The sequence below is a fragment of the Pseudomonas endophytica genome (assembly GCF_001411475.1).
Taxonomy (GTDB): Bacteria; Pseudomonadota; Gammaproteobacteria; order Pseudomonadales; family Pseudomonadaceae; genus Aquipseudomonas; species Aquipseudomonas endophytica.
In genome coordinates, this window is sequence record NZ_LLWH01000231.1 from 1 (window position 1) to 57,671 (window position 57,671).

At 56.6% G+C, this 57,671-nt stretch carries 42 protein-coding genes and 1 pseudogene (1 of these 43 running past the window's edge); 30 read left to right on the plus strand and 13 right to left on the minus strand.

Going from position 1 to position 57,671, the window contains the following annotated elements; translation table 11 throughout:
• From gltB to gspM, 15 genes are all read left to right on the plus strand, one after another.
• On the plus strand, positions 1-2,917 hold a 2,917-nt coding region (gene gltB, locus AQS70_RS21945; RefSeq protein WP_055104838.1), incomplete at its 5' end, for a glutamate synthase large subunit.
• Between the two features lie 122 nt (positions 2,918-3,039).
• Positions 3,040-4,458, plus strand: a complete 1,419-nt coding sequence (locus tag AQS70_RS21950) for an FAD-dependent oxidoreductase (RefSeq protein WP_055104839.1) — start codon at positions 3,040-3,042, stop codon at positions 4,456-4,458.
• 231 nt (positions 4,459-4,689) lie between these two features.
• Positions 4,690-5,757 (plus strand): uroporphyrinogen decarboxylase, encoded by a 1,068-nt coding sequence (gene hemE, locus AQS70_RS21955; RefSeq protein ID WP_055104840.1) that lies wholly within the window; start codon positions 4,690-4,692, stop codon positions 5,755-5,757.
• A 414-nt stretch (positions 5,758-6,171) separates the two neighbouring features.
• Complete coding sequence (gene gbpA, locus AQS70_RS21960) at positions 6,172-7,647, plus strand: N-acetylglucosamine-binding protein GbpA (RefSeq protein WP_055104841.1); 1,476 nt, start codon at positions 6,172-6,174, stop codon at positions 7,645-7,647.
• Between the two features lie 182 nt (positions 7,648-7,829).
• Positions 7,830-8,360 carry a type II secretion system protein N gene (locus AQS70_RS21965; RefSeq protein ID WP_241492881.1) on the plus strand — a complete coding sequence of 177 codons (531 nt, stop codon included), beginning with the start codon at positions 7,830-7,832 and terminating at the stop codon, positions 8,358-8,360.
• 9 nt (positions 8,361-8,369) lie between these two features.
• A complete protein-coding gene (gene gspD / locus AQS70_RS21970) occupies positions 8,370-10,286 on the plus strand; it encodes a type II secretion system secretin GspD (RefSeq protein ID WP_055104842.1) in 1,917 nt (638 codons plus the stop codon).
• Complete coding sequence (gene gspE, locus AQS70_RS21975) at positions 10,283-11,755, plus strand: type II secretion system ATPase GspE (protein WP_055104843.1); 1,473 nt, start codon at positions 10,283-10,285, stop codon at positions 11,753-11,755. The genes gspD and gspE overlap by 4 nt, the downstream gene beginning before the upstream one ends.
• A 2-nt stretch (positions 11,756-11,757) precedes the next feature.
• Positions 11,758-12,957 carry a type II secretion system inner membrane protein GspF gene (gspF, locus tag AQS70_RS21980; RefSeq protein WP_055104844.1) on the plus strand — a complete coding sequence of 400 codons (1,200 nt, stop codon included), beginning with the start codon at positions 11,758-11,760 and terminating at the stop codon, positions 12,955-12,957.
• A 3-nt stretch (positions 12,958-12,960) separates the two neighbouring features.
• Entirely contained in the window at positions 12,961-13,401 is a 441-nt protein-coding gene (gene gspG, locus AQS70_RS21985; RefSeq protein ID WP_055104845.1) for a type II secretion system major pseudopilin GspG, read from the plus strand.
• A 3-nt stretch (positions 13,402-13,404) separates the two neighbouring features.
• A complete protein-coding gene (gene gspH / locus AQS70_RS21990) occupies positions 13,405-13,893 on the plus strand; it encodes a type II secretion system minor pseudopilin GspH (protein ID WP_055104846.1) in 489 nt (162 codons plus the stop codon).
• A complete protein-coding gene (gene gspI, locus AQS70_RS21995) occupies positions 13,883-14,251 on the plus strand; it encodes a type II secretion system minor pseudopilin GspI (protein ID WP_055104847.1) in 369 nt (122 codons plus the stop codon). Before gspH ends, gspI begins: the two co-directional genes overlap by 11 nt.
• Positions 14,244-14,804 carry a type II secretion system minor pseudopilin GspJ gene (gene gspJ, locus AQS70_RS22000; protein WP_055104848.1) on the plus strand — a complete coding sequence of 187 codons (561 nt, stop codon included), beginning with the start codon at positions 14,244-14,246 and terminating at the stop codon, positions 14,802-14,804. Before gspI ends, gspJ begins: the two co-directional genes overlap by 8 nt.
• On the plus strand, positions 14,804-15,658 hold the full coding sequence (locus tag AQS70_RS22005; protein ID WP_055104849.1) for a type II secretion system protein GspK: 855 nt from the start codon (positions 14,804-14,806) through the stop codon (positions 15,656-15,658). Before gspJ ends, AQS70_RS22005 begins: the two co-directional genes overlap by 1 nt.
• A complete protein-coding gene (gene gspL, locus AQS70_RS22010; protein ID WP_055104850.1) occupies positions 15,658-16,740 on the plus strand; it encodes a type II secretion system protein GspL in 1,083 nt (360 codons plus the stop codon). The genes AQS70_RS22005 and gspL overlap by 1 nt, the downstream gene beginning before the upstream one ends.
• A complete protein-coding gene (gene gspM, locus AQS70_RS22015; protein ID WP_055104851.1) occupies positions 16,737-17,183 on the plus strand; it encodes a type II secretion system protein GspM in 447 nt (148 codons plus the stop codon). The genes gspL and gspM overlap by 4 nt, the downstream gene beginning before the upstream one ends.
• A 246-nt stretch (positions 17,184-17,429) precedes the next feature.
• Here gspM and AQS70_RS22020 read toward each other — a convergent pair whose 3' ends face one another.
• Positions 17,430-18,662, minus strand: coding sequence for an MFS transporter (locus tag AQS70_RS22020; protein WP_420912363.1), 1,233 nt, complete (start codon positions 18,660-18,662; stop codon positions 17,430-17,432).
• A 165-nt stretch (positions 18,663-18,827) separates the two neighbouring features.
• Between AQS70_RS22020 and AQS70_RS22025 the strand changes: the two genes are divergently transcribed.
• Positions 18,828-19,733, plus strand: a complete 906-nt coding sequence (locus AQS70_RS22025) for a LysR family transcriptional regulator (RefSeq protein ID WP_055104853.1) — start codon at positions 18,828-18,830, stop codon at positions 19,731-19,733.
• A gap of 145 nt (positions 19,734-19,878) precedes the next feature.
• Positions 19,879-20,652, plus strand: a complete 774-nt coding sequence (locus tag AQS70_RS22030; RefSeq protein ID WP_055104854.1) for a ParA family protein — start codon at positions 19,879-19,881, stop codon at positions 20,650-20,652.
• Here the strand turns inward: AQS70_RS22030 and trxC are convergent.
• Positions 20,649-21,089: a thioredoxin TrxC gene (trxC, locus tag AQS70_RS22035; RefSeq protein WP_055104855.1), complete on the minus strand. Its 441-nt coding sequence runs from the start codon at positions 21,087-21,089 to the stop codon at positions 20,649-20,651. The two genes, AQS70_RS22030 and trxC, sit on opposite strands and share 4 nt — an antisense overlap.
• Before the next feature lie 111 nt (positions 21,090-21,200).
• On the opposite strand from trxC, the pseudogene AQS70_RS24145 reads away from it, so the two are divergent.
• Positions 21,201-21,382 (plus strand): annotated as a pseudogene (locus AQS70_RS24145) (hypothetical protein).
• Here the strand turns inward: AQS70_RS24145 and AQS70_RS22040 are convergent.
• From AQS70_RS22040 to AQS70_RS22055, 4 genes are all read right to left on the minus strand, one after another.
• Positions 21,375-21,644, minus strand: coding sequence for a DUF3077 domain-containing protein (locus tag AQS70_RS22040; protein ID WP_055104856.1), 270 nt, complete (start codon positions 21,642-21,644; stop codon positions 21,375-21,377). The pseudogene AQS70_RS24145 and the gene AQS70_RS22040 sit on opposite strands and share 8 nt — an antisense overlap.
• 960 nt (positions 21,645-22,604) lie before the next feature.
• Positions 22,605-24,068, minus strand: coding sequence for a protein adenylyltransferase SelO (gene selO / locus AQS70_RS22045; protein ID WP_055104857.1), 1,464 nt, complete (start codon positions 24,066-24,068; stop codon positions 22,605-22,607).
• Between the two features lie 87 nt (positions 24,069-24,155).
• Positions 24,156-27,482, minus strand: a complete 3,327-nt coding sequence (gene mscK / locus AQS70_RS22050) for a mechanosensitive channel MscK (protein WP_055104858.1) — start codon at positions 27,480-27,482, stop codon at positions 24,156-24,158.
• 36 nt (positions 27,483-27,518) lie between these two features.
• On the minus strand, positions 27,519-29,261 hold the full coding sequence (locus AQS70_RS22055; protein ID WP_055104859.1) for a potassium/proton antiporter: 1,743 nt from the start codon (positions 29,259-29,261) through the stop codon (positions 27,519-27,521).
• A gap of 227 nt (positions 29,262-29,488) precedes the next feature.
• Here AQS70_RS22055 and AQS70_RS22060 point away from each other — a divergent pair, with 227 nt between their 5' ends.
• On the plus strand, positions 29,489-29,935 hold the full coding sequence (locus AQS70_RS22060; RefSeq protein WP_055104860.1) for a hypothetical protein: 447 nt from the start codon (positions 29,489-29,491) through the stop codon (positions 29,933-29,935).
• Positions 29,936-30,117: 182 nt separating this feature from the next.
• On the opposite strand, the gene putA is transcribed toward AQS70_RS22060, so the two are convergent.
• Entirely contained in the window at positions 30,118-34,071 is a 3,954-nt protein-coding gene (gene putA / locus AQS70_RS22065; protein WP_055104861.1) for a trifunctional transcriptional regulator/proline dehydrogenase/L-glutamate gamma-semialdehyde dehydrogenase, read from the minus strand.
• A 458-nt stretch (positions 34,072-34,529) separates the two neighbouring features.
• On the opposite strand from putA, the gene putP reads away from it, so the two are divergent.
• The 3 genes from putP to AQS70_RS22080 all read left to right on the plus strand — a co-directional run bounded on the left by putP (position 34,530) and on the right by AQS70_RS22080 (position 37,514).
• Positions 34,530-36,017 (plus strand): sodium/proline symporter PutP, encoded by a 1,488-nt coding sequence (putP, locus tag AQS70_RS22070; RefSeq protein ID WP_055104862.1) that lies wholly within the window; start codon positions 34,530-34,532, stop codon positions 36,015-36,017.
• A 228-nt stretch (positions 36,018-36,245) separates the two neighbouring features.
• Positions 36,246-36,587 (plus strand): hypothetical protein, encoded by a 342-nt coding sequence (locus AQS70_RS22075; protein WP_055104863.1) that lies wholly within the window; start codon positions 36,246-36,248, stop codon positions 36,585-36,587.
• 90 nt (positions 36,588-36,677) lie between these two features.
• Entirely contained in the window at positions 36,678-37,514 is an 837-nt protein-coding gene (locus AQS70_RS22080; RefSeq protein WP_055104864.1) for a 23S rRNA (adenine(2030)-N(6))-methyltransferase RlmJ, read from the plus strand.
• A gap of 69 nt (positions 37,515-37,583) precedes the next feature.
• Here AQS70_RS22080 and msrA read toward each other — a convergent pair whose 3' ends face one another.
• The 5 genes from msrA to aceE form a co-directional block, all read right to left on the minus strand.
• On the minus strand, positions 37,584-38,231 hold the full coding sequence (msrA, locus tag AQS70_RS22085) for a peptide-methionine (S)-S-oxide reductase MsrA (protein WP_055104865.1): 648 nt from the start codon (positions 38,229-38,231) through the stop codon (positions 37,584-37,586).
• A gap of 67 nt (positions 38,232-38,298) precedes the next feature.
• Positions 38,299-40,992, minus strand: coding sequence for a putative bifunctional diguanylate cyclase/phosphodiesterase (locus AQS70_RS22090; protein WP_055104866.1), 2,694 nt, complete (start codon positions 40,990-40,992; stop codon positions 38,299-38,301).
• Positions 40,993-41,208: 216 nt separating this feature from the next.
• Entirely contained in the window at positions 41,209-42,594 is a 1,386-nt protein-coding gene (locus AQS70_RS22095; RefSeq protein ID WP_055104867.1) for an alkaline phosphatase D family protein, read from the minus strand.
• A gap of 359 nt (positions 42,595-42,953) precedes the next feature.
• On the minus strand, positions 42,954-44,600 hold the full coding sequence (gene aceF / locus AQS70_RS22100; RefSeq protein ID WP_055104868.1) for a dihydrolipoyllysine-residue acetyltransferase: 1,647 nt from the start codon (positions 44,598-44,600) through the stop codon (positions 42,954-42,956).
• Positions 44,601-44,611: 11 nt separating this feature from the next.
• On the minus strand, positions 44,612-47,266 hold the full coding sequence (gene aceE, locus AQS70_RS22105; protein WP_055104869.1) for a pyruvate dehydrogenase (acetyl-transferring), homodimeric type: 2,655 nt from the start codon (positions 47,264-47,266) through the stop codon (positions 44,612-44,614).
• A 254-nt stretch (positions 47,267-47,520) separates the two neighbouring features.
• Between aceE and glnE the strand changes: the two genes are divergently transcribed.
• From glnE to AQS70_RS22145, 8 genes are all read left to right on the plus strand, one after another.
• Positions 47,521-50,463: a bifunctional [glutamate--ammonia ligase]-adenylyl-L-tyrosine phosphorylase/[glutamate--ammonia-ligase] adenylyltransferase gene (gene glnE / locus AQS70_RS22110; RefSeq protein ID WP_055104870.1), complete on the plus strand. Its 2,943-nt coding sequence runs from the start codon at positions 47,521-47,523 to the stop codon at positions 50,461-50,463.
• A 149-nt stretch (positions 50,464-50,612) separates the two neighbouring features.
• On the plus strand, positions 50,613-51,647 hold the full coding sequence (waaF, locus tag AQS70_RS22115; RefSeq protein WP_055104871.1) for a lipopolysaccharide heptosyltransferase II: 1,035 nt from the start codon (positions 50,613-50,615) through the stop codon (positions 51,645-51,647).
• On the plus strand, positions 51,648-52,709 hold the full coding sequence (gene waaC, locus AQS70_RS22120; RefSeq protein ID WP_055104872.1) for a lipopolysaccharide heptosyltransferase I: 1,062 nt from the start codon (positions 51,648-51,650) through the stop codon (positions 52,707-52,709).
• A complete protein-coding gene (locus AQS70_RS22125) occupies positions 52,709-53,830 on the plus strand; it encodes a glycosyltransferase family 4 protein (RefSeq protein WP_055104873.1) in 1,122 nt (373 codons plus the stop codon). Before waaC ends, AQS70_RS22125 begins: the two co-directional genes overlap by 1 nt.
• A complete protein-coding gene (gene rfaP, locus AQS70_RS22130; RefSeq protein WP_055104874.1) occupies positions 53,830-54,636 on the plus strand; it encodes a lipopolysaccharide core heptose(I) kinase RfaP in 807 nt (268 codons plus the stop codon). The genes AQS70_RS22125 and rfaP overlap by 1 nt, the downstream gene beginning before the upstream one ends.
• On the plus strand, positions 54,636-55,370 hold the full coding sequence (locus AQS70_RS22135) for a lipopolysaccharide kinase InaA family protein (protein WP_055104875.1): 735 nt from the start codon (positions 54,636-54,638) through the stop codon (positions 55,368-55,370). Before rfaP ends, AQS70_RS22135 begins: the two co-directional genes overlap by 1 nt.
• Complete coding sequence (locus AQS70_RS22140) at positions 55,367-56,119, plus strand: lipopolysaccharide kinase InaA family protein (protein ID WP_055104876.1); 753 nt, start codon at positions 55,367-55,369, stop codon at positions 56,117-56,119. The genes AQS70_RS22135 and AQS70_RS22140 overlap by 4 nt, the downstream gene beginning before the upstream one ends.
• Positions 56,119-57,558 (plus strand): lipopolysaccharide kinase InaA family protein, encoded by a 1,440-nt coding sequence (locus tag AQS70_RS22145; protein WP_055104877.1) that lies wholly within the window; start codon positions 56,119-56,121, stop codon positions 57,556-57,558. Before AQS70_RS22140 ends, AQS70_RS22145 begins: the two co-directional genes overlap by 1 nt.
• Positions 57,559-57,570: 12 nt before the next feature.
• Here the strand turns inward: AQS70_RS22145 and AQS70_RS22150 are convergent, their stop codons facing one another.
• A protein-coding gene (locus AQS70_RS22150) for a membrane-targeted effector domain-containing toxin (RefSeq protein WP_055104878.1) crosses the window boundary here: on the minus strand, positions 57,571-57,671 show its 3' end. The gene runs 4,180 nt beyond the window's last position; only the last 101 of its 4,281 coding nucleotides appear in the window; its start codon lies off the right edge, out of view; the stop codon is at positions 57,571-57,573.

Consider the following 57,671-nt stretch of genomic DNA (forward strand, 5'->3'; position numbering starts at 1 on the left):
CGCGCAGGTCACCAACCCGCCGATTGACCCGCTGCGTGAAGCCATCGTCATGTCGCTGGAAATCTGCCTCGGTGCCGAGCGCAACATCTTCCAAGAGTCGCCGGAGCACGCCTCGCGCGTCATCCTCAGTTCGCCAGTGATCTCGCCTGCTAAATGGCGCTCGTTGATGAACCTCGACTTGCCGGGCTTTGAGCGGCAGATCATCGACCTCAACTATGATCAGGCGCTGGGTCTTGAAGCCGCGGTGCGTAACATTGCCGATCAAGCCGAAGAAGCCGCTCGTGGGGGCCGTACTCAGATCGTCCTGACCGACCGTCACATCGCGCCGGGCAAGTTGCCGGTTCACGCCGCGTTGGCAGTGGGCGCAGTTCACCATCGCCTGACCGAAAAAGGCTTGCGCTGCGACAGCAACATTTTGGTCGAAACCGCCACGGCTCGTGACCCGCATCACTTTGCGGTGTTGATCGGTTTTGGCGCCTCGGCGGTGTACCCGTTCTTGGCGTACGAAGTACTGGGCGATTTGATCCGCACTGGCGAAGTGCTGGGCGACCTGTATGAAGTGTTTAAAAACTACCGTAAAGGCATCACCAAAGGCTTGCTCAAGATCCTCTCGAAAATGGGTATCTCGACCATTGCCTCCTATCGCGGTGCGCAACTGTTTGAAGCCATCGGCTTGTCTGAAGAAGTCTGCAACCTGAGCTTCCGTGGCGTGCCAAGCCGTATTAAAGGTGCGCGTTTCGTAGACCTAGAAGCCGAGCAAAAACTGTTGGCTGCCGAAGCCTGGAGCCCGCGTAAAGCCATCCAGCAAGGCGGTCTGCTCAAGTACGTGCACGGTGGCGAATACCACGCCTACAACCCGGACGTGGTTGCCACCCTGCAAGCGGCTGTGCAGCAGGGTGACTACAGCAAGTTCAAGGAATACACCGCGCTGGTCGATAAGCGTCCGGTGTCGATGATCCGCGACTTGTTCCAGGTCAAAACCCTCGACACGCCTTTGTCGATCGACGAAATCGAACCGCTGGACTCGATCCTCAAGCGTTTCGACTCGGCCGGTATCTCGCTCGGCGCCTTGTCACCAGAAGCGCATGAGGCACTGGCTGAGGCCATGAACCGCTTGGGCGCGCGCTCCAACTCCGGTGAAGGCGGCGAAGATCCGGCACGTTACGGCACCATTAAAAGCTCGAAAATCAAACAAGTGGCCACTGGCCGTTTCGGGGTCACTCCGGAATACCTGGTGAACGCTGAAGTACTGCAAATCAAGGTCGCCCAAGGCGCCAAGCCGGGTGAGGGCGGGCAACTGCCTGGCGGCAAGGTCAACGGTCTAATCGCCAAATTGCGTTATGCCGTGCCTGGCGTGACCCTGATCTCGCCACCGCCGCACCACGACATCTACTCCATTGAAGACTTGTCGCAGCTGATCTTTGACCTCAAGCAGGTCAACCCTAGCGCGCTGGTGTCCGTGAAGCTGGTTGCAGAAGCCGGCGTAGGCACCATCGCTGCTGGCGTGGCCAAAGCGTATGCCGATCTGATCACCATTTCGGGCTATGACGGCGGCACCGGCGCATCACCGCTGACCTCGATCAAATACGCGGGCGCTCCATGGGAATTGGGCTTGGCAGAAACCCATCAGACCCTGCGCGGCAACGATTTGCGCGGCAAAGTGCGAGTGCAGACCGACGGTGGCCTCAAGACCGGCCTTGACGTCATTAAGGCGGCCATTTTAGGCGCTGAAAGCTTCGGCTTTGGCACCGCGCCAATGATCGCGTTGGGTTGCAAATACCTGCGTATTTGCCACCTCAACAACTGCGCCACCGGTGTGGCTACGCAGAACGAATCGCTGCGTAAAAACCACTACATCGGCACCGTCGACATGGTGGTTAACTTCTTCACCTACGTGGCTGAAGAAACCCGCGAGTGGTTGGCCAAGCTGGGCGTACGCAGCCTTGAAGAGTTGATCGGGCGTACTGACCTGCTCGACATCCTTCAGGGCGAGACAGCCAAGCAACATAACTTGGACCTGACGCCGCTACTGGGCAGCGACCACATTGCCGCTGACAAGCCGCAGTTCTGCCAGGTTGACCGCAACCCGCCGTTTGACAAGGGCCTGCTGGCCGAGCAAATGCTTGAGATGGCCAGCGCTGCGATCAACGACCTCAGCGGTGCAGAATTTGCACTCGACATTTGTAACTGTGACCGTTCCATTGGAGCACGTATCTCGGGTGAAATCGCCCGTAAGCACGGCAACCAAGGCATGGCCAAGGCGCCGATCACGTTCCGCTTCAAAGGCACTGCGGGTCAGAGCTTTGGTGTGTGGAACGCTGGTGGTTTGAATCTGTACTTGGAAGGCGACGCCAACGACTACGTGGGTAAGGGCATGACCGGCGGTAAGCTGGTGATCGTGCCGCCTGTAGGCAGCGTTTACAAAACCCAAGACAGTGCGATTATCGGCAACACCTGCCTGTACGGCGCCACCGGCGGCAAACTGTTCGCAGCAGGCACAGCAGGCGAGCGTTTCGCGGTGCGCAACTCCGGCGCTCACGCCGTGGTTGAAGGCACGGGCGATCACTGCTGTGAATACATGACCGGCGGCTTTGTCTGCGTACTGGGCAAAACGGGTTACAACTTCGGTTCAGGCATGACCGGCGGTTTTGCCTACGTGTTGGATCAGGACAATACCTTCGTCGACTTAGTGAACCACGAACTGGTAGAAATCCAGCGTATCAGCGGTGAAGCGATGGAAGCCTATCGCAACCATCTGCAACACGTGCTGGATGAATACGTTGAGGAAACCAACAGCGAGTGGGGTCGCAACCTCTCGGAAAACCTCGATGATTACTTGCGTCGTTTCTGGCTTGTAAAACCTAAAGCGGCGAGCTTGAAGTCTCTGCTTGCCAGCACATTGGGTAGTCCGCAGTGACGCAGTTGCAGGCCGCAAGCTTTAAGCGACAAGCTTAAAGCTGCGAGCGGTGTGTCGGGTTTATACGATTTTCTTGCAGCTTGAAGCGTGTAGCTTGCAGCTGTTGTAAAGAGGTTTAGAAGATGGCCGAACGTCTCAGCAACGACTTTCAATTCATTGATGTCGGGCGCAAAGATCCGAAGAAGAAACTATTGCGTCAACGTAAAAAAGAGTTCGTAGAAATCTACGAACCTTTCAAACCCCAGCAGTCAGCCGATCAGGCCCACCGCTGCTTGGGCTGTGGCAACCCGTACTGTGAATGGAAATGCCCTGTGCATAACTTCATTCCGAACTGGCTCAAGCTGGTGGCCGAGGGCAACATCCTCGCCGCTGCCGAGCTGTCGCACCAAACCAACACCTTGCCGGAAGTGTGTGGCCGGGTGTGCCCGCAAGACCGTCTGTGCGAGGGTGCCTGCACCCTGAACGACGGATTCGGCGCGGTGACCATTGGTTCGGTCGAGAAATACATCACCGACACTGCCTTCGCTATGGGCTGGCGCCCGGACATGTCCAAGGTCGTACCGACCGGCAAGCGAGTGGCGATCATTGGTGCTGGGCCTGCGGGCTTAGGCTGTGCCGATGTGCTGGTGCGTGGCGGCGTGACCCCGGTGGTCTTCGACAAAAACCCAGAAATCGGCGGTCTGCTGACCTTCGGTATTCCAGAGTTCAAGCTTGAAAAAACCGTACTGAGCCACCGTCGTGATGTGTTCACCGGCATGGGTATCGAGTTTCGTCTTAATACCGAAATCGGCAAAGACATCAGCATGCAAGAACTGCTGTCCGAGTACGACGCGGTCTTCATGGGCATGGGCACTTACACCTATATGAAAGGTGGTTTTGCTGGTGAAGACTTGCCGGGTGTACATGACGCACTGGACTTCCTGATCGCCAACGTCAATCGCAACCTGGGCTTTGAAAAATCTCCGGCAGACTTTGTCGACATGAAAGGTAAGAAGGTCGTGGTGCTGGGTGGCGGTGACACGGCCATGGACTGTAACCGTACCTCGATTCGTCAAGGGGCCAAATCGGTGACCTGTGCGTATCGTCGTGACGAAGCCAACATGCCCGGCTCGCGTAAAGAAGTTAAAAATGCCAAGGAAGAGGGCGTTAAATTCCTTTACAACCGTCAACCGATTGCCATTGTTGGCGAAGGCAAAGTCGAAGGCGTAAAAGTGGTCGAAACCCGTCTTGGCGAGCCGGACGCCCGTGGCCGTCGCAGCCCTGAACCCATTCCAGGGTCCGAAGAGATCATCCCGGCAGACGCCGTGATCATCGCCTTTGGCTTTCGTCCAAGCCCGGCTTCGTGGTTTGAAGCGTTCGACATCCAGACCGACAGCCAAGGCCGGGTCATTGCCCCTGAGCAATCGCAGTACAAGCACCAGACCAGCCATCCGAAAATTTTTGCCGGTGGCGACATGGTGCGTGGATCTGACTTGGTCGTGACCGCGATCTTCGAAGGCCGCAACGCGGCAGAAGGGATCATGGATTACTTGGGCGTTTAACGACGCCTCATACCCCAAGGAGCTGCCGCAAGCTGCGATCTTTTGTTTTTAACGATTAAAAGATCGCAGCCTGCGGCAGCTCCAACAACGCCATCGCTGAGATTTTTTTTGTGTCGTCATCTGGATGCCCCCCCGCGTCAAATCGCCCCGATAGATAAAAGGCACGGCTCTTGCCGTGCCTTTTACGTCTGTCTCTGAGAAAATGCCCCCACTTTTTTTCCGGGTGCAGACATGACTGATCTCAAGAATGACCGTTTCCTTCGCGCTTTGCTCAAGCAACCCGTAGACGTAACGCCTGTTTGGATGATGCGTCAGGCCGGTCGTTACTTGCCGGAGTACCGGGCAAGTCGCGCCAAAGCCGGTGACTTCATGAGCCTGTGCAAGAACGCTGAATTCGCCTGCGAAGTCACTCTGCAGCCACTGGACCGCTTCCCTCAACTGGACGCGGCCATTTTGTTCTCCGACATCCTGACCATCCCCGATGCCATGGGCCAAGGTCTGTATTTTGAAACCGGCGAAGGCCCGCGTTTCAAAAAGGTTGTCAGCACGCTGGCCGATATCGAAGCCCTGCCGATCCCTGATCCGCAAAAAGACCTCGGCTATGTGATGAATGCGGTGAGCACTATTCGCCGCGAACTCAACGGTCGAGTACCGCTGATTGGTTTTTCGGGTAGCCCGTGGACGCTGGCCACTTATATGGTCGAAGGCGGTTCGTCCAAAGACTTCCGCAAAACCAAAGCCATGCTCTACGACACCCCGCAAGCCATGCACTTGTTACTCGACAAATTGGCGCAGTCCGTGACTTCCTACCTAAACGGTCAAATCTTGGCAGGAGCGCAAGCCGTGCAGATTTTCGATACGTGGGGCGGCAACTTGTCTTCGGCGGCCTATCAAGAGTTTTCGCTGGCTTACATGCGCAAAATCATTAGCGGTTTGATCCGCGAGCATGAGGGGCGCAAGGTGCCGGTGATCCTGTTCACCAAAAATGGCGGCCTGTGGTTGGAAAGTATTGCGGATGCTGGCGCCGATGCGTTGGGTCTGGACTGGACTTGTGACCTGGGCGAAGCCCGCCGCCGTGTAGGCAACAAAGTGGCGCTGCAAGGCAACATGGACCCGACTGTGTTGTATGCGAATCCAGAGGCGATCCGCACTGAGGTCAAGCGTATTCTCGCCAGCTATGGCAAAGGTTCGGGCCATGTGTTCAACCTAGGCCACGGTATTACCCCCGAAGTTAAGCCTGAACACGCCGGAGCATTCATCAGCGCCGTGCATGAATTCTCGGGGCAGTATCACGAATAAGCGCTCTATCTTGTGCTGCGTTAAAAACAGGCTCGGAATGCTCATTTACAACCCGTAAACTCAGCTTCCTCGCCTGTTTTCACTTACCTAACCTTCGCTCGAAAACATCGCGTACAGACCCTAACGCCCGGCTAATGCCGGGCGTTTTTTTAAGGCGTTAAATACATAGCGTCGGAAATATATATTATTAATTTCGGAATAGTCCTACAGATTAATTAATTAATCTGCGTAGACTTTCTCGACGCGGGCGCGAACGAGTTGGAAGTATTTAATTCTGCCTGTAGGGGTTTTCCTTAGTTACTGTTGCTATTCGCAATTGTCACCGATTTGTAATATGGCTTTGCCTATATCGTCGTGCGTTTAATCGAGCGCATAGATTTCATATATTAACTAATACATAGAGTGGAGTTTTATATGCGTATTGCTCTTTCAAAGTCACGTACTTTGATGTCGTGTGCATCATCGCTGACGTTAATGGCTGCTATGTTTGCCTCTCAACAGGCTGCCGCTCACGGTTACATGAACTCACCGCCTTCGCGAGCCTATGCTTGCCAGCAGGGTCTAAATATTGACTGTGGCCCCGCTCAATATGAGCCGCAGACTGTCGGCGAAGCCCCTAAAGGATTCCCGGAATTTGGCCCTGCTGACGGTAAGATTGCGAGTGGCGGCCATACCAGTTTCGCGCCATTGGATGCCCAGTCTGCCAACCGTTGGCACCAGACTGAAATCAAAGACCACAACATCGACTTCAGTTGGTTTTATACCGCGGCTCATAAAACCACGCGTTGGCAGTACTTCATTACCAAAGGGGGTTGGAACCCGAATCTGCCAATTACTCGCGATAGCTTTGAACTGACACCGTTTTGCCAAGTTGAAAACGGCGGCGGTATACCTATCGACGGTTCAGCGGGTGGTAACGGCCAAGGTAAAGAAAAACACAGCTGCTCGATCCCGACAGATCGCAGTGGCTATCACCTTATTTTGGGTGCCTGGACGGTTGATGACACCCCGGCTGCGTTCTACGACATTGTGGATGTCAACATCACCGCACAAGGCCCAGATCCAGACGGTTGGAAAAACGTAGGGGGCATTTCGCAGACCCAAACCCTGCAGCCTGGTGATTCGGTCAAAGCTCGCGCCTTCACGGGTAGCTCTGAGAGCACCGAGTACAGTTTCAGCGTGGACATTGACTCCGCAGAAGAAGGCCAGCCTGCCAACTGGTCGTACAAATTGGCAAGCGCCGTTAACGCGGCCAATAAGCCTCTAGTGCGTGCAGGCGTTCGTAATGAGAGCGGCGACATCGAGCCGATCAAAGGCGCAAACACCCTTTACTCCAAAGCCGAAAGCGGTGTAACCCGCTACGAGATGCAGACGGTGATGGTTCCTGACCCGGATGCTTACATGCATGTGCACAACATTGCCCCGGAGTATGTACTGGAAAAAGGTCGTGCCGCTGTCGGCTTTACCGTGATGACCAATAAAAACATCACTGTCGAAGCCACTGTGTTTGATGCTGCCAACAAGCAGGTCGGGACAACCAAGCAAGTCGTGAACTCGACGTCTGCGCCACTCAGCGTGCCTGTGATTGCCAATCCGGGGGAGCATTTCTTGAAGCTGATCGCGACCAGCGAAGACGGTCGTGACAATTTCCAAGAGCTCAAGTCGCTGACCTTTACCGGTGAAGGTGGCGCTCAGGAATTCGACTTTGTATTCCCTGAAGGTATTGCCGGTTACAAGGCTGGTACGTTGGTTCTTCAGCCTAAAAACGACAAAGTGTATGAGTGTAAGCCACTCCCGAACGCGGGTTACTGCGTTCAATATAATCGGAACGCCAATGGGTTTGAGCCGGGTGTCGGTGCAAGCTGGAACATGGCGTGGACTGAGAAGTAAGCCCATGTGATTAAGGCCGAACTGTTGATTTAACAGTTCGGCCCTTATTCGTGGTGTTACGTTTAAACATTGGTTTATAGGCAGCTTCAAGTTGCACGGTTGATAACTTTTTTATTGGTCAAGTCTCGGTGTCATTGCGCACGTTTTTTTGAATTCATCACGGGCTAATAGATGAAAAGGTTGTGATTATTTTTGCGGGTGCACTACGGCAAAACGTCGCCCCCTTGTTGAGTCTGCTGCTGTTGGGCTTGCCTTTGGCGTATGGCGCATATTTGGCTTGGCAGGAGTGGCATTATCGCCAGTCGCTGGCTGTGCCTGTCGCCACACCAACTCGCATTGCGCCTGCCCCTGTGCTTAAGCCATTCAAGCCTGATGCCATCGTGAGCGTCATGGGGCTTTCTCCCGAAGGCACATTGGCCCAAAGCGCTGAGCCTTTGGAGTTGCGCGCCAGTTTTGTGTACAGCCAAGGCGCGTCGTATGCGTTGTTGGCAGGTAAGCAACACTCGCAGTTTTACCGAGTCGGTGAGCGCCTGCCGGGTGGCAGCGTGTTACGCCGGGTTGAGGTGTCGCAAGTGGTGCTTTGGCGCAACAACCGGGAAGAACGGCTACTGCTCAGACCGGCGAGCCAGCACTTGATCCCGACGACCCAAACGGCCGCCACCCCCCCTAAATCTTCCTCCCTTCATTTGCGGCCCCTTGCCGAACAACCTTAGAGAAACATCATGATCAGGCCAAACGTGTTCGGCATCGGCCGTCTTTTAGTGGGCAGTGTGATGTTCACTGCCGTGTTATTCCCAAGCGACGTGTTGGCCGAAGATCAGTATTGGCAACTGGCTATGAAAGACGCCGAGTTACGCGATGTGGTCCAAGAAATGTCATCGGTACTTGGCGCCACTGTGGTGCTTGATCCGCGTGTGCAAGGCCGTATTACAGTGATCTCCGAAGAGGCTTTGGACCGCGACGGTGTACGCCAGTTGTTTTACTCCGTGCTGGAGGCGCACGGTTTTGCAATCGTCGATCAAGGTGATCGGCTGTTGATCATTCCCGCCGCCGAGGCCAAGGCTAAAGCGGGTAACGCCGAGGGTTCTGATCAAGCGTTTGTCACCCAGGTCATTGAGCTTAATGCCAGTGTGGCGGCGGATTTAGCAGGGCTACTGCGCCCGTTGGTGTCCACTCATGGTTACGTTGGGCCTTCTGCCTCGGCCAATGCGCTGATCATTACCGACACCGCGTCCAATACTCGACGTATTGCTGATCTTGTTCGGCAGCTGGATGGCGGTACTCGCCATGACTATTCGGTGGTTGAGTTACGCCGCGCGCAGGCCAGTGATGTGGCCAAGGTCATGCAGCAGTCACTGGACAAAAAAAGCACCGGCCCGGCCAGCCAAGTGATTGCCGATGCGTCGGCCAATCGACTGGTGATTCTGGGTAACAAGGCGGTGCGCGAGCGCTTGAGCAAACTGGCGCGGTCGCTGGACACCGTGCCGACTCAACAGTCAGAAAACTCGCGTGTGGTTCGTCTTCGTCACAGCGATGCCAAGCAATTGGCCGAGGTACTTGAAACCGTCGCACAGGGTATGCAGCAGGAAACATCCTTAGGCAATGCCACACAAAAGGCCACCGCCCGCGAGGTCATGGTGGCCGCAGATGAGAGCCAAAACGCCTTGGTGATCATGGCTGATCCGGCGCAAGTGCGTAGTCTCGAAAACATCGTTCGTCAGCTTGATCAGCCGCGTTCGCAGGTGTTGATCCATGCCGCAATTGTCGAAATTTCGGGCGATATCGTTGACACCCTGGGCGTGCAATGGGGCGTCAACAGTGGCAATGCACAGGGCGGGATTACTTTTCCGGGCACCAATATCCAAATTGGCGCGCTGGCCGATTCCACTTCCACGCTGCCAGAAGGTGCCGTGTTGCAATTGGGCAATGATCGCTTTAATGCGCTGATCTCGGCCTTGGCCAGTGACACCAATAACAATGTGTTGTCCACACCGAGTCTGCTGACGCTGGACAATCAGGAGGCCGAAATTTTGGTGGGGCAAAACGTACCCTTCAAGACCGGCTCCTACACCGGCACAGGTGAAAGCTCGCAGAACCCGTTCACCACAGTCACCCGTCAAGACATCGGCATTAGCCTCAAGATCAAACCGCACATCAATGACGGCAGTTCGTTGCGCTTGGAAGTGGAGCAAGAGAACTCCGAAATTGCACCTTCACTGATGGGCGTCGATTCCACCGACCTGATCACCAACAAGCGTGCCCTTAAAAGCACCATCTTGGCTGAAGATGGCGAAATTATCGTCATTGGTGGGTTGATCAAAGACAGCGTGCGCACCCAAGTCAGTGGTGTGCCATTGCTGCGCAGCATCCCTTACTTGGGCGCGTTGTTTCGCTGGAACAAAGACACGCACACCAAAACTAACCTGATGGTGTTTTTACGCCCCACCATCGTGCGCAGTAAAAACGACCTTCGTGAAATCAGCGAAGACCGCTACAACGCTTTGCGAAATCTCAGTCAGCCCGCGTCCAAAGACAGCAACTCACTTTTGCTGCCCAGCGACCCGCATCAGATGTTTGACTCAAGCCTGCAAGCCCCAGACACCGTGGACTTGCGCCAGCCCAAAGCAGCGCGCCCATGAGCCTGTCATCCATGCGCTTACCCTTCAGCTTTGCTCGGCGTTTCGGGGTCTTGCTCGACACCTCGACGAGCCCCGTAAGCCTGTTGATACGCAGCGATACGCCGTTGACCGTGTTAGCGGAAGTGCGGCGTTGGGCCGGGGTTGAAGCGGTTGTGCAGCGGGTGCCAGATGCACACTTCAGCGAGCGTCTAGCCAGTTGTTACAGCGCCGGACAAAGCGCGGCCGAGCAAGTGGCGCAAGGGCTGGACAGCGAACTCGACCTTATGAGTGTGGCCGAGCAGGTGCCACAAACCGCTGACTTGTTGGAGCAAGAGGGCGATGCACCGATCATCCGGTTAATCAACGCTTTGCTGCGTGAAGCCCTGCGCGAAAAAGCCTCGGACGTACATTTGGAAACCTTCGAGCAGTACTTGTCGGTGCGTATGCGTATCGACGGCCAATTACGCGAGGTGCTACGCCCAAAACGCGAACTGGCGAACTTGCTGGTGTCGCGAATCAAAGTCATGGCGCGGTTAGATATAGCCGAAAGGCGAGTGCCGCAAGATGGCCGTATCAGTCTGCGCCTGGCCGGACATGACGTCGATGTGCGCGTCTCAACCTTACCGTCTGCCCATGGCGAGCGCGTGGTGATGCGCTTGCTCGACAAACAGGCCGGGCGCCTCGACCTTCAATGCTTGGGCATGCCCGCGCCAACCTTGAGCCGCTTTGAACACATACTGACCCGGCCCCACGGGATTTTTCTGGTCACTGGGCCTACCGGCTCGGGCAAAACCACTAGCCTGTATGCCGCGCTCAGCCACTTGAACCATCCAACCCGCAACATCCTGACCGTCGAAGACCCGGTGGAATACCATCTGCCGGGTATCGGCCAAACGCCGGTCAATACTAAAGCCAACATGACCTTCGCCCGTGGGTTGCGAGCCATTTTGCGTCAGGACCCGGACGTAGTGATGGTGGGCGAAATCCGTGACCACGAAACCGCTGAAATCGCTGTGCAAGCGTCGTTGACCGGGCACTTGGTGCTATCGACGCTGCACACCAACAGCGCGGTAGGTGCAGTGACCCGGCTGGTGGATATGGGCATTGATGCCTACTTGTTAGCGTCCTCACTGGTCGGCGTGTTGGCCCAACGCTTGTTACGCACGTTGTGCGCCGATTGCAAAACCCCTTATCGCGCCGACCCGCAGCAATGCCAACGGTTGGGGGTCGATTCGCAGGCCGACGTCACCCTGTATCAGCCACAGGGTTGTAGTCACTGCCAACAGGGTTATCGCGGGCGTACCGGGATCTACGAACTGGTCGGCATCACCCCCGCGCTGGCAGATTTAATTCATCAGGGTGCGAGCGAGCCGGACTTGATCCGAGAGGCACGCGAACACGCTCCCAGCTTGTTTGAAGACGGCCAGCGTCTGGTACTCCAGGGTTTGACCAGTTTTGACGAACTGCTGCGCGTGACCCTGGAGGACTGAGCATGCCGATCTTTGAGTATCGGGCGCAGGATGCCAACGGACGTGACTGCCGAGGTCAGCAAGAGGCTGAGAGTGCACGGCAGGCGCGCCAGTTGCTGCGTGAGCGCGGTCTGCGGCCAACCCGTTTGACGCAGGCTCGACAAAATCCCACGACGGGTTTGAGAGCAAGACTTGGGGTCACCGATTTGGCGCTAGTCACGCGGCAACTGTCGACGTTGATTCACTCTGGGTTGCCCCTTGAAGAGGCCTTAGGGGCGGTAGCGGCCCAGAGCGCAAAGCGTCATGTGAACACTATTTTGCTCGCCGTACGCAACCGCGTTACCGAAGGTCATGCCTTGGCGACGGCGCTCGCAGCCTTCCCTCGGGCTTTCCCGGAGCTGTTGCGCGCCACCGTGGCGGCGGGGGAGCGCAGCGGTCATTTGGGGCATGTGCTTGAGCAACTCGCGGACTACACCGAAGCCCGCCATACCTCGCGTCAGAAGATCCAGTTGGCACTGGTATACCCGCTGATTTTGCTGATCGCCTCGTTCTCCATCGTCGGCTTTCTTCTAGGTTATGTGGTGCCGGACGTGGTCAAAATCTTTGTCAACAGCGGTCAGCCGTTGCCTGCGTTAACCCAAGCGATGATTGCCTTGAGCGATGGTTTACGCCGCTACGGTTGGCTGCTGTTGATGCTCTTGATCGCTGCGACTGGGGTGGCGCGCTGGGCCTTGCAACAGCCGCGACTAAAGCTGCGCTGGCATGCGCTGCTGCTCAACCTGCCCGTGGTCGGTGGGGTGTTGAGGGCCATGGAGGCAGCCCGCTTTGCGAGCACGCTGTCGATTTTGGGTAAGAGCGCCGTGCCGCTGCTCGATGCACTGGAAATCTCGGCCACCGTGGTGGCCAACCTCGCCATTCGCCAGCGCATGCTCGATGTCGCCCGCGCTGTTCGCGAAGGCGCAACACTGGCCCGTGGGCTGGAGCGCAGCGGGGATATTCCGCCCATGATGCTGCACCTGATTGCCAGCGGCGAACGCGCTGGTGAGTTGGACAGCATGCTGGCGCGGGCCGCCGAACAGCAAGAAAAGACCCTCGCGGCGCGCATAGCCCTAGTCGTGAGTTTGTTTGAACCAATCATGTTGGTGCTGATGGGCGGCGTGGTTTTGCTGATCGTCATGGCCATCTTGTTGCCGATTCTTAGCCTCAATCAACTGGTGAACTGACCGATGCAGTCTTCTCAAAAATCAACCCAACGTGGCTTTACCCTAATTGAAATCATGGTGGTCGTGGTCATCATTGGTGTGCTGGGCGCCATCGTGGTGCCGCAATTTATGAGCCGTCCGGATCAAGCCAAGGTCACAGCCGCCCAAACCGATATTCAAGCCATTAGCACCGCGCTAGAAATGTACCGCTTAGACACGTTCAACTACCCCTCGACGCAGCAAGGTCTTGAAGCGCTGGTTAAACGCCCGACGGGCACCCCGGTGGTTAGAAACTGGAACCCTCAGGGCTACCTCAAAAGCCTGCCAGTCGACCCGTGGGGCACGCCTTATCAATACCTCAACTCAGGCAGCCACTCCGCAGGCTATGAGCTGTTTTCCTTCGGCTCCGATGGCGTTCAAGGTGGCGAAGGGTATGGCGCTGACATCGGCAATTGGAGCAACTGAGGCATGCGATATTCATCGCTGGGCTTCACCTTGATCGAGCTGATGGTGGTGATGGTGCTGATAGGCGTGCTGGCCTCAATGGTGCATATCAGCCTCGGTGACAACCGCGCCCGCGAGGCGCGGCAAGAAGCCAACGTGATGCTTGCCTTGATGCAGGGGCTGCGCGAGAAAGCGGTACTCGAAGGTCAGGAGTATGGCCTGCGGCTGGAGCCTGAAGCCTATCAACTGATGCAGCTTCAAGATGACATCTGGCAGGCCATTGAGCCTACGGTGAAGATGCCCAGCGGTGTGGTGTTGACGTTGATCTTGGAGGGACGTTCGCAAAACCTTGCCGTGGGCGAGCGGACGCCGCAGTTGTGGTGGCTCAGCAGTGATGAAAACACGCCTTTTGCACTGCACTTCGATAGCCCGCCGCTGCGCTGGCAGAGCCTTTACAGCGACGGCCTTGGCAACCCGCTACTCGAAGCCTTCGAGGCCACGAATGAGGGCTGAAAAAGGCTTTACCTTACTCGAAGTCATGATCGCCCTAGCGGTGTTTGCCACGTTGGCGGCTGCCGTCATGTCAGCCAGCCAATACGTGTTGGGGCAAAGCGCTCGGGTCGAAGCCCGACTATTTGCCGGCTGGTTGGCAGACAACCAGCTCAACGAACTGCACCTTCAAGCCGCGACCTTGGCCGTAGGGTCGCGCAGCTTCAATCAACGCTTTGCTCAACGCGAGTGGCGTGTGGTTCAGCAGATCGTGAGCGAGCCAGCCAGTGGTCTTTTACGGGTAGAGCTGAGCGTCAGCCCTGCAGCCAGTGATCAGACATTACTCAACGTGACCCACTGGTTAGCGCGCAACCATGACTAAGCCGCAAGCGGGCTTTACGTTGCTCGAACTGGTCATCGCCATCGCTATTTTCGCTTTGCTGGGCGTGGCCTGCTGGCGTCTGTTTGACGGCGTGATACGCGCCGAACGCAGCAGCAGCGCCCACGAGCAAGCCTTACGCGATGTGCAGCGCGCCGTGGCGCTGATTGAGCGTGATGTGTTGCACCTGCAAACATCGGCCAAGCACCTTGGACTGACGCTTAACGCCAACCAACTCAACCTGCGCCGCGCTAACTGGCGTAACCCGCTGGGCCAGCCGCGTAGCGAGCTGCAAGACGTCAGCTACCAAGTGCAAGACGGGGTGCTTTGGCGATACAGCCGCGACCTTGAAGGTGGCGAAGTGCAAACGCAAAAACTGCTCAGCGACGTAAGCGATTTGCGCTGGCGGCTGTACGACCGTGACGTGGGCTGGCGTAACGCTTGGCCTACCGGCAAAGCGGCCCCCAAAGGCATGCCGCAAGCCCTTGAGTTGCAGTTCTCGGCGGGGCGATTTGAACAGCTGCGACGCGTTATTCTGCTGCCGGAGGGTGGGTGATGCGCAAGGGCCAGCAAGGCATCGCCCTGATCACCGTGTTGCTCGTCATGAGCCTTGCGCTGCTGATCACCGCAGGCATGTTGCGCAGCCATCGTCTGGCCCTGCACAGCAGCGCTCAGCAACTCCATCAACTGCAACTGAGGCAGTTAGCGTTTGCCGGAGAAGCTTGGGCTCGGCAGCGTTTGAGCGCGCTGTTGGTTGACCCCAAGCTCGCCGTCGCCGCAGGCCAAGCTTGGGCTACTGGGCAACCTGAAATGCTGATCGACAACGGCCAAATCGACGTTGAAATCGAAGACTTGGCCGCACGTTTCAACGTGAGCGCTTTACTCACCCAAGTCCCTGTGGACGCAGTGACAAAGCAGCGTTGGCTGCGCCTGCAAACCCTGCTTGAAGTGCCAGTCGTAGAGGCCAGCGCATTGCAGGGTCTGAGCGTGAGCGACATCAGCCAATTGCGCCTGCTGCCCGGCGTGGATGCCGTGTGGTTCGCGCGCATGCAGCCTTGGATCGCCCTGCTGAGCAAAGAGGCGACGCTCAACATCAACACCGCCTCTGCCACCTTGCTCGGCACCTTAGAAGGCGTCACGCCGGGTATGGCTCGACGGTTACTGAGCGAGCGCCCGTTAAACGGTTTTGCCAGCGTTCAAGACTTTACCTTTAGCCCGGCGCTAATGGGCTTAGGCATCCAAGAGGCGGGGCTTGGGACGCACAGCCGCTGGTTTCGCATCACCACCCACGTGCGCATTGGGCAAAGTCGCTTGCGCCTTGAAAGCGACCTGACCCGCGATCTTAAAACCGGCACATGGCACCTTCAACAGCGGCGCTTTTTAGCCCCTGCACACAGCGAATCTTCTTGATGAACAGCTGGCTTTACCTCACCGCTCATAGCATTAGCCACACTGACCTTAACGCTGCACGGGGCTGTGTGTGGAACGACGAAAAAATAGTCCACGTAACCTCGTTGAACGAGGCTGCCCAAGCACTCGCCGCACGTGAGGTGAAACTGATTTTGCCCATGGAAATGTGCAGTTGGCTGCGCACTGAACCTTGGTCGGGAAGGCGTCGGCCGAGTCCACAAACTTTAGCTTTTTCGGTAGAAGAGCAACTGGTCGATGACCTCGATGAACTGCACATCGCCGTGGGTGAGCCGGACGAACAGCGGTGTTATCCGTTGCTGGTGATTCACCGTGAGCGTTTCAAAACGTTGTTAGCGCAGTTGCATGAGCGCGGCTTGAATATCGTCAGTGTGCACGTGGATGCCGACCTATTGCCCGGTGAACAGGCGTGCGTGGCGTGGTGGGGCGGGCGCTGGATTGCAGGTGGCGCGTTGAGCCTTCGGCTGGCGTTATCCCCTGAGGCACTTCAGGTAGTAAAGGAAGGCCACTGCGAAGCGTGGAGAGAGCTGGCGTTTGAGATGAGCGATGCGTCGCCTAATGCTATCGACTTGCTACAAGGTGAGTTTCGGCGCACAGCCCAGCGCTTGCCTTGGCGGGGTATCGCTGTTGTGTCGTTGCTGATGGTGACCTTGGCTGTGGGGGCAATGCACCTGCGCAGCAGCTTCCTTGAGGACCAAGCGGCCCGCCTCTACGCCCAGAGTGAGCAGCACTTTAAAACCCTGTACCCCGAGCACACCCGCATCGTTAATTTGTCGGCGCAGCTCAACGCTTTGCAGCAGCAAGGGGCGACTCAACAAAACGGGCATTTACTCCGATTGCTTCAGCTAACGCAGCAAGTAATTGGTGCCAGTAGCGTTGAAGTGCAGCGTATGCAATGGCGCGCCACTGTGGGTTGGACTTTAAACATCACCGCCAACAGCTTTGCCGAACTTGAGCAACTGCGCGCGCGTGGGGTGCAAAGCGCGCTGCCGATTACGCTCGACAACGCCAGCCAGCAAGGCAATCGAGTGCAGGCGTTGCTGACCTTGGAGGACGCTTTATGAAGGCTCTATTGCATGAGCGCTGGCGACAGCTACCGCGGCGTGACCGCCAACTGTGCGGGGTGCTGGCGGTTTTCTTATCGGTTGTGTTTGGTTTCTACAGTGTTTGGCAACCTGCGCAGCAACGCCTCACCGCGGCTCAAACGTTATACGCCCAGCACGTGGTGCAAGCAGCAGAAGTACAGCGAGCGCAGCCTGCCCAAACGGCCAAGGTTCATACACAACCTTTAAGCACCCGCCTCAGTCAAAGTGCTACGAGTGCGGGCCTGAATGTGCAGCAGTTTGAAATGGATACCCAGAGGCTGCGCATCACACTGAGCGGCAATGCCTTGGCGGTGTTGGAGTGGCTTAATCGCATCGAACAAGAAGGCGCCCAGTTAGAAAGCCTGACGTTGGAAAAAAACGATCAGACTTTAGAAGCGCACTTACAAATCACTCACCCATAACCCCATAACCCCATAACCCGGTAGGAGTTGCTGCCCCGTCTTCGACGCCGCGCTGTCGCGCAGCAAACGGACTAAGCCTGTAGTCGCTGACGAGGCACAAAGGCTGCAATCAACGGCTGGCAGTGGAAACACCATGCGCACGGTGTTTGGGTGCAGTCCATTTCGTAGGAGCTGGCGCAGCCTGCGATCTTTTGATCTTTTTAAAAGATCGCGAGCAAGCTCGCTCCTACGGGGTATTTGTGGGGCTTAGGCGTTTTTAGTATTGCCCGGTAACGCGGGCAGTTTGGCCAAATGCAGCGCGACCCACAACGCGAGGATCAACAACGCGCCTATAAACGCGCCGATGCCGTTCCAGCCCGCGTAGTGCCAGAAAAAACCGCCCGCAGTACCGGCCACGCTCGACCCGGCGTAGTAACAGAACAGGTACAACGACGAGGCTTGACCCTTGGCTTTAGTCGCACGACGACCGATCCAGCTACTGGCCACCGAGTGCGCACCGAAGAAGCCGAAGGTGAACAGCAGCATGCCGATAATCACCAGCGCGATGGGCTCAAACATAGTCAGCGTAATCCCTACCAGCATCAGCACAATCACGGCCCACAGCACCTTGCGACGGCCCAATTTGTCAGCCAGCGCGCCGATCTGCGCGGAGCTGTAAATCCCCGACAAGTACACCACCGACAGCAAGCCCACCACGGCCTGATTCATGTTGTACGGCTCGGCCAGCAAGCGATAACCGATGTAGTTAAACAGCGTGACAAAGCTGCCCATCAACAAAAAGGCTTCCAGAAACAACCACGGCAAACCGGCATCTCGAAAGTGAATCGTAAAGCCGTTCAACAAGCTGCGAGGGTTCATGGTTTGCGCACGGAAGTTGCGCGACTCTGGCAGGATCTTCACAAACACCAGCGCCAAGACCAGCGCCAAGCCGCCGATAACCAGCATTGCAGTGTGCCAACTGACAAAGTCGATCAACACCCCGGTGATTAGCCGACCGCTCATACCGCCAATCGCATTGCCGCCGATGTACAAGCCCATCGCCAGGCCAATATGTTGTGGGTGGATCTCCTCACTCAGATACGTCATCGCCACGGCGGCCAAGCCACTGAGCGACAAACCCACCAGCGCACGGGTAATCAGCACACCTTCCCAAGTGGGCATCCACGCACTGAGCATTGTAAAAACTGCCGCACTGAACAGTGCAGACACCATCACCGGCTTACGTCCGATGGCATCGGAAATCGGCCCCGTCACCAGCAGGCCGATGGCCAGCATCCCGGTTGAAACGGACAAAATCAGGCTACTCTGCGCGGCGTTAATCCCGTATTCATGGGACAACATCGGCATCATCGGTTGCACGCAATACAACAAGGCAAATGTCGCAAAACCCCCCGAGAACAGTGCCAGCACCGTGCGCATAAACATCGGCGTGCCTTTTTCGATAAACACGTCATTGAGTTGAGCGACAACGTCATCCAGCGCAGACGGGGCAACTTCGTGAGCGAGTGGAGCGACAGCAGTTTTCACGGGGACCTCAGGAGGGGGTAGCCGAGCGGCAATGGCAAAAGAATATAGCTCCCTAACGATTCTTTCCAATATATTATTCGACCTATTTGATAGGTTTAACGACTTAATGGGGTATGTATGGAACTGCGTCATTTGCGCTATTTCATTGCGGTCGCTGAAGAACTGCACTTTGGCCGTGCCGCACAAGTGCTGGGTATTTCTCAACCGCCGTTGAGTCAGCAAATACAGGCGTTAGAAGAAGAACTGGGGGCGCGGCTTTTTGACCGTACCAATCGTCGGGTCGAACTGAGTGAAGCCGGGCGACTGTTTCTCGGAGAAGCGCGTCAGGTGCTGGCGCAAGTTGATAAAGCGGCCGACGTTGCTCGCCGTGCGCAATTGGGCGAGTTAGGTGAAATGAAAGTGGGTTTCACCGCCTCGGCGCCGTTTAACTCGAGCATTCCACAGGCCATTTTTGCCTTTCGCCAAGCCTTCCCGGCAGTGCATTTGAACCTCATGGAAATGAGCAGTCGCGAAGTGGCAGAGGCGCTGGTGGAGGAGTCCATTGAAGTGGGCGTCATGCGCCCGCTGGCATTGCCGGATTCGCTGGTGGCAGTGGAATTGTTCAGCGAGCCTTTGGTGGCGGTGATTCATGCCGAGCATCCGCTGGCCGAGGGCAGTGAAAACGGAGTATTCATCAGTGCATTGGCTGACGAGCCGTTCGTCTTTTTCCCACGCACCCATGGCAGCGGGTTGTATGCGCAATTACTGAGTTTGGCGCGGCAGGCCGGCTTCAGCCCCCACTTCTCACAAGAAGCGGGCGAAGCCATGACCATCATCGGGCTGGTATCAGCAGGCTTGGGCGTCTCGGTATTACCCGCGTCGTTCCAGCACATGCGCATCAAAGGCGTGGTCTATCGGCCCTTGCTAGACCCAGATGCCCGCACTGCGGTGTGGCTGGTACAGCGTAAGGGCGACCCTTCACCGATGGCCAAGGCGTTTGCGCAATTGCTGGCGCGCAAAATGGTCATACCCCCAAACGCATAACCTATGGGCTTCCCCCAAAACCCGATAATTTCGCGTGTCAATTCAGGTATCTGCTCAAGTGCTGTAGCTCTTTTCGCTGCAAGGTAGCGAAGGTATCAACAGTACATCTACACTCGGGCACTTATTGATACACGGAGGTTTAGACATGCGTCGCGTGGTGTTCAATCAAAAAGGCGGTGTGGGTAAGTCCAGCATCGCTTGCAACCTAGCGGCCGTCAGCGCCAGCGAGGGTTACCGCACTTTGTTGGTCGATCTGGATGCGCAGGCCAACTCCACCCAATACCTCACTGGGTTGACGGGTGATGACATTCCGATGGGCATTGCTGAGTTTTTCAAGCAAAGCCTGTCGGCCAACGTAGGTTCGAAAAAGAATCGGGTCGATATTTACGAAACACCGTTCGAAAACCTGCACATCATTACCGCCACCGCTGAGCTGGCTGATTTGCAGCCCAAGCTTGAGGCCAAGCACAAGATCAATAAGCTCAAAAAGTTGCTGGATGAGCTGGCAGAAGACTACGACCGTATTTATGTCGACACGCCGCCAGCCCTCAACTTTTATGCCGTCTCGGCGTTGATCGCCTGTGATCGCGTACTGATCCCTTTCGACTGCGACAGTTTTTCGCGCCAAGCGCTGTATGGCCTGCTGACCGAAATCGAAGAACTTAAAGAAGACCACAACGAAGACCTGATGGTCGAAGGCATTGTGGTTAACCAGTTTCAGGCCCGTGCCAGCCTGCCGCAGCAAATGCTGGATGAGTTGATTGCCGAGGGCATGCCCGTGCTGCCGGTATACCTGTCCAGCTCAGTGAAAATGCGCGAATCGCACCAGGCCAGCCGGCCGCTGGTGCATTTCGAACCGCGGCACAAGCTGACGCAGCAGTTTATTGAGCTGCACGACTATTTGGATCAGAACGCTTAAGCCTGCACGCCGTGGCTTTGCAGCCAAGCCTTAAGCTGTTGCAACGAGAAGGCGCCACTTTGGCGGGCGACTTCTTGGCCGTTCTTGTACAGGATCAGGCTGGGGATCGAGCGAATGCCCAATTGCCCGGCCAGTTGCTGATTGGTTTCGCTGTCCAGCTTGGCCAGTCGGCACGCACCCACCAACTGACTGGCCGCTTGTTCAAACACAGGCGCAAAGGCTTTGCATGGCCCGCACCATTCAGCCCACACATCCACCAGCAAAGGCAGATCACCTATGATCTGGCTGGCGTAATCGGTTTGCTTTAAATCGAAGGGTTTAGCGATCAGCACCTCATTTTTGCAGCGCCCGCATTTAGGGTGCTCGCCCACGCGCGCAGCAGGGATGCGGTTAAGGCCGTTGCAGTGAGGGCAGGGGATGAGCAGCGGGTCGGTCATGTCAAATACTCCAATCGTTCTGTGGCGTGCAGTTCAGCAGATGTTCATCAAGCCCGCCACTGGTGGTGACGTATCTACTCACACGGTGTCTGTGTCGCATCTAGACGGTGAATCCAGTCGCCGTTGTTGCGAAAACCTAAAAATGAAACGAATTACGACCAGTTGGTCGAAGCCTATGACCTTGAGCACCGACCGATGCCCAAAGTCAGTGGTGTCGACGTGTTGCGCTCAACGTACGACAAATTCGCTGGCTGGCGGATCGTTTTAAAGTGCCGGTAGAGATGTTTATTTGAGCGTGTCGGCCTGCAACACGCTGTCCAGCGTGGCATCCACCAAGCCTTTGCTCATTTCCACCAGTTGCAAGCTGGCAAACGTCAGACTGTGGCTGGTTTTAGGGCTGGCGACTTGGCTTTCTGCACAGAGCGCCGTGGCACTGCTGAGTAACTGAGCCGCTAGTTCCAGCGCCAGCTTAATGGGGATACCCGCGTTGACACTGAACAGGCAATCGCCGGTCAGGCTGTGGCCAAAAGGGGTAGGGTGAGTGATCAGGGGCATAAATTAACTCCACTATAAATTTGAAGTTGCCACCTATCGCCGTCAAACGAAGGGTGGCAACTGTGTGCAGGTTGACGGACCGGTCATAGTGGAACCCGGCGCACCCGAGGATGCCCCACACACAATCGCCATAACAATCATTCGGGCACGAAAGCGCGCGAACGAATTTTTAGAGCATGCGTTCCACTATGAAGAGCCCGACCGTCAAACCGGGTCACGAATGTGTCGTGACGTCGGCGAGGATAGGGGTTGGCGCAAAGAGGGTCAATCAGCTGATGGGTAGTCCGTTTCTTTGGCGGGTACTTACGTCTTGAGCGGGAACGCCACACATCCTGTAGGAACAGCCGGTCGACGCTCAATTGCTCGCGATCTTTTGATCTTCAAACGTCAAGATCAAAAGATCGCAGCCTTCGGCAGCTCCTACAGGTGTCTTTCGCGTTACTACTCAGCGATTATCCATTCCATCTGCCAGCCATCTTGTCTTTGCCCCAAGGTCTTGGCCAAACACAGCATCGGCGGCACAGGCACGACCTATCCAATTTGACCTGATGCCAAATCCCCGTAGGAGCTGCCGCAGGCTGCGATCTTTTGATCTTTTAAAAGCTCGCGAGCAATTGAGCGTCGACTGGTTGCTCCTACTGACGAATAGTGTCGTTGCCACGCTATTACTGGGCTAACCACACTGTATGAATAAGAATCTCGGTTCTTACTATCTCAGCACGAGCATTTTAGTTTTAATCATTTATGGGTCGCAGGCAGCAGGTCTTATGAGGTTTGCCGGCGTTTTAATTTCTATAGGCATTAAATCTAGTTTAGATGCAGATCCTCAAGTTTTTTATTTGGAACTCGCTAGCGCCGAGTGAAGCCAAAAGAGCAGGAGCAGCCGGTCGACGCTCGATTGCTCGCGATCTTTAAGATCAAAAGATCGCGAGCAAGCTCGCTCCTACAGGGGCTAATACCTCAAGACGAACAACTAATCTCTAAATGCTTACCCCACTCCGGTGGCCGTTCGGCGTAGCTTTGCATGCCCGGCTGTTCGGTAAACGGTTGGGTGAGGACGGTGTGTAATCGCTGAACTTCGCTGTAGTCCCCGGCTTCAGCCGCGTCGATGGCCTTTTGCGCCAAGTAGTTGCGCAAGATGTACAGCGGGTTGACCGCGTGCATGCGCTCGCGGCGTTGCTGTGGGTCGATCTCGCCCTCGCGGTTCACGCGGGCAACGTACAGCGCGGCCCATTGGTCAAAGGCCTCAAGGTCAACAAATTCGTCGCGCAGGCGGGCGACGGCTTGCTCGGCGGGTTCGTCACCCAAGCGGCGCAAGAACAAGGTGTAGTCGATGGCGCTCCCCTGCATGCGCTGCAGCAGGTCTTCTACTAACGTTTGGTCGCCGTCTTCAGCGGTCGTCAGGCCCAAACGGCGGCGCATCAGGTCGAGGTAGTGCGCCTGGTACAACGGCAAGAACAGGTCGAGTGTTTCGCGCAGGGCTTCAACGCTGATAAAGGGTGTCAGGGCTTGAGCCAAAGCGCTGAGGTTCCACTGGCCAATAGGCACTTGGTTACTGAAGGAGTAGCGCCCTTGCTGGTCGGAGTGGTTGCAGATGAAGCGCGCGTCAAAGTCGTCGAGGAAGGCAAACGGGCCAAAGTCGAAGGTGATACCCAAAATCGACATGTTGTCGGTGTTCATCACCCCGTGACAAAACCCATACGCTTGCCATTTGGCGATCAGCTCGGCGTTGCGCTCAACGCTTTTCTGGAACATCGCTAAGTAGGGCTCCGGCTGTTCTAGGCACTGCGGGTAGTGCAGGGCCAGTACGTGTTCGCCCAGTTGCTTTTGCTGTTCTGGGCGCTGGGTGTAATAGAAGTACTCAAAGTGCCCAAAGCGGATATGGCTATGAGCCAGACGCAACACCATGGCGCCGCGCTCCTGTTTTTCACGCCAGACCGGAGTGTCCGAACCGATCACGCACAGCGCGCGACTGGTAGGGATGCCCAGCGCGTGCAAGGCTTCGGAGGCGAGAAACTCACGGATGGATGAGCGCAACACCGCACGGCCATCGCCCATGCGCGAGTAGGGCGTCATCCCGGCGCCTTTGAGGTGCAAGTCCCAATGCTCGCCCGCTTCGTTATAGACCTCGCCCAGAAGCAGCCCACGGCCGTCGCCCAGTTGCGGGTTGTAAGAGCCGAACTGATGGCCCGAGTAGACCATGGCGCGGGGCTCGGCATCCGCCCATAAGGTGTGGCCACCAAACAGTTTGGCAAATACGGGGTCGTGAGCCTCAGCCGGGTCGAGATCGAGTAAAGCCATTGCTGCCTCGCTGGCCACTACCAGCCGTGGAGCGTCGAGAGGGTCGGGCAGCACGTGGGTTGAGAACGCGTCACCCAAACGGGCGAAACGGTTGTCAAAGGTCAGTTCGTCGAGGGCTTTCATAGCGCTCTCCAGCAAAGTGTGTGTGGACCGCCAACCCTGCGCCAGCTCCTACGCACAGCAGAAGCTGCGCCGTCTGCCACAGATGTGCTAGCCGGGCTTGTCTTGTTGGGGCTTTTGGCCCTCCTCCGGGCGATCAATCGGCACCAGCTTGTATTCCTGATTGCTGGTGTTTTTGAGGTACACCTCCATCTGCTGGAACGAGATGTTGATGTGGTGTTTCTTGAACTCGTTGTTGATAAAACGGTTCACTTCGTCGAGCACCGGGTTGCGGTCGCCTAGGTCTCGGACGTGCATTCGCAGTTCATGGTCTAACGTACTTTGGCCAAAGCTAAGAAAGAACACGTGCGGCTCGGGGTCTTTGAGGACGCGCGGGTTATCGTGCGCGGCCTTGAGCAGCAGTTGCTTGACTAAGTCCAGGTCAGAACCGTAATCGACGCCCAGCTTGAGGGTTACGCGGGTGATGGTATCGGTCAGTGACCAGTTGATCAGTTGCCCGGTAATGAAGGTTTTGTTCGGGACAATGATGTCTTTGCGATCAAAGTCGGTGATGGTGGTCGCGCGGATGCGGATCTTGCTCACGGTACCCGATAAGTTGCCGATGGTGATGGTGTCGCCAATCCGTACTGGGCGCTCGAAGAGGATCATGATGCCGGAGATGAAGTTGGCGAAGATTTCCTGCATCCCGAAGCCCAAGCCGACAGAGAGCGCAGCCACCAACCACTGCAACTTGTCCCAGCTCACGCCCAAGGTCGAGAGGGTGGCGACAAAGCCAATGCCGATAATCACGTAGGTCAGCAAGGTCGTGGTGGCGTAAGCGCTGCCTTGGGCCAGATCGAGGCGTGACAACACCAACACCTCGAGTAAACCGGGCAGGTTGCGTGCGAGCGCAATACTGATGCCGATGATGACCAGCGCACCCACCACGTCGCCAATGCTGATCGGCACCATGCTCATGTTGGCGCCGGTTCCGCTGGTGTATTCATACAAGGTGAAGTTGTCGAGGTAGGAAAAGACTGAAATCAAGTCGGCCCACACCCAATACAACACACCGATAAAGGTGGCGAGCAAAGCCAGACGAATCAGGCGTAGCGATTGCTGGTTAACCTGTTCGATGTCCAATGTCGGTTCTTCGATAATGGCGTCGTTGCCTTCACCTGCTTCTTTGGCGGCCTGGCGCTTGGCCAGTGCGCGTTGATATGCAAGCCGCCGGGCGGCGACCGCGAGGCCGCGCACAAAGGTCGCTTCAGCCACCATCCAGAACATCAGCAGATACAGGGTGTTGATCAACCGGTCACTGAGTTTGAGCGCGGTGTAGTAGTAGCCAAAACATACGGCCACAAACAGAGCGAGGGGCAGCAGGGCGAAGGCAAACCCGAGTAGCTTGCGCAGGCGATAGGCTTTTTTCTCGGTTTGGTTGTTGAGTATCAATCGGCACAGCAACAACGCCATGGCGGCGTAGCACGTCAACACCACAAGGATGCCTAACACGTCATCTGCCAGCGCCGCCGGTTGCTGTTCGGCAAACGCCACCACGGCCACCAGTGCCAACACCACAAAGCCGAGTTTGCGAATCCAGTTTTGCAAGAAGGCAACCAGCGGCGTCTCCCAGCGAAAATGCAGTTCGGCCACGCCGCCCGGCGCCAGAATTCTGTAGGCGGTGTAAAACACCAGCCAAGCTTGGGCCATTTGCATCAACGCGGCACCGGTATTGGCGTTCATCCCTCGGCCATCGGCTTGTAAGGCGTACCCGCACAGGGCTAAGGCCAACGAAACCGGCATGGCCAACAAGATGTTGATCAAAATCGCCCTTGGCGTGTGCCACTGGCTGTCGCGCTTAAAGTGGCCAATGTCGTTGTGGATATCGTTGAGCTTGTTGTACAGGTACTTGCGCTTCCACAGCAGCCCCACCATCACGAGCACAAAGGGCAAAAACAACAGTGGGCGTTGTATCAGGCCCTCTGCCAGCTCAGTGATGCTGGAACCCCACGGTAAAGTGATGAGTTGTTGCTTAAGATGACGCGGGGCTGATTCCAGCCAGTCCAAGTCCAGTGGCTTGTTGCTAGGGATCCAGAACATCTGCTCTTCCAGCGTTGCCCGCAGGTTCTGAGCAGTGCTGAGCAATTGCTTCTGGTTCAGTTGCAGGTTGATCGACTCGCTGAGCAGCGAACTGAGTTCGCGGTTTAAACGGTCCAGCAAGTCACTGCGAGTGTTGACCAGTTCGAGCAGAGTTTTTCGCAGCTGCGGGTTCACCTGATCGGCGGGCTGGGTCGACAGCAGATTGTCGACGTAGGTGACCGGGTTGCTGATCAACTCGCGCTGTTGATTGATCTCAAATTGGTACAAGCGAATATCAGCGATTTCATCCGCCAAATTCTTGTCCATTTTTTGCAGCCGCGGCAGCGCTTGCTTCTGCTGATAAAGAATTTTGGATAGCAACAAGCTGCCCTTCAGCACGTTGATCTGCTCATCCAGTGCTTGGTCACTCTGGGTGACGTTGTCCAGTTGCTGCTTGGTTTCAAGATTCTGCTGGGTCACCACGTTGAGGCGGTCAGTGCTGCGTAAAAGGTAATCCGAGAGTTTGAGGTTGGTCGCGCTTTCGGTCGCTAGCAGGCTGCTGCTGCCGGATTTTTGAGCCTCGATCGACTGTTCTGTCACGGTCTGTTGAGACTGGGCAAGACGCTTTTTGTTGATCAGGGTTTGCAGGTCCTGAATTTCTTGGTCCTGACGCGTGGTTTTCTCAAGTAGCAAATCGTGCTGGCTGCCACTTAAATCTTGCAGTTGGCTGTTGCCCGCCAGTTCTTGGCGGCGCAGGGCGATTAAGGCCGTAAGCGCTGCGGACTCGGCACTGAGCTGATTACGCTGGTCAGCAGTAAGCACTTTGCCATTGTCGCGACCGACTTTAAGGATGTTGCTGATTTGCTGAATGCGGGTCTGGCTGTTGCTGATCTCGGCTTGTGCGCGCTCGGGGCGGGTCTGGGCTGCGATGCTCTGGCTATTGGCGCCGGCCAGCGCTTTTTGCAATTCACCTTGCTCTGTGGTGCGTTCGGCCAGCATTTGCTCTAGCTGCTGTACCGATAGCGGGGCGTAACGCTGCTCGACAGGCACCGCTTTAGTCGCCTTGAGACGCGCCAGCTCATGTTGGTTCTCAAGGGTTTGGCGCGGCGCACGGTTGAGCTGATCTTTGACTTCGCTCAGGCGTTGCTCGTAATCGGCTTTGTTGCTCAGCAGTGACAACGTCTGCTCAAGCACTGCCTGCAAGGCTTTTTGGTCAGCCTCAGGCAGTTTGCGATCAGCAATTTTATCCAAGCTGAGCTGAACGGACTCGGGAGTCGGCGCGTCAGCCGCTTGGGCTGGGCCAACGCATAGGCTCAGACCGAGCAGGACTGTTGCGAAAAACGTACGCAGAATGGGCATAAAATCCGGTCAAGCAAGCAGGGGGAAGTTAAAAGTTTAGAGGAACAACCCCGGGCCTGGGACACTTCCTTCCGGGAATCTGACGCCCACTTTGCCTATCTTGTTCCCGTCCATGGCCGCAACCGTCCAGATCGTGTTGTTCCACTCGACTTGGTCGCCGACCACCGGTGCGCCGCCGACTTTTTGCGCAATAAAGCTGCTAAGTGGAAGGTTGGGGTTGATGCCGTCGAGCTTCAGCCCGTAAAGCGCTGAGACTGCGCCCAACTCAGCGTCGCCTTCTAGAACAAAGTCGCCGAAGAAACGCAGATCCAACCCGCGAGTTGGGGGTTGGCTGAACAGCTTGCCGAGGGCGGACAAGTTGTGTTCATGGCCGATCACACACAACAAATCACCGATTTCCAGCGTTGTACTGCCCGACGGATGCAGCAGTTTTTGATCTCGAAACAGTGCGGCAATACGGGTGCCTTCAGGCATTTTCAGTTCACGCAGGGCGGCACCGATGCACCAGTTTTGTGCGTCTAGGCGATAAACGAACAACTCCCACTCGCTCGTAACGTGTACTTCCAGAGCTGAACGCGAGATCGGTGCGAGGTCAGGCGGGACGGTAACTTTGAGCAACTTGGCGACCCACGGCAGGCTTGTGCCTTGCACCAAAAGAGACACCAGCACGATAAAGAAAGCGAGGTTGAAATACAGCTGCGCGTTCGGCAAGCCAGCCATCAGCGGGAATACCGCCAAAATAATCGGTACCGCACCGCGCAAGCCTACCCACGAAATGAAGGCTTTCTCGCGCACGTGGAACGCTTTAAAAGGCAGCAGGCCGACCATCACCGACAGTGGGCGAGCGAGCAGAATCATCCACAGGGCCAAGATCAGTGCAGGTACGGCGATCGGCAGCAGATCGTGAGGCGTGACCAGCAAGCCCAACACCAAGAACATCCCGATCTGCGCCAGCCAGGCCATGCCGTCGAGCATGTGCAAAATGCCGTGACGGCTGCGAATCGGGCTGTTACCCAGCACCAGACCGCATAGGTAGACGGCCAAGAAGCCGCTGCCGTGCAGGGCGTTGGTCAGGGCAAAGACGACCAGCCCACCGGCGATCACCAGAATCGGATACAAACCATTGGCCAAATGGATCCGGTTAACCATTTGCAACATCAACCAGCCACCGGCCAAGCCCACAATGGCGCCAATACCGAACTCACGCAGTAAATCGAGCAGCAGGCTTGCATGTAGCGTGGTTTCACCGCTGGCGAGCATGTCGATCAGGGTGACAGTCAAAAATACCGCCATCGGATCGTTACTGCCGGATTCAATCTCAAGGCTGGCCGAGACTCGCTCGTTCAAACCCTTGCCGCCGAGCAGCGAGAACACTGCCGCCGCATCGGTTGAGCCGACAATCGCACCGATCAATAAGCCTTGAATCAGATTAAGGTTAAACAGCCACGCCGCCATGAGGCCGGTCAGCCCGGTGGTGATCATCACCCCTACCGTGGCTAGGGAGAGGGCGGGCCATAATGCCACCCTAAAGCTTGAAACCCGCGTGCGTAGGCCGCCGTCGAGCAAAATCACCGCCAAGGCGAGGTTGCCCACCAAGTACGCAGTGGGGTAATTGTCGAAAATAATACCGCCGCCATCCACACCAGCGGCCATGCCCACGGCGAGAATAATCACCAGAATCGGGATGCCTAGGCGTGAAGACAAAGAGCTGACCAGAATACTTGCGCCCACCAGCAACGCGCCGATCAAGAACAGGCTGTTGATGGTTGTCGCATTCAAAGGCTGCACTCCAGACAAGACATAAAAGATAGGGCGTAACCATGCAGGCTACGTGCCAGCGATTCTAACCTGCGGTATTGGCGCGCTGTCAAAAAGCTTTTGAGGCGGGAGCAGGTTATCGGTGACCAATGAATTGGCTTTTCCCTACACAAAATCTGGAACGGGCCTGCATTTTTATGTTGGGCAAATTGTGTCTACTCCAGACTTTGTTTAAGCGTGGACGAGTCATGAAGCCGACAACTGCGACGATTGGCAGCCCGAGTGAGCTGTACACCGTGTCTATCCCAAAGTTTGTACTGTTGTATCTGATGACCGGTGGCGGTTTTTTGTTCTACTGGTCTTACCGTAATTGGGCGTTTTACAAAAAGACAGATGGCGTTTCGATTACCCCGGTCATGCGCGGTCTGTTCTGGCCGTTTTTTACATTAGAGCTGTTTGAAAAGATCCAGAGCGGCCTAGACAAGGCGCGCCAGCCTCTCTGTTGGCATCCCGAAAGTAGAGCCTTATTGATCATGCTGCTGGTCATGCTCTCAGTGTTGTTATTGACCTTTTTTGATCGGCCTTTGGACAGACTGTTTATTTGTGCGGCCAATATTGTTTTGTTCATCTGCATTGGCTGCTTATTTATCGGGGCCCAGCGCGCGATCAACGTGTTGCAGAGCAATAACTGCTAGGCGGTCTGTTGGGGCTGCAATAGCGCAGTGATGTGTGGGTTGTTTACTTGGCGTTTACTTCGCCGCTCTGAGTGACAGGTCGATTTTTCTAGAGCCACGTGACGGCTTTTTCCGGCCCATAAAAAAACCGAGCACCTTCTCAGGTGCCCGGTTTTTTTTGCCAGCATTCAGCCCATTGGCGATTAACCGATGGTCATCAAGCTCGCGTTACCCCCTGCAGCGGCGGTGTTCACACTCAGTGCGCGCTCAATTACCAGGCGTTCCAGGGCGATGTTGGTTTCGCCTTGGGACAAACCTTGCACGCCAACAATGGCGCCTGCACGCTTGGCCACTTGCTGGCACACCTCGCGCAGTTGGTCGCTGTCGCCGTGGTGCAAGACGGCGTCGAAGATCACGTCGTCTTTGCTCCAATCCGCCACCCGTTTGATGCGCGCCTGCACTTCTTTTGGCAGACGGCTAAACAGGGCTTTGCTCAGATCGCTTTCCGGCATCACTGCTGAGCTGCCCACGGCCAACACCGCCGCCAGTTGGGTGAGCAGATCGCTTTCAGTCTCGGCCAAGCACAGTACGTGCTCGCGAGGCAGAATGGCGTAACTGTTGCGCTCGCCAGTTGGGCCGTTTAGCAGGCGGGTGATACCGCTTTGTGAGTGAGCTGCGAACGCGTTGCACAGCTCAGCCAACGCCGCTTGCTCATTGCTTTGCGCCCATACTTGCAGCGCCTTAAGCGGCTTGCTCAAGCCTTCGCGGGCTTGTGTGTCAGGCGCGCTGATAGCGTCGACTTTGGCGAACGATTGTTCAATCGCATCGCTTGGGCGGGTCGATAACAGACGGAACAGGTACAGCGGACCACCGGCTTTAGGGCCTGTGCCCGACAAGCCTTCGCCGCCGAACGGCTGTACACCGACCACTGCGCCGACGATGTTGCGGTTAACGTAGACGTTACCGGCATTGACGTTGTTGATCACTTTGGCGATGGTTTCGTCGATGCGGGTATGAACGCCCAAGGTCAGGCCATACCCCGAAGCATTGATCTGGGCGATTAACTGGTCGATGTCTTTACGCTTGTAACGCACCACGTGCAGTACCGGGCCAAAGATCTCGCGTTGCAGCTCGTCGAAGCTCTCCAGTTCAATCAGAGTCGGCATCACGAAGGTGCCGCGCTTGGACTCTTCAATATCAGCGATGGCCATTTGGAAGACATTACGGCCTTTGTCGCGCATGCCTTGGATGTGCTTCTCGATCCCAGCCTTAGCTTCGGCATCAATCACCGGGCCGATGTCTACGCTCAGGCGCTCCGGGTTGCCCATGCGCGATTCAGCCATGGCCCCTTTGAGCATTTCGATCACGCGGTCTGCCGAGTCTTCCTGCAAGCACAGTACGCGCAATGCTGAGCAACGCTGACCGGCACTGTCGAATGCCGAGGACACCACGTCGATGACCACTTGTTCGGTCAGGGCCGAGGAGTCGACGATCATGGCGTTCTGGCCACCTGTTTCGGCGATCAGCGGGATTGGGCGCCCTTGAGCATCCAAACGTCCGGCAATGTTGCGTTGCAACAGGCGAGCGACTTCGGTAGAGCCGGTAAACATCACGCCTTTGACCCGATCGTCACCGACCAGACGTGCGCCCACGGTTTCGCCACGGCCTGGTAGCAATTGCAGCACGCCTTCTGGAATACCGGCTTCCAGCAGGATACGTACCGCTTGCGCAGCCACCAGCGGCGTTTGTTCCGCAGGTTTGGCCAGTACCGGGTTACCGGCCGCCAGCGCTGCGGCCACTTGGCCGCTGAAAATCGCCAGCGGGAAGTTCCATGGGCTGATGCACACCACAGGGCCCAATGGGCGGTGGGCGTTGTTGGTCAGGTCGTTGCGCGCCTGCACCGCGTAGTAACGCAAGAAGTCCACTGCTTCGCGAACTTCGGCAATGGCGTTGGCGTAGGTCTTGCCCGCTTCGCGAGCCAGCAAGCCCATCAGCGGCTGGATCTCGGCTTCCATCTGATCAGCGGCGCGTTCCAAGATGGCGGCGCGCTCTGTCGGCGGGGTGGCTTGCCAGATCGGCGCCACGTTCACTGCGCACTGGATCGCATTGTCCGCGTCTTCAACTGTGGCTTCTTGCACATAACCCACCACATCGCGCAGATCCGCCGGGTTCAAAACCGCCGCCGGAACTTGGGTGCTGGAGGCGCAGCCCAGTGTCGGCAAGGCTTTCCAGTCGTTATGAGCGCTCGCTAGGAGTGCACAAGATAACGACGCCAAGCGATGTTCGTTTGCCATGTCGATGCCGCTGGAGTTGGCGCGTTCGCTGCCATACAAGTCGCGTGGCAAGGGGATGCGCGGGTGGGGCAAGCCGAAGCTGCCTTCAGCCGTGGCCATTTGCTCGATCTGGCTGACAGGGTCGGCCACCAATTGGTGAATCGAGATCGTGTGGTCTGCAATGCGGTTAACGAATGAGGTATTGGCGCCGTTTTCTAGCAGGCGACGAACCAAGTAAGCCAGAAGGGTTTCGTGAGTGCCGACAGGTGCGTACACGCGGCACGGACGGTTCAGCTTACCTTCAGAGATCTTGCCCACAACTTGCTCGTATAGGGGTTCACCCATGCCGTGCAGGCACTGGAACTCGTACTGGCCTGGGTAGTAGTTCTGACCGGCAATGTGATAAATGGCCGACAAAGTATGGGCGTTGTGTGTAGCAAACTGCGGGTAGATCGCCTCTGGCACGGCCAGCAGTTTTTTCGCACAAGCAACGTAGGAAACGTCGGTGTATACCTTGCGCGTGTACACCGGATAGCCTTCCAGACCTTCGACTTGGGCGCGTTTGATTTCGCTGTCCCAGTAAGCGCCTTTTACCAAACGGATCATCAAGCGGTGACGGCTGCGGCGTGCCAGATCAATCACGTAGTCGATCACGTATGGGCAACGCTTTTGATACGCCTGGATCACGAAACCAATGCCGTTCCAGCCGCTTAGTTCCGGCTCGAAGCACAGACGTTCGAGCAAATCGAGGGACAGCTCCAGGCGGTCGGCTTCTTCAGCGTCGATGTTGAGGCCGATGTCATATTTCTTGGCCAGCAAGGTCAGCGACAGAAGGCGCGGGTACAACTCATCCATAACGCGCTCGTACTGGGCGCGGCTGTAACGCGGGTGCAGAGCTGACAACTTGATCGAGATGCCTGGACCTTCATAGATTCCACGACCGTTAGAGGCTTTGCCGATCGAGTGAATAGCTTGTTCGTACGACGCGAGGTACTTTTGCGCGTCATGCTCGGTCAGTGCGGCTTCGCCAAGCATGTCGTAGGAATAGCGAAAGCCTTTGGCTTCGAAACGCGTGGCATTGGCCAGCGCTTCGGCGATCGTTTCGCCGGTGACAAACTGCTCGCCCATCAAGCGCATGGCCATGTCGACGCCTTTACGGATCATCGGCTCGCCGCTTTTGCCGATGATGCGGCTCAGGGAGGAGGTCAACCCTGCCTCGTTGTGCGTGGATACCAGTTTGCCGGTCAGCAACAGGCCCCACGTTGCGGCGTTTACGAACAGCGATGGGCTGTTGCCCAAGTGCGGGTGCCAGTTGCCGGTGCTGATCTTGTCGCGTATCAGTGCGTCGCGGGTGCCTTTGTCCGGGATGCGCAGCAGCGCTTCGGCCAGACACATCAATGCCACGCCTTCTTGGGAAGACAAGGAGAACTCTTGCAGCAGGCCTTGCACGATACCGGCGCGGCCACCGGCACTCTTTTGATTGCGCAGTTTTTCAGCAATCGAAGCGGCCAGGGTTTGGGTGGCTTCAGCCATCGGGGCAGGCAGACGGGCTTGCTCCAGCAGCATCGGCACCACTTCAGGCTCCGGGCGACGGTAGGCCGAAGTGATTGCCGCGCGCAGTACCGATTGCGGCAGGATGCTTTCGGCAAACTCCAAGAAGCACTGATGGGTGTGATCGGTGTTTGCGTCGTCAGCGTCATCGCTGGTGCTGCCAGGGATGCCGTTCAACTCGGCCAGGGTTGCACCACCCTCGAGTTTTTCCAGGTAATTAAAGATTGCCTGTTTGATCAGCCAGTGTGGCGTGCGATCAATCGAGGTTGCGGCGGCCTTGAGGCGTTCGCGGGTTGGGTCGTCAAGTTTGACCCCAAGGGTGGTGGTAGCCATATTTTTATCCTCATGGGTGCCACATTTGCGCGGCAGCAGCTGGCGGCAAGATTAGCTCCACACAAAGAGAGGTGCAACCTAGTGCAACCCGTTTTTTTTCGATTGGTCGACGCTTCGTCAGTATTTCTTCAAGCGACTCACAGGAGTGCTCCTCAAAGGTACATTTGTGCAGGTGTTGGGTAGTTTTTGCTCCGAAAAGGAGCAAAAACTACTGTTAGGAAAGAAAACTCGACAAGGTGCAACTGGCAGCACAGAAATTGGTTGCACCTTATTTGCTTTGTTGCATAGCATTCGGCGCTTAGGTGCAACCACCTGAACAACAGGTGGATCGGCTGATACTTTTCCTGGGGAAACGTCAGTCATAAACGCGCGGCCAGGTTTATCGTCTCAAACAGGACGTTTGTGAGCGTACGGCCAGTCCGCCGCTAAACATAAAAACAATGCCAGGGCTTAATCGAATGAGTGTAAGTAACCCAACCTTGATCACGTTCGTGATCTACATCGCGGCAATGGTGCTGATTGGCTTGATGGCCTATCGCTCCACCAATAACCTTTCAGACTATATTCTCGGCGGCCGAAGCCTGGGCAGCGTGGTAACCGCTTTGTCCGCTGGCGCTTCTGATATGAGTGGCTGGTTGTTGATGGGCCTGCCGGGTGCCATTTACATGTCCGGTTTGTCTGAAAGCTGGATTGCCATCGGTCTGGTGGTCGGAGCCTACTTAAACTGGCTGTTTGTGGCAGGTCGCTTGCGGGTGCAGACCGAACACAACGGTGACGCGCTGACTTTGCCTGACTATTTCGCCAGCCGTTTTGAAGACAAAAGCGGACTGCTGCGCATTATTTCGGCGGTTGTGATTTTGGTGTTCTTCACCATCTACTGCGCCTCCGGCATCGTGGCCGGCGCCCGTTTATTTGAAAGTACCTTTGGAATGCCGTACGAGACAGCGCTTTGGGCGGGTGCTGCGGCAACCATCGCTTACACCTTTATCGGCGGTTTTCTGGCCGTGAGCTGGACGGACACCGTTCAGGCCACCCTGATGATTTTTGCGTTGATCCTCACGCCAATTATCGTGCTGCTGGCAACTGGTGGTGTTGACACTACTTTCTTGGCCATTGAGGCCAAAGACCCTTCTAACTTTGACATGCTCAAAGGCACCACCTTCATTGGCATCATCTCGCTGATGGGCTGGGGCCTCGGTTACTTCGGCCAGCCGCATATTCTGGCGCGCTTCATGGCCGCCGATTCGGTGAAGTCGATTGCTAAGGCGCGTCGTATCTCCATGACCTGGATGATCCTGTGCTTGGTCGGTACTGTGGCTGTGGGCTTTTTCGGTATCGCGTACTTTTCAGCGAACCCGGACGTGGCTGGCCCGGTCAACGAGAACCCTGAGCGGGTATTCATCGAACTGGCCAAACTGCTGTTCAACCCATGGATTGCCGGTGTTCTGTTGTCGGCTATCCTGGCGGCGGTCATGAGTACCTTGAGCTGCCAGTTGTTGGTGTGTTCCAGCGCCCTCACCGAAGACTTCTATAAAACTTTCCTACGCAAAAATGCCTCCCAAAAGGAGTTGGTCTGGGTGGGGCGCGCCATGGTGCTACTGGTTGCCTTAATTGCTATCGCACTGGCTGCCAACCCTGAGAACCGTGTGCTGGGTCTTGTGAGCTACGCATGGGCAGGTTTTGGTGCTGCGTTTGGTCCAGTAGTTCTGATCTCGGTACTGTGGAAAGGCATGACTCGTAATGGTGCGCTGGCCGGTATTTTGGTCGGTGCCATCACTGTGATCGTCTGGAAACACTTCAGCCTGCTGGGTCTGTACGAAATCATCCCGGGCTTCATCTTCGCTAGCATCGCCATTGTGGTGGTCAGCGCCTTGGGTCAAGGCCCAAGCAAGAAGATGGTTGAGCGTTTTGAGGCTGCGGAAAAAGACTTCCAATTGCATCACTGAGTGCGCTGAGCGTCGGCTTAAGTATCAAGTGGTAGAAAACGGCCCGTCTCCTTTGGAGGCGGGCCGTTTTCATTGAGGTTTCATTAAAGTCTGAAGAAAAAAGAAAGAAGCTTTGTGCGAAGTATTTGTGTAATGGCAAGGAAGGGTCTGATTATGCTTTTTGCAGCAAAACTCCAACTAGCTTTGTCTTAGCGCTCGCTTTTGAGCGCTATCTCAAGGAGCTTTGCCATGAGCAATAAAGTAATCAGAGGCGGCATTTCACTGAGTGAAATTCCTTTTCAGTTTCAAAGCCAATATGTTTGGACCATTCAGTTGTACGGTGTGCAGGCCAGCGGCAGTCACAAGCAACTCGGGTTCATCAGCGAGCCCACGGAAATTAAAGAGCCATGGAGCTTTACCTTTCACGTTGACGATAACCACGTGACTGGCGACGTCGAAATGTACGGTATTCGTGTTGAAGTTCTGGATGGCGTAGTAGTCGTTGCTGATGCCGTTCATCATTTTCCCGTCGACAGGGAGGGGGACGCTCCCACCCTTCAGCAACTGATATTACGGCCCCAGTACATATAAGTAAGACACGAGGAGGGTGTGTGAAGAGGCATACCCACCTGACGTTAATCGCTGCACAGGGTAAACTTCGCCCCCTGCGCAGGAGCAACCATGAACTATCGTCACGCCTTCCACGCCGGTAACCACGCCGACGTTCTTAAACATATCGTCTTGACCCGTCTCATCGCGTTGATGTCGCGTAAAGAGCAGCCTTTTGCTTACCTCGACACCCACGCCGGATTGGGTTTGTACGACCTTCAGGGCGATCAGGCCTCTCGCACGGGCGAATACCTGGAAGGCGTCGCACGCTTGTGGGGGCGAAAAGACCTGCCAGCGATGACGGCGGATTACATGCAAGTGCTGCACAAGATGAACCCTGAGGGTGAGTTGCGTTACTACCCCGGTTCGCCTGAGCTAGCGCGGCGTCCAGCCCGCTCACAAGACCGCGTCTTGCTGAACGAAAAACACCCTGAAGACGGCGTGATGCTCAAGGCCAACATGAAGGGCGACCGTCGAGTTGCTGTGCACTTGGGCGAAGGTTGGCACGTACCGCGTGCGCTGCTGCCAGTGGCGGAAAAACGTGCCGTGATGCTGATCGACCCACCGTTTGAAAAACTCGACGAAATGCAGCGTTGCGTGGAGTCGTTGAAAGACGCCATCAGCCGTATGCGTCAGACCGTTGTTGCGATTTGGTACCCGATCAAGGACAAACGCCAACTGCGTCGTTTCTATCAGGATCTGGCCGCCTCAGGCGCACCGAAGTTGTTGCAGGTCGAGTTGTTTGTGCATCCGCTGGACACGCCCAACAGCCTGAACGGCTCGGGTCTGGCAATTGCCAATCCGCCTTGGGGGCTGGAAGAAGAGCTGCGTGAACTGCTGCCGTGGTTGGCCAAAACCTTGGGGCAAACCCAGGGTGGTTGGCAGATGGAATGGATAATCGCTGAGTAGCAGCGCTAAACACTCGCGTAGGAGCTGCCGCAGCCTGCGGCAGCTCCTACGTGAGTGCTTAGCATCAGGTCAAATCGGGCAGGTCACGCCTGTACCGCCAATGCCGCAGTAGCCTTGCGGGTTTTTCGCTAGGTATTGCTGGTGGTACGCCTCGGCGAAGTACACCGTCGGGGCTTGGTCGATTTCAGTGGTGATGGTGTCCAAACCTGCCTTGGTCAATTCAGCCTGGTAGGCGGCCTTGCTGGCTTGGGCTGCGTCTAGTTGTTCTGGCGTGGTGCAGTAGATCACCGAGCGGTACTGGGTGCCGATGTCGTTGCCTTGGCGCATGCCTTGGGTCGGGTTGTGCAGTTCCCAAAACATCTTCAGCAAGTCTTCGTATTTCACCTTTGCCTGATCGTAAACCACCAGCACCACTTCAGTGTGGGCTGTCAGGCCCGAGCACACTTCTTCATAGGTTGGGTTGGGGGTGTGACCGCCCGCGTAACCTACGACAGTGCTCACCACGCCATCACGCTGCCAGAACTTGCGTTCTGCGCCCCAGAAGCAACCTAAACCAAAGATCGCAAAACCTACATCGTCCATAAACGGTCCCAGCAGCGGGTTGCCGTTGACGAAATGAGTCTCTGGCAGCGCCATCGGTGTTTCGCGCCCCGGTAGGGCTTGATCTTGAGTCGGTAGCACGTTTTTGTTCACCAGGATTTCCGAGCGTAAGACCATTTTTCAAGTCCTCTCAGTCAGATTGTAGGAAGTTAGACAGCCAGTGTGCCCGAGTGTTACGCCGCTGTCAGGTCAGTGGTCCGCGCGGGTAGCGTTTAAGTCTGTGTTGCAGTTCGGCGCCGGGGATCGGGCGATCGAAGAGGTAGCCTTGGCCGACGTCGCAGCCATGGCGGCGCAAAAAAGCCAGTTGGGCTGAGGTTTCGATGCCTTCGGCCACAACTTTTAGCTTGAGGTTATGAGCCATGGCAATCACGGCGGACGTAATCTCCATGTCGTTTTGGTTATCGGGGATGTCTTTGATAAAGCTGCGGTCGATTTTAATGATGTCGATCGGGAATTTTTTTAGGTAGCTGAGCGAGGAGTAACCGGTGCCGAAATCGTCCATGGCTAAGGTCAGGCCAAGTTCTTTGAGCTGACCCAGTTGCAGGCGGGTATCGTCGGTAGCCTCTAACAGCAGCCCTTCAGTTAGCTCAAGTTCCAGCAAGGCCGGGGGCAGTTGTTCTTCTTTGAGGATGCTGGCTATGGAAGCCACTAACTCGGGGTCGGCAAACTGCTTGGGCGATAGGTTAATGGCTACCTGCAATTGGCCAAACCCCGCCGCGCTGAGCTGCTTGCTCATACGACAGGCTTGGCGCGCGACCCATTTACCAATCGGGATGATTAAGCCGGTCTCTTCCGCAACACTGATGAATTGGTCGGGCCGGATCATGCCTTTTTCCGGGTGGTCCCAGCGCAACAAGGCTTCCATGCCCAGCAGTCGACCCGTGCGTAAACACAGCTTGGGTTGGTAAAACACATCCAGTTCGTTTTGCGTCAGGGCTCGGCGCAGGTTGTTTTCGACAAAAAGTTTGTAGCTGGCCTCGGCATTCAAGGTTTCGGTGAACACCTGCACCTGATGCTTGCCGTTGGCTTTGGCCTTGTGCAGCGCCAAGCCTGCGTTACGCATTAGCGTTTGCGGATCGAGCCCGTGTAAGGGCGCGCAGGCAACGCCGACAGAGGCGGTGACGTTAATCAACTGGTTGTCGACGAACATCGGCTTGTCGAGGGTCATCAGCAACTGGCGGGCGGTTTGCTGGCCGACTTCAAGGTTGGTGTTATCCAACAGTACGGCGAACTCGTTACTGGCGAAGCGGGCTAGATTGTCTTCAGGGCTCAAACTGTTGCGCAGTCGGCGGGCCAAGCTGATCAAGAGCTTGTCGCCGGTCTGATGGCCGAGGCTGTCATTGATCCGCTTGAAGTTGTCGATGTCCACCAACAGCAGGCACACCTGGGTTGTGCTGTCGCGAACAAAACGCTCGTCAAGGTTGCGAATGAATGCTGGCCGATTGCCAAGGTTGGTCAGGTTGTCGGTAAACGCTAGGCGTTCGATCTGTTGCTGAGTCAGTTTGGCTTCGGTGATGTCTTCGTAGATACCGATGTAATGCGTCAGTTCGCGATTTTCGCCATACACCTTGGAGATCGACATCTGGCCCCAGTAGGGCTCTAGGTTTTTACGTCGGCTTTTGAATTCACCTTGCCAGCTATTGCCTTTGCTCAAGCTTGAGTGAGCATCGAACAGCAAATCGCTGAGGTTCTCCAGTGCTAAGAGTTCAGACAGTTTGTGGCCTTGAACTTCATCGGAGGTGTATTGGGTGATGGCGGTAAAGCTTGGGTTGACGTACTCGACAACGCCGTCGCAATTCACCAGCAAAAAGGCGTTGGCGCTTTGCTCGACGGCACGTTGGAACAGGTGCAGGGCGTTAGTGGCAGCGCGTCGATTGTGGTTGTTGATAACTTGAGCGAACTGATCAGCCAGCTCGCCTGCAAAGGCGATTTCATCTGCTTGCCAGAGGCGTGTTTTGCCGTTTTGCTCAAGGCATAAAACACCAACTACCTGGCCGTCAACGCGGATGCTGGCATCGAGCATGGCCTTGAGATCGTAGGGCGGCAGGCAGGCCGCCAGTGCGCGGGTGCGCGGGTCGCGGTTGGCATTTTGCGCGTCAATGGAGCGACTGGTGTGCAAGGCTTCGAGGTAGTCTGGGAAAAGACTAACGTCGATAACGTCTTGCACAACATACGCTTGGCTCTCGCGTTGATAGGCCGATATCGGCAGCAATTGATTGCCGTCCAGGCTCCACAAACTAGCAGCGTCAATTTGGTAGATGTCACAGGCGCTACGAGTAATCAGCTCGGCCGCTTCTTGCAGCGAGTTGTGCTGACTGTAGCGATGGCAGGCCAAGCGTAGAATCAAGTCTTGTTGGGCGCGCACACGCTCAAGCTGTTGCAGCTGTTCTTGCTGGGCGCGCTGGTTCAGCTCTAAGGCGATGTGTAGCCGATTGTGCTGGGTTTCGAGCTCGGCAACTGGCACCAGCGGGGCTGTTCTGGCCAGGCCTTCAAGCACTAACAAGTAGCCGCGCAACAGCTGGCGGTTGTGTTGCTTGTAGGGCTCGCCTACTTCCATCAGATTCAGCGGCCCCTGGGTCGTGTGCAAGGTGTAATGCACCACGTAATGGGGGGTGGCTCGCAGTTGCAGCTCAATCGCGTCGTGCAATTGGTAGCGCGCTTTGGGCTCCATCAGGCTGGCGTAGGGCGACCCCACTAACGCGCACAGTTCAGTAGCCGGTGAGCCGAAATAGCGTTCGCAGTTTGGGTCTAGGTAGAGCAAGGCCCAACTGGCTTCATTAAGCCGCTCGAAACGCAGCATTCCGAGCCGCGAGGGCACGGGTAACTGCGTCACGACCTCGGCTGCCGTACGCAGGGCAGCATCGGATTGGCTTTTCATTGGGACACTCGCTTCACAAATGCGGATGACGTTAGGGCTTAAGCTCTGTTCCTGCGGTCTGCGGCAAGGGTGCATCATGCATGCTGCGCTGACAAGTGAGCATGTCTGTCTTATCACGTTTGAAGGTGAGTGCTCGGGTCTTTGCGGCCTGTATCTGCGCTTGGTTTGACGGCGTTGAAAACAGGTTGGTGCTTAAAAGTCTCAGGTGTATGACTGTTATTTCAGTTCAATGGTGACGGACTTGAGCACCTGAGCGCTCGGGCTGTGAAAATCGACTTTTAATTGCTGCCCTTCCAGCGTCAGACAGGCGAAGTTGTTTTCACTGACCATAGGACCGGTGAGCGTGGGTAAGTAAGCACCTGTTGTATTACTGGCCAGAGGTGCATCCAGCACTAAATTATTGGCTTTCGCATAAGGCAACACTAAGGCATTGCACAGGGGCGAGGACACAATGCAGTGCGTCGTGAAGTCGGGGTCTTGGCTGTGTTTTAACTCGCACGCGAGCGAGCCGTGTATATCTCCGCAGATAAAAATGACGTTCTTGATGGCGTTTGAGCGGATAGCTTCCAAGAGGCGATGACGTTGCTCTGCAAAGCCTTTCCAGCCGTCCTCGCCATGGCTGTCTTGATCGGGCATGAACAAGACGCTGCTGACGATGAATTTCACTTTCGCGGTGCTGCTGACTAACCATTTGTAAAGCGCTTGCTCTTGCGCAACACCGATCATCGCTCTGCCACTACGCGTTAAAACGCGCTCGGTGCGACAGTCCATCACAAACCAGTCGGTGTCACCGTCAGCGAAGGTGTACCAGTACTTTTTTATGTCTCGGTTGATACGTCCATTCGCGAGCAGCCCTAGGGCAGGGCTATTGCTGGATTGGAAGGTTTCGTAAGCTTGTATCGCATTGCGATAGAGCTCGTCGTCATCGTGGTCGCGTTTGGACGGCCAGTTATCTTCGATTTCATGATCGTCGAGAATCATGTAGGTCGGCGTGCTGGACATCAGTTGGCGTATGTAAGGCTGTGTGAACGCTGCTTGGTATCTGAGTGAGATGTCAGCGTACTCGCGGTCTGGCCATGCAATGTTCAAGTCATCGACGTACACCTGATCTCCGATCATTAGCACGCCATCAAGGGGTTCGTGGGTAGACAGGGATTGGATAGCATTGAAAATTTTGTCACCCACAGCTGGCATTACTGGGGTTTTGTTACGGAACAAGAGGTAACGGCATGAGCCCACGATGTACCGATGCACGCGGTCACGCTTGGGTGATGCGGATTTAAACCGATAAAGAGTCGAGGGCCATTTAAACTCAATTTTCGCGGCCATCTCGACCGTGTGATCAAGGGGCGCTGTGAACCAGCCTGCCTGATATTCGTACTGGGTGTCTGGGCTCAAGCCGCTCAGAACCAAGGTGTCGGACATGTCGTAAGCCTCGCTGAGCCTTGAGTACAGGCCAGCAGACCATGACTGTGTGCCTGCCTTACGGTGACGAATAGCGGCGAAAACACCGACTTGGTTTTTGTGATCTCCCCGCAAGAAAATACGGGTGTGTTCAGGCGTGGTGTAGCCCACGATGGGGCCAACAGTGGGTTCATTCACATCGAAATCCTTGCTGATGTTTGGCGACTAATGTCGCGGCGTTGATGTCCATTTGTTAACCGTAGTGGTGCTCGAAAGGATCATCTCTTCCAAAAATCAGCAGGTGTTGTAGTGCCATGCGGTTGTGCAATGCCGGATTTTTCCAATCGCAAAATAAACAACCCTCAACACGCCTAACCCGCGTAGGAGCTGCCGCAGGCTGCGATCTATTGATCTTTACAAGCACAAGAACGGGTTGGGTTGAGGGCGGAATTTCAGGCAAAAAAAGCCCCGCCTGATGGGCGGGGTTGAGGTACGAGCGTGGCGCTCGGAAAACAGTGCGCAGCCCCGGCCTTCGGTGAGGAAGGCCGGGGCGGGGCTTACAGCAAGATAGTGCGGATGTCGCCCAGCAGCTGGCTCAGGCGCTGAGTGAAGCGTGCCGCAGCGGCGCCGTTGATCACGCGGTGATCGTAGGACAGCGACAGTGGCAGCATCAGTTTCGGCTGGAAGGCTTTACCGTCCCAGACTGGCTGAATGGTTGCCTTGGAAACGCCGAGGATCGCCACTTCCGGTGCGTTGACGATCGGCGTGAAGCCGGTGCCGCCAATGTGACCGAGGCTGGAAATGGTGAAGCAAGCGCCCTGCATGTCGTCAGCGGTAAGCTTCTTGTCACGGGCTTTGGCAGCCAGTGCAGCCGCTTCCGCTGCCAGTTGCAACAGGCTCTTCTGATCAACGTTCTTGATCACAGGCACCAGCAAGCCGTCCGGGGTATCTACGGCGAAGCCGATGTGGACGTATTTCTTGCGGATGATCGCTTTGCCGCTTGGCGCCAGCGAACTGTTGAAGTCTGGCATTTCCTTGAGCAGGTGAGCGCAGGACTTGAGCAGCAGAGGCAGTACGGTCAGTTTCACACCGGCTTTTTCTGCAACGGCTTTTTGTGCCACGCGGAAAGCTTCCAGCTCGGTGATGTCAGCCTGATCGAACTGAGTCACGTGCGGGATGTTTAGCCAGCTGCGATGCAGGCTCGACGCGCCGATTTGCATCAGGCGGGTCATCGCCACTTCTTCTACTTCACCAAAACGGCTGAAGTCGCCAGTCGGGATCGGCGGAATGCCAGCGCCACCGGTTGCGCCAGCGGCTGGAGCTTCCTTGGCCTTCTGCAGAGCCGTTTTAACGTAAGCCTGCACGTCTTCTTTTAGGACGCGACCGTGTGGGCCACTTGGGCTCACCGCGCTCAGCTCAACGCCGAACTCACGGGCCAGTTGACGCACGGCAGGGCCAGCGTGAACTTTGGCACCGCTAGGTGCTGGTGCGCCAGCCGGTGCCGGTGCCGGAGCAGGTGCTGCATCAGCTTTGGCGGCTGGCGCAGGTGCAGCGGCGGGAGCTTGTGCTTTTTCAGCAGGCGCTGGCGCAGCTTGAGCCGGTGCCGCAGGCGCAGCAGCGCCCGCCACTTTCAGCTTAAGGATGAAGTCGCCAGTGCCTACTTCGTCGTCCAGCTTGACCGAAACGCTTTCCACCACACCGGCGGCTGGCGATGGGATTTCCATGCTGGCCTTGTCGGATTCAAGGGTGATCAACGATTGATCAGCCTCAACGGTGTCGCCTGCCTTGACCAACACTTCGATGATTTTGGCTTTACCCGACGAGCCGATGTCCGGGACATGAATGTCCTGAACAGACGAGCTTGCAGGCTCTGCAGCCGGGGCCGCAGGGGCTTCGGCTGCAGGGGTGTCAGCTGGCTTTTCAGCCGCGGCAGGCGCTGGCGCTTCAGCTTTAGGGGCCTGGGCAGCGTCACCTTCGACTTCCAGCTCAAGCAGTTCGTCGCCTTCTTTCAAGCGGTCGCCCAGCTTTACTTTTAGGCTTTTCACGACGCCGGCTTTAGGCGCAGGAATTTCCATGCTCGCCTTGTCAGATTCCAGAGTCAGAATGCTCTGATCGGCCTCGACACGGTCGCCCACTTTTACAAACAGTTCGATGACTTCGCCGTCACCGCTGCCGATGTCAGGTACTCGAATGAGTTCGCTCACAAAAATTATCCTCAGCAGTCCAGTGGGTTGCGTTTGTCCGGGTTGATGCCGAACTTGACGATAGCGTCTGCTACCACCTTAGGTTCGATCTCACCACGGTCAGCCAGCGCTTCTAGGGCTGCCAACACCACGAAGTGACGGTCTACTTCAAAGAAGTGACGCAGTTTTTTACGGCTGTCGCTGCGGCCGAAACCGTCAGTGCCCAGCACTTTGAATTCCTTAACCGGTACCCACTGACGAATCTGCTCAGCAAACAGCTTCATGTAGTCAGTAGAAGCAATGACCGGACCTTTACGGCCAGTCAGGCACTCTTCAACGAAGGTAAGCTGTGGCTTCTGGCCAGGGTGCAGACGGTTGTGACGTTCAACGGCCAGGCCGTCGCGACGCAGTTCGTTGAAGCTGGTTACGCTCCAGACGTCAGCGCCGACGTTGAACTCTTCACGCAGGATTTTCGCCGCTTCACGCACTTCACGCAGGATGGTGCCGGAGCCCATCAGTTGCACGTGGTGCGCTGCTTCTTTGGTGTCTTCTTCTAGCAGGTACATCCCTTTGACGATGCCTTCTTCGACACCGGCTGGCATGGCTGGCTGCTGGTACGACTCGTTCATCACGGTGATGTAGTAGAAGACGTCCTGTTGCTCTTCGGTCATCTTCTTCATGCCGTCCTGAATGATCACCGCCAGCTCATAGCCGTAGGTTGGATCGTAGGTGCGGCAGTTAGGGATGGTGGCCGCCAGGATGTGGCTGTGACCATCTTCGTGTTGCAGGCCTTCACCGTTGAGCGTCGTACGCCCGGCGGTGCCGCCGATCAGGAAGCCACGGGTGCGGCTGTCGCCTGCGGCCCATGCCAAGTCACCAATACGCTGGAAGCCAAACATCGAGTAGAAGATGTAGAACGGCAGCATTGGCTGGTTGTGGTTCGAGTACGAAGTACCGGCTGCGATGAAGGAGCTCATGGCGCCTGCTTCGTTGATGCCCTCTTCGAGGATCTGACCTTTTTTGTCTTCCTTGTAGAACATCACTTGGTCTTTATCGACTGGCTCGTAGAGCTGGCCAACAGACGAGTAGATGCCTAACTGACGGAACATACCTTCCATACCGAAGGTACGGGCTTCGTCCGGGATGATCGGAACGATACGCTGACCGATGTCTTTGTCTTTCACCAGCTGTGCCAGGATGCGCACAAACGCCATGGTGGTGGAAATTTCACGATCACCAGAACCGTCAAGGATGGCCTTGAGGGTGTCCAGTGGCGGGGTCGGAATGCTCATGCTCTTAGCGCGACGCTGAGGCACGAAACCGCCCAATGCAGTGCGACGCTCGCTCAAGTAGCGGGCTTCGGCGCTGCCTTCTTCTGGTTTGAAGAACGGCAGGTTTTCCAGTTCGTCGTCTTTGACCGGGATATCGAAACGATCGCGGAACAACTTTAGGCTGTCGACATCGACTTTCTTGGTGTTGTGCGCAGTGTTTTTCGCTTCGCCAGCGCCAGTGCCATAACCTTTGATGGTTTTGGCCAGAATAACGGTTGGCTGGTTTTTGTGGTTGACCGCTTCGTGGTACGCCGCGTAGACCTTGTACGGGTCGTGGCCACCACGGTTGAGTTTCCAGATCTCGTCGTCGGACAGATCTTCAACCATCGCCTTGAGTTCTGGCGTGTTGAAGAAGTGTTCACGCACGAACGCGCCGTCTTTGGCTTTGTAGTTCTGGTACTCGCCGTCGATCACTTCGTCCATACGGCGTTGCAGGATGCCGTCGACGTCTTTGGCCAGCAGTGGGTCCCAGAAACGGCCCCAGATGACTTTGGTGACGTTCCACTGAGCACCGCGGAACACGCCTTCAAGTTCCTGGATGATCTTGCCGTTACCGCGAACCGGGCCGTCGAGGCGCTGCAGGTTGCAGTTGATAACGAAAATCAGGTTGTCGAGGTTTTCGCGGCCAGCCAAGGAGATGGCGCCCAGAGATTCTGGCTCGTCACACTCGCCGTCGCCCAGGAAACACCAGACTTTTTGCTTACCTGCCGGGATGTAACCGCGCGATTCCAGGTACTTCATGAAGCGTGCTTGGTAGATCGCCTGGATCGGGCCAAGGCCCATGGATACCGTCGGGAACTGCCAGAAATCAGGCATCAGCCAAGGGTGCGGGTAGGACGAAAGGCCCTGGCCGTCGACTTCTTGGCGGAAGTTGTTCATTTGTTCTTCGGTGATGCGACCTTCCATGAACGCACGGGCGTAAACGCCTGGCGAGGTGTGACCTTGGAAGTAGATCAGGTCGCCGCCGTGTTCTTCGGTCGGGGCTTGGAAGAAGTAGTTGAAGCCGATGTCGTACAACGTTGCGCTGGAAGCGAAGCTGGAGATATGACCGCCCAGGTCAGAATCTTTCAAGTTCGTGCGCATAACCATAGCCATGGCGTTCCAGCGTACCAACGAGCGAATGCGGCGTTCCATGAACAGGTCGCCAGGCATGCGTGCTTCGTGGGTAACGGGAATCGTGTTGCGGTATGGAGTCGTGATGGCGTACGGGAGTTGCGAACCGGTGCGAGTAGCGAGCTCACCCATACGGGTCATCAGATAGTGAGCACGGTCTTCGCCTTCTTTGTCGAGAACCGATTCCAGGGCGTCCAGCCATTCCTGGGTTTCGACGGGATCGTGTGTAGTTTTACTACAAATCGCTGCTCATTTCAGCCTTTCAAGTGTTTGACTCAGTAGTAAAACTACAGGGAAACCTTCTGTGGTCATCTGTTGGGTTGTGCGATAAATCGTTATTGTTGGTGCTTGTATCTGTCAATCACATTTTTTGCGCTATTTTTTGCTAATTAAATGTTTTTTTGAGCTATTAATAATCTTTGTTCGACAGTTGGGTTTAACCGCTGTTTCTTCCTGTCACCGTACTCGGCATTACCGTCGCCGATCAAGGATAGACCATGAGCCTTCCCTCGCTTGCCGCAATGCCCTCCCTTTTATTGCCCCTTGCCAGCCGGGCTGAACAGTCCTGGCGTAGCGCAGTGGCCGGTCTGGAAGGCGAGCAAGGACTCGACGAGTGGTCATCTGAGCGCTGGTCTGATTTTGCCCGCGTGAGTGCGGCGAGCGACTTCTTTATCGAACAGGTTTTACGTGACCCTTTGATGTTGCTCGAACTGGTGAGCGCGGGAGCGTTGGACCGCAGCTTCTCTGCGGGTGAACTCTGCGGGCAAATAAGCGAGGCCGTACAGCAGGCGCAAACCGATGATGAGCTGGGGCGGGTGCTGCGGCGTCAGCGTACACGGCAGCAGGTTCGTATTATCTGGCGTGATCTGACCCGGCAGGCGGACTTGGTTGAAACGTGCCGTGATTTGTCAGACATGGCCGATGCCAGCATTGATCAGGCGTATCGCTGGCTGTATGAGCGTCATTGCCAGCAGTTTGGCACCCCGACCGGGCACCGCAGCGGTGAGCCGCAGCACATGGTGATCCTGGGCATGGGCAAGCTCGGTGCAGTCGAGCTGAACCTATCGTCAGACATCGACCTGATTTTTGCTTACCCCGAGGGTGGCGAAACCGTCGGCGCTAAACGTGCGTTGGATAACCAAGAGTTCTTTATTCGCCTCGGCCAGCGCCTGATCAAAGCGCTGGACCCCATGACCGTCGACGGTTTTGTGTTCCGTGTCGACATGCGCCTGCGGCCTTATGGCTCGTCCGGTGCATTGGTGCTGAGTTTTAACGCGCTGGAACAGTATTACCAAGATCAAGGGCGAGATTGGGAACGCTACGCAATGATCAAGGCGCGGGTAGTGGCCGGTGATCAAGTGATGGGCGCGCAGTTACTCGATTTGCTGCGCCCTTTTGTGTATCGGCGCTATCTCGACTTTTCGGCGATTGAAGCGCTGCGCACCATGAAGCAGTTGATCCAGCAGGAAGTACGGCGCAAGGGGATGGCCGACAACATTAAGTTGGGGGCAGGCGGCATACGTGAGGTCGAGTTTATTGCCCAAGCGTTCCAATTGATCCACGGCGGACGTGACCTCAGCCTGCAACAGCGACCGCTACTTAAAGTACTGAACATCCTTGAGGGGCAAGGTTATTTACCGCCTGCGGTCATCAGTGAGCTGCGTGAAGGGTACGAATTTTTGCGTTACACCGAGCATGCCATTCAGGCCATTGCTGACCGTCAGACGCAAATGCTGCCCGATGGCGAGCAGGATCAGGCGCGTATCGCCTTCATGATGGGCTTCGATCATTGGGCGCAATTCCATGAGCGACTTATGGAGTGGCGGGGGCGAATCGACTGGCATTTCCGTCAGGTGATAGCCGACCCGGATGAAGAAGAAAACATTGATGAAGGTGAATTGATTGTAGGTGGCGAGTGGTTGCCGTTATGGGAAGAAGTCCAAGACGATGCCGCGGCCTGTGCGCAGCTTGAAGAGGCCGGGTTTGTAGATGCCCCAAAAGCCTTGAAACAATTGGCTAATCTGCGTTGCAGCCCGCAGTTTCGAGCCATGCAACGTGTGGGGCGCGAGCGTTTGGATGCCTTTGTCCCGCGCTTGCTGGCACAGGCGGTGGAGCATGCCGACCCGGATCTGGTGCTGGAGCGTGTGCTGCCGCTGGTTGAGGCGGTGGCCCGACGTTCGGCTTATCTGGTGCTGTTGACCGAGAACCCTGACGCCCTGCGTCGTTTGCTGACTTTATGTGCGGCGAGCCCGTGGATCGCTGAGCAAATCGCCCGTTTCCCACTGTTATTGGATGAGTTGCTCAATGAAGGACGTTTGTTCAAACCACCTTTGGCGCCAGAGCTAGCCGCAGAGTTGCGCGAGCGGCTCACGCGAATCCCTGAAGATGACCTTGAGCAGCAAATGGAAGCGTTGCGTAACTTCAAACTGGCCCATCGCCTGCGCGTTGCAGCGTCTGAAATCGCCGGGAGCCTGCCTCTGATGAAGGTCAGCGATTACCTGACCTGGTTGGCCGAAGCAATTCTGGAACAAGTGCTGGCGTTGGCTTGGCGTCAGACCGTGGCCAAATACGGCACGCCGCAACGCCCGAACGGCAGCTTGTGCGACCCTGGCTTCATTATTGTGGGGTACGGCAAAGTGGGCGGTATCGAGTTAGGTCATGGGTCGGATCTGGACTTGGTATTTATTCACGACGGCGACCCGAATGCCGAAACCGACGGCGCCAAGCCAATCGACAGCGCGCAGTTTTTTACCCGATTGGGCCAGCGGATCATCCATTTACTGACCGCGCAGACTAACTCCGGGCAGTTGTATGACGTCGACATGCGCCTACGTCCGTCAGGCGCGTCTGGTTTGTTGGTCAGCTCGCTCGGTGCGTTTGAGCGCTATCAACAGAATGAGGCGTGGACGTGGGAGCATCAGGCGCTGGTGCGGGCGCGGGTGTTGGTCGGCTGTAAAGAAGTCGGTGCGGCATTTGAGACGGTCCGAGCGCAGGTATTGGGGCGTGAGCGCGACTTGCCGACGCTGCGTCAAGAGGTCAGCGAGATGCGCGCCAAAATGCGTGACAACCTAGGCACCCGGATAACCGCTGCCGGCACGGGCGAGAATGCCTTTGAGCCTACGGTGCCGTTCGACCTCAAGCAGGACGCCGGAGGTATCGTCGATATTGAATTTATGGTGCAATACGCGGCCTTGGCGTGGTCTAGGGAGCACCCGGCGTTACTGCGTTACACCGACAACATCCGCATTCTTGAAGGGCTGGAACAGGCAGGGCTAATGCCCGCCACAGATGCCAGCTTGTTGCGTGAGGCTTATAAGGCTTTCCGCGCCGTGGCCCACCGCCAAGCTTTGCAAAAGGAAGCGGGAGTGGTCAGCGCAGATCAATTGGTAGAGGCGAGACACGATGTTCGGCGTATATGGGCGCAAATGGGCTTGAGCTAAGCTGTCATCACCGTGGGGAGGCATTGTCTGAACCCGTCAGTTAAGTAAACGTTGCCCCCTGTAGGAGTGAGTAAGCTCGCTCCACAGTGTGGTGGTGGCTTGACTGACAGCATCAGGCCAATGCCTCCCTTGCTTGTTTATGGAAACTTATGAATATTTTGATCGTTGGGCCCAGTTGGGTCGGTGACATGGTGATGGCGCAGACACTGTTCCAGTGCCTAAAACAGCGCCACCCGCAGTGCCAAATTGATGTGCTGGCGCCCGAATGGAGTCGCCCCATCCTTGAGCGCATGCCTGAAGTGCGCAAGGCTTTGAGCTTTCCGCTCGGCCATGGCGCGCTTGAACTGGCCACGCGACGCAAAATCGGCAAGTCCCTCAAGGGGCAATACGATCAGGCCATCTTGCTGCCTAATTCGCTGAAGTCGGCCTTGGTGCCGTTTTTCGCCGGGATTGCCAAGCGTACCGGCTGGCGTGGCGAGTTCCGTTATGGGCTGCTCAACGATGTGCGCACACTCGATAAACAACGCTACCCGTTAATGATCGAGCGTTTTATGGCCTTGGCTTACGAGCCTGGCGCTGACCTACCTAAGCCGTACCCGCGCCCTGATTTGCAAATCGACCCGCACAGTCGTGAGGCCGCTTTGAGCAAGTTCGGCTTGGCGCTCGACCGTCCGGTGCTGGCGCTGTGCCCAGGTGCCGAGTTCGGCGAGTCCAAGCGCTGGCCGTCCGAGTATTACGCCAAAGTTGCCGAGCAGAAGATCCGCGAAGGCTGGCAAGTGTGGCTGTTTGGTTCGAAAAACGATCACAGCGTGGGCGAAGACATTCGCTCACAACTGATTCCCGGTTTTCGTGAAGAGTCCGTCAACCTCAGCGGCGAGACCTCGCTGGCCGAGGCCATTGACCTGCTGTCGTGCGCGCACGCCGTGGTCTCCAACGATTCTGGGCTGATGCACGTCGCCGCGGCGCTTAACCGCCCGCTGGTGGCGGTGTACGGTTCTACGTCGCCGGGCTTCACCCCGCCCTTGGCCGATCAGGTTGAGGTTGTACGTTTGGGCTTGGAATGCAGCCCGTGTTTTGAGCGGACCTGCCGTTTTGGTCACTACAACTGCTTGCGCGAACTGATGCCTGCGCCGGTGATTGAAGCCTTGCAGCGTTTGCAGGTTACGCCGGTCGAGGTCATCTAGGTGCGCGTTTTGTTGGTGAAAACCTCATCCCTTGGGGATGTGATTCATGCGCTGCCAGCGTTGACCGATGCGGCACGAGCCATTCCGGGCATCACGTTTGACTGGGTTGTGGAAGAAGGGTTTGCCGAGATCCCGACGTGGCACCCGGCAGTCGGCAAGGTTATCCCCGTGGCGATTCGCCGTTGGCGCAAAAACATCTGGGAAACCCTCAAAAGCGGCGAGTGGAAGCGGTTTAAGCAGAGCCTGCGCGCCGAGCAGTACGACTTGGTGATTGACGCCCAAGGGCTGGCTAAAAGCGCTTGGTTGACCCGCTACGTCAAAGCCCCCGTCGCTGGGCTGGACAAACATTCGGCCCGTGAACCGTTGGCCAGCCGCTTTTATCAGCGTCGTTTGGCTGTGGCCCGTGGCCAGCACGCGGTTGAGCGTGTACGCCAATTGTTCGCCTTGGCGCTGGGCTACGACCTGCCTAAAGGGCTGGGCGATTATGGCCTTGACGTCGAACGCCTCATTGAATTACCGCGCAACAAGCCTTACGTAGTGTTCTTGCACGGCACCACGTGGGACACCAAACATTGGCCTGAAGTGTACTGGCGTGATTTGACCGTGCGCATGGGCCACTTGGGCATTGAAGTCCGTTTGCCGTGGGGTAATCCGGCTGAAAAAGCCCGTGCTGAGCGCATCGCCAGCGGCCTGCCGAATGCCGTGGTGTTGCCTAAACTGAACCTCGCGGGCGTGGCTAAAGTGCTGGCCAATGCCAGTGCTTGCGTCGCGGTGGATACCGGGCTTGGGCATTTGGCGGCGGCATTGGATGTGCCGACCATTTCCTTATTCGGCCCCACCAACCCTGGCCTTACCGGCGCTTACGGCAAGGTGCAGGTTCACTTGGCCAGCGACTTCCCGTGTGCGCCATGCCTGCAAAAGAAATGCACTTACCAGCCGACTGCACAGGACCAGCAGCGGTTTGATCTGAAAAACGAGTGGCCGCTGTGTTTCACTCGTCTGAACCCTGAGCGTGTCGCAAGTCGATTAAGCACGTTGTTACTGGCTGAGGAACTGCGCTGATGCAACTGGCTTTTGTGCTGTACAAATATTTTCCGTTTGGTGGTCTACAACGCGATTTCATGCGAATCGCCTTAGAGTGCCAGCAGCGCGGGCATCAGATCCGTGTGTACACGATGATCTGGGAAGGTGATATTCCTCCGGGGTTTGAGGTGTTGGTCGCGCCGGTCAAGGCGTTTCACAACCACACTCGAAATGAAAAAATGCTCGCCTGGATGCAGGACGACTTGGCCAAACGCCCGGTCGATCGCCTGATCGGCTTCAACAAAATGCCCGGTTTGGACGTGTACTACGCCGCCGACGGCTGTTTTGAAGACAAAGCGCAGAACCTGCGTCATTCGTTTTACCGCTTCTTCAAACGCTACAAACACTTTGCTGAATACGAGCGAGCGGTGTTCGACAAGCACGCTAAGACTGAAATCCTGATGATTTCGGAAGTCCAGCAGCCGCTGTTTATCAAACACTACGACACGCCGTTAGAGCGTTTTCATTTGCTGCCGCCGGGTATTGCGCTAGACCGCCGTGCCCCGCCCAACGCGGCAGAGATTCGCGCCGAGTTCCGTCGCGAGTTCGATCTGGCGGACGACGACCTGCTGCTCGTGCAGATCGGCTCTGGGTTCAAAACCAAGGGTGTCGACCGCAGCCTCAAAGCGCTGGCCGCCTTAGCGCCGGAGCTTAAAAAGCGCACCCAGTTATTGGTTATCGGCCAGGACGACCCCAAGGTCTTTCAATTGCAAAGCGCCACGTTGGGGTTGGGCGAGCATGTGCAGTTCCTCAAAGGGCGCAGCGATATACCGCGCTTCCTGCTGGGCGCTGACGTGCTGATCCATCCGGCCTACAACGAAAACACCGGCACCGTACTGCTTGAAGCGCTGGTGGCGGGCCTGCCAGTGTTGGTCAGCGCGGTTTGTGGGTATGCCCATTACATCCGCGATGCCGATGCAGGCTTGGTGCTGGATGAGCCGTTTGAACAGACACAACTTAATGATTATCTGACCCACATGTTGTCCGACGATGCTGCGCGCACGGCCTGGAGCCAAAATGGCCTGGCCTACGCGCAGACGGCCGACCTCTATAGCATGGCGCAGCATGCTGCGGATGTGATTCTGGCGGAGCAACACTGATGAAGCTGATACTTGCCGAACCGTTCAAACGCTTGTGGGATGGGCGCGATGCGTTCACCGAAGTCGAGCAACTGAATGGCGAGGTTTACCGCGAGCTGGAAGGCCGTCGCACCTTGCGTACGGAAGTCGATGGCCGTGGTTACTTTGTGAAAATCCACCGTGGCATTGGCTGGGGCGAGGTGTTCAAAAACCTGTTCACGGCCAAGCTTCCGGTGCTTGGCGCTGGCCAAGAGTGGCAGGCGATCAACCGCTTGCACCAAGTGGGTGTGCCGACCATGACTGCCGTCGCCTATGGCGAAAAGGGCAGTAACCCGGCGGCGCAGCACTCATTCATCATCACTGAAGAACTGGCACCGACGGTCAGCCTCGAAGATTTCAGCCTGAACTGGGTCAAGCAGCCGCCGCAGCCCAAGCTCAAGCACGTGCTGATCGCCGAAGTGGCGCGCATGACCGGCATGATGCACCGCGCAGGGGTTAACCACCGCGACTGCTACATCTGCCACTTTTTGCTACACACCGACACGCCGGTCACGGCTGATAACGTGCGCTTGTCGGTCATTGACCTGCACCGTGCCCAGACCCGTGCCGTTATCAGTCGCCGCTGGCGCAACAAAGACTTGGCCGCGTTGTACTTCTCGGCGCTGGACATTGGCCTGACTCAGCGCGATAAATTGCGCTTCTTACGCGGTTATTTCCAAATGCCGCTGCGTCAAATCCTGCGTGAAGAAGCCCGCCTACTGGCTTGGCTCGAAGGCAAGGCGCAAAAACTCTACGCGCGCAAAGTGCGCTATGGAGATGCACTGTAATGGCGGGTTGGAATCTGGCACCTGCTTATAGCGCGCTGGCTCACGATTTTGGCAGTTTGGAGGCGGTGTTTGCCCTGCAAGGTGAGCACCTGACTCGCGATCCGTTATCGCAAGTGATCCGTGTTGAACGTGACGGCGTTAATTACTACGTCAAGCGCTACACCGGCGCGGGTAAAGGTCTGCGTCGCTATCTGGGGCGGCCACGGGTGAAGTCCGAGTGGCAGAACCTCAATCGTTTTGCCAAATGGGGCATTCCGACCGCCGAGATAGTGGCTTGGGGCCTAGAGCGCAAAGGGTTTGCCTTCGCCCGTGGCGCAATGATTACTCGCGAACTGCCCAATACCCGCGATTTGTCAGAGCTGGCGGACAACAACGATCCGCTGCTCAAAGACCGTGCTTGGGTCGATGGCGTGAGCCGCCAATTGGCCCACTACACCAAGACCATGCATGACCATCGCTTCACCCACAACGATTTGAAGTGGCGCAACCTGCTGATCGACGATCAGGCGCGGCTGTATTTGATCGACTGCCCCAATGGCGACTTCTGGCGTGGTTTCTGGCTCAAATACCGCATCACCAAAGATTTAGCGTGCCTCGATAAAGTGGCTAAATATCACCTAACAGCCACCCAGCGTTTGCGTTTTTATTTGCAATACACCGGGCGCACCACGCTCAACGCGGCGGACAAAGAGCGGGTCCGTCATATCGTGCGTTTCTTTGAGGGCCGCGAATGACTGATTTTTTAGCAGGGCCGGAGCGGGCGTTACTGGAACGCAACGGGTTGGCAGATTTCGATGCCCTGTGGAACCTGCAACTGGACGCGGTCGACGAGCCCAATACCAGCCGTGGTGGTTGGAGCACAGTGTTCCGCATGGACCTCGAAGGGCAGGGTTTTTACCTCAAACGCCAGAGCAACTACCTGACCCGTACCTTGCACAGGCCGTTGGGCGAGCCGAGTTTTGCCCGCGAGTTTCGCAACATTCAGCGTTATCAGCAGTTGGGCATTCCAGCACTGGAAGCAGTTTTTTTTGGTGAGCGAAAAGTGCCGGGCGAGCGCCGCGCCATCCTGATGACGCGGGCGCTGGACGGTTGGAACGACCTCGACTCGCTGCTCGAACAGTGGCCGCAACTGACCCGTGAGCAGCAACAAGCGATTTTGCGCACATGCGGTCAGTTAGCGCGTCAGTTGCACGCGGCGCGTCAGGTGCATGGCTGTTTCTACCCCAAACACATCTTTGTACAGGCCGACGGTGCGGGCTATCGCGCGCAGTTGATCGACCTGGAGAAAACCCGGCCATTATTGCTGGGCCAGCGCGACCGAGTGAAAGACATCGAACCGTTACTACGCCGGGCCCAAGTCTGGACCGCAGAGGATGTGCGCACGCTGCTGGCGGCGTACCTCGATCAACCGGCTGACAGTGGCCTAGTCGATGCGTGGTTTGAGCGTTTGAATGTACGGCGCAGCCACAAGGAGAATCGCTGATGCGTTTATCCGAATTGCAAACTGCCGGACGCAGCCCGGATTTACCGCTGAGCCTCGAGCTGTCAGACGCCGCCGGGTCTGCGCAGTTGCAAGTGTTGAGCTTGCTGCGGGTGTTGCCGGGCCAGCGTTATGTGGGCGCGGGCGTGTGGCGCGGGCGCACGGTGTTGGCCAAATTAATGGTCGGCAGCAAGGCAGCGCGCAACTTTGAGCGGGAGCTGAAGGGCGTACGCCTGCTGGCGGAGCAAGGGTTGACCACGCCGCAGTTGCTGGTCGATGGTTTGCAAGAAGGCGAGGGCGGCTGGCTGCTGTTTGAGTTCCTCGAACACGCGCAAAGTCTAGGTGACGCGTGGAGTGCTGTTGAATCGTTGCCGGTGCTGGCCGACGAGCAGCAAGCGGTCCTGGCCCAAGCGCTGGAGGCCATTGGGCAGATGCACCTCAAGGGCCTTTGGCAAGAAGACCTGCATCTGGACAATCTGCTGCGCCACAACGGCAAACTGTATGTGATCGACGGTGCGGGGATTTGCGTCGAAGAAGCGGGCAAACCGCTGTCGCGACAAAAAGTGCTGGAAAACCTTGGGGTGTTCTTCGCTCAGTTGCCGAAAAGCCTTGAGCCGTTTATTGAAGAACTGCTGGTGCATTACTTGCTCAGCAACGGCGAACACGCCTTGCCACTGGAGGCGCTGCTCAAACAGGTCGAAAAAGTTCGCGCCTGGCGTCTGAACGACTTCATGAACAAGGTGGGCCGCGACTGCACGTTATTCAGCGTACAGCGCGGAGCGTTTGCCTTGCGCGCGTTTGCCCGCGAAGAAGAACCGGCCCTGTTGCCGGTGCTGGCCAAGGCCGATGCGTTGCTCGATCAGGGGCATTTGTACAAAACCGGTGGCGCAGCCAGCGTTGGCAAAGTCGACGTGGCTGGCCGCGCGCTGGTAGTCAAACGCTACAACATCAAAGGCTTTGCGCACTGGCTCAAGCGCTTCTGGCGCCCGAGCCGGGCGTGGCACTCATGGCAGGAAGGCAATCGGTTGTTGTTTTTGGGCATTGCCACGCCCAAGCCGCTGGCGCTACTGGAAACCCGCTTTTTGTGGCTGCGCGCCAAGGCGTATTTGGTGACCGAGTACCTGTCCGGCCCGGACATCATCGAGCGCTTTGCCCCTTATGTAGAGAGTGGCGATGCGCCCGAAGCCGAGTTGCAGGCGCTGGATCAACTGTTTGCCGACTTAATTCGCGAGCGTATCAGCCATGGCGATCTCAAGGGCTACAACGTTTTTTGGGATAACGGACGTTGGGCGCTGATCGACCTAGACTCCATGTGCCAGCACTCCTCGCAAAGCAGCTTCGCCTCGGCATACGCCCGCGACCGTGCGCGGTTTATGCGCAACTGGCCGCAGGCTACGGCCCTGCATCGCTTGCTGGATCAGCGTCTGCCGACGGTGAGCTAAAGGCAGACGCTTTTAGTGAGCGAGCCTCATGTTCAGTGACGTCAGGCGCTCCATCAGCACGGGAATATCATCGAAGCGTTGTTGATGAAGGCCAGGCAGTGAAGGGATGTCCA

Excerpts from the sequence above, each read along its gene's own strand:
- msrA (WP_055104865.1), bottom strand. The coding sequence starts at position 38,231 with ATGGTCTTACGCTCGGAAATCCTGGTGAACAAAAACGTGCTACCGACT.
- gspG (WP_055104845.1), top strand. The coding sequence starts at position 12,961 with ATGCAGTCTTCTCAAAAATCAACCCAACGTGGCTTTACCCTAATTGAA.
- gspL (WP_055104850.1), top strand. The coding sequence starts at position 15,658 with ATGAACAGCTGGCTTTACCTCACCGCTCATAGCATTAGCCACACTGAC.
- mscK (WP_055104858.1), bottom strand. The coding sequence starts at position 27,482 with ATGCCCATTCTGCGTACGTTTTTCGCAACAGTCCTGCTCGGTCTGAGC.
- AQS70_RS22125 (WP_055104873.1), top strand. The coding sequence starts at position 52,709 with ATGCAACTGGCTTTTGTGCTGTACAAATATTTTCCGTTTGGTGGTCTA.
- gspH (WP_055104846.1), top strand. The coding sequence starts at position 13,405 with ATGCGATATTCATCGCTGGGCTTCACCTTGATCGAGCTGATGGTGGTG.
- gspI (WP_055104847.1), top strand. The coding sequence starts at position 13,883 with ATGAGGGCTGAAAAAGGCTTTACCTTACTCGAAGTCATGATCGCCCTA.
- AQS70_RS22080 (WP_055104864.1), top strand. The coding sequence starts at position 36,678 with ATGAACTATCGTCACGCCTTCCACGCCGGTAACCACGCCGACGTTCTT.
- gspM (WP_055104851.1), top strand. The coding sequence starts at position 16,737 with ATGAAGGCTCTATTGCATGAGCGCTGGCGACAGCTACCGCGGCGTGAC.
- AQS70_RS21950 (WP_055104839.1), top strand. The coding sequence starts at position 3,040 with ATGGCCGAACGTCTCAGCAACGACTTTCAATTCATTGATGTCGGGCGC.
- putA (WP_055104861.1), bottom strand. The coding sequence starts at position 34,071 with ATGGCTACCACCACCCTTGGGGTCAAACTTGACGACCCAACCCGCGAA.
- AQS70_RS22030 (WP_055104854.1), top strand. The coding sequence starts at position 19,879 with ATGCGTCGCGTGGTGTTCAATCAAAAAGGCGGTGTGGGTAAGTCCAGC.
- AQS70_RS22040 (WP_055104856.1), bottom strand. The coding sequence starts at position 21,644 with ATGCCCCTGATCACTCACCCTACCCCTTTTGGCCACAGCCTGACCGGC.
- AQS70_RS22135 (WP_055104875.1), top strand. The coding sequence starts at position 54,636 with ATGGCGGGTTGGAATCTGGCACCTGCTTATAGCGCGCTGGCTCACGAT.
- AQS70_RS22005 (WP_055104849.1), top strand. The coding sequence starts at position 14,804 with ATGCGCAAGGGCCAGCAAGGCATCGCCCTGATCACCGTGTTGCTCGTC.
- gspE (WP_055104843.1), top strand. The coding sequence starts at position 10,283 with ATGAGCCTGTCATCCATGCGCTTACCCTTCAGCTTTGCTCGGCGTTTC.
- hemE (WP_055104840.1), top strand. The coding sequence starts at position 4,690 with ATGACTGATCTCAAGAATGACCGTTTCCTTCGCGCTTTGCTCAAGCAA.
- gspD (WP_055104842.1), top strand. The coding sequence starts at position 8,370 with ATGATCAGGCCAAACGTGTTCGGCATCGGCCGTCTTTTAGTGGGCAGT.
- rfaP (WP_055104874.1), top strand. The coding sequence starts at position 53,830 with ATGAAGCTGATACTTGCCGAACCGTTCAAACGCTTGTGGGATGGGCGC.
- putP (WP_055104862.1), top strand. The coding sequence starts at position 34,530 with ATGAGTGTAAGTAACCCAACCTTGATCACGTTCGTGATCTACATCGCG.
- AQS70_RS22140 (WP_055104876.1), top strand. The coding sequence starts at position 55,367 with ATGACTGATTTTTTAGCAGGGCCGGAGCGGGCGTTACTGGAACGCAAC.
- gspJ (WP_055104848.1), top strand. The coding sequence starts at position 14,244 with ATGACTAAGCCGCAAGCGGGCTTTACGTTGCTCGAACTGGTCATCGCC.
- waaF (WP_055104871.1), top strand. The coding sequence starts at position 50,613 with ATGAATATTTTGATCGTTGGGCCCAGTTGGGTCGGTGACATGGTGATG.
- AQS70_RS22025 (WP_055104853.1), top strand. The coding sequence starts at position 18,828 with ATGGAACTGCGTCATTTGCGCTATTTCATTGCGGTCGCTGAAGAACTG.
- gbpA (WP_055104841.1), top strand. The coding sequence starts at position 6,172 with ATGCGTATTGCTCTTTCAAAGTCACGTACTTTGATGTCGTGTGCATCA.
- selO (WP_055104857.1), bottom strand. The coding sequence starts at position 24,068 with ATGAAAGCCCTCGACGAACTGACCTTTGACAACCGTTTCGCCCGTTTG.
- AQS70_RS22090 (WP_055104866.1), bottom strand. The coding sequence starts at position 40,992 with ATGAAAAGCCAATCCGATGCTGCCCTGCGTACGGCAGCCGAGGTCGTG.
- AQS70_RS22060 (WP_055104860.1), top strand. The coding sequence starts at position 29,489 with ATGAAGCCGACAACTGCGACGATTGGCAGCCCGAGTGAGCTGTACACC.
- AQS70_RS22145 (WP_055104877.1), top strand. The coding sequence starts at position 56,119 with ATGCGTTTATCCGAATTGCAAACTGCCGGACGCAGCCCGGATTTACCG.
- gspF (WP_055104844.1), top strand. The coding sequence starts at position 11,758 with ATGCCGATCTTTGAGTATCGGGCGCAGGATGCCAACGGACGTGACTGC.
- trxC (WP_055104855.1), bottom strand. The coding sequence starts at position 21,089 with ATGACCGACCCGCTGCTCATCCCCTGCCCTCACTGCAACGGCCTTAAC.
- AQS70_RS22075 (WP_055104863.1), top strand. The coding sequence starts at position 36,246 with ATGAGCAATAAAGTAATCAGAGGCGGCATTTCACTGAGTGAAATTCCT.
- glnE (WP_055104870.1), top strand. The coding sequence starts at position 47,521 with ATGAGCCTTCCCTCGCTTGCCGCAATGCCCTCCCTTTTATTGCCCCTT.